We start from the raw sequence: 57,671 nt of genomic DNA, 5'->3' as shown, positions 1-57,671 counted from the left end.
TCACGCCGAGGACGCGAAGCCGATTCGAGCCAGAAGGCGGAGGATGCAGTGTTAACCGAAAGGAAACAAAGAGCCGCCCAAGGATTGATTTGGGGGTCAATTGTCGCCAAAAGCCCAAAAAATGCCACAATTATTAAAAAAGTTCTCGCAACAACAACGTGATGGTGTACCTTAGTTTCATCCAATCCACGGCCTGACATCTGTCCGGGTCTTTATGTGTTCAAGTATACGAGGGTGGGAATAGATGTTTAGAACTTTGAAAATGGTCGCGATCGCACTGGCCGCGTCCTTTGTAATGACCGGGACAGCCAAGGCCATCACGACTGTGAGTGCTGGCGGAAGCTATGACATCACCTCGGACAACCTGTTTGTCGGAACGGTGTCCACCATGGGTGGTCCGGGTGTTTATTCGGTGAACTTCACTGCGCCGACCGCGCCGCTGCCTGGTAATGCACAGGCCTCGGTCACCGCAAAAATTCTGGGAACCTTCACCGGCCTGACCATGAGCTGGGTTGATGTGGCGACCAACACCGTGCTGAACTCGGCGGCGCTGGTATCGGGTGTTACCCGTCTGAATACCACTTTCCTGTCGACCGGCGCGCCGGGGCAGAACCTGGTCTTCAGCTGGGCGAACTCGTCGGGGACCACCAATGGCGGCGCCATCACCTTTGACTTCGACGTGGCCGCGGTTCCGCTGCCGGCCGGCGGGTTGCTGCTGTTGACGGCCTTGGGAGGTCTGGCGTTGACCCGTCGTCGCAAGGCGGCATGATCAAACGGTCATAATGATGATTATGTTAAAAGGGCTGCGCAATGCGGCCCTTTTTTCGTTTGGCCCGGCTCAGATCTCGAACCCTGCGGCCTGCCGCAACATCCAGACCATCCGCTGGCATCGCAGCCGATACAGGGTGCCGATGGCCGCACCGACTTCCCGGCCGGAGTCCAGCTTGTCGCTGGTCAGAACCTTCGGCGTATGCACCACCGCGCTGGCTGGCATGGCCAGCCCCCGCATCATCCAGTGCAATCGCGCCCGAATGGTGGTTCCGTTCAACTGAAAGGCCTCTTGAGTGGTTCGCCGCCATTTGGTCTTCAGCGCCGGCCAGTCTTGGCGCGACGGGTGGCTGACGCGGAACCTGTCCTCATAGATCAGGCTGTACCCGTGCGAGACCGCCCGCATGGTCCATTCCCGATCCTCAGACACGCCGTTCGTGAAACCGCCGATCGCGTCGAACACGTCCCGTCGCGTCAGCAGGTTTCCGGCACCCGAGAAGCCCTGGACCTCGATGTAGCGGCGGAAGTTGAAGGCAAAAACAGCCTCGAATGCCTCGGCCCCGCTGCGCGGTGGCGGGGTTTCGTCAAACACGTCGACCCGCCCGCCGATCAGGTCGGCGGTGTCGGCGACCTGGCGTCCGACCGTCAGCCAGTCGGCGGCGGGAACGCAATCGGCATCCAGAAAGAACAGCCGCGGGGCGCTGGTTTCGGCCACGCCCCTGTTGCGGGCATGGGCGGCGCCTTTTTGCGTTTCGACCAGAAACCGAACCATCGGGAAAGCGCGCTGAATTGCGTCCAGCGACACCGACGAGGCATTGTCCACGACCACGATCTCGGTGCTGGTGGTGTCATTTTCCATCAGTGCCCGCAAACAGCGTTCGAGCCTGGGAAGGTCGTTGTAGTGGGGAATGATGACCGCGTTTTCGGGGGCCGCGTCAGTACGATCCGTATTCATTGCCGAAGGCCCCGCTGACGTAGCGACACTTGGTCAGGACGATCCCCATGATCTTGGTCAATTCGGCCAGCTGGCGTTCCGCCACATCTATATGGTCGATGCTGGTTTCTTCTGCCGCAGCCAGCAGCAAGGCGCAATCGACGTTTCTGAGGAACCCGTGGCTGTCGTCGCTGACCATCAGCGGCGGCGTGTCGAATAGCATGATATCGGGCTGGTATTCGGATTCGATCCATTCCAGCAGCTCGATCGTCCTGCGGCTTTGCAGAATTTCGGCGGGATTGCGGGTCGGGCTGAAATTCAGTCCGAAAATCACGTTGTTGCCGTGCCGCTGCGCATGCTCCTGAAACGGTACCGAACCGGATATGATGTCCGCCATGTTGTGCGCGCCGCTCTGCCCCAACACGTCGGCCAGCCCACGGCGCCGTAGGTCGAAATCGATCACGACGGTGCGCAGATCTTCCTGCCGCCCCAGGCTGAAGGCAAGATTTGCGACCGCCGTGCTCTTGCCGCATCCGGCATAGGGCGACGTCAACGCAACCCGGCGCCAGCCATTGGACAGGATCTGTTGCAGCATCTTGGTGCGCAGCATGTCATAGGGCGCGGCGTCCGACCCGCCCTCCAACGACACCAGGCGGTTTTTGGAGGCGACGCGCGGGTTGATCTCGATGGCGGGTAGATCCGACCACAACGTTTCGACATTCGTCACCGAGGGCGCAACAGCCTGATCCGGGTCAAGCCGCAGCGGTTCCGCGGGCACGGTTCTTTGACGGCTTTCCCGTTCCTCTCGGGCCTTTTGAATCGCCTGTTGCAGACGGTCCATCACGCGCTCCCATCGCTGACTTGAACAGAACTCACCAATACACCTCCAGCTTGTCGATCACCCTTTCGGCAATCAGGTCGAGCGGTAAATAATACGTGTGAACCGACCAGACGGCGGCCGGCACGCTGCCCAAAATGGCCAAGATGACAACGGCCCAGGCCAGTCGCGCGCGAATGACCTCGCCGCGCGTGCGGACATAAGGGATTGTCGCGATCGGCCAGACCTGCAACTTGTTGATCAGGTCTTCGGGTCGGCGGACGGATTTGTTCAGCAGTTCCAGCAAAACGACCAGCCCGATCCCTAGGGCGATACCGAAGGCGATTCCGCCGCCAGCGATCATCAGGCGGTTAGGCTTGGTCGGTGAACTGGGCGCGACCGGATATTCGATCACAGAAATCCGCTGCCCCTGCGAGGTTACCTCGATCCGCTCGCCGGTCGAGGCCGAGGCCAGCCGCGCCACCGCTGTGTTGTACTGTGCCTGGACGTTGTTGTAGTCGCGCTGAAGCTCGGCGAGGGTAATCGCATTCGCCGGGGTCTGGTCGATGGTCCGTGTCACCTCGGCCAGGCGCTTTTCGGCATCGGTTTTCTGATCTTCCAGAGACTCGATCTGCGAGTCCAGTTGCGCTAGTTGCAGATCCAGAGTCGAGTTCCCGGTCTGCGCGCCCGATGTTGCGGCGCTGGTGGCCTGCTCCGCGGCTACGACCTCTTCCAGACGGGCGATTCGCGCGCGCAGGATTTTGATCTTGGGGCTGTTTTCCGAATAGATGCCCAGGTCATTGTCCAGCTGATTGCGCAGCTGCGCCAACTGTTGCTGGGCCTGGGTCTGCGGTTGTTGTCCGATCGTCGAGATCTGACCGGTCGTGGCATAGATCTCCAGCAACTTTTCACGCTGGTTTCGCAGTGAAAAAAGTTGTTGGTCAAGCTGCTGGATGTTGGTTTGCAGAGTCGCCTGCTGGGTCAGTCTGAACTGCAGGCTGGCCGGCAGCGAGTCCGAGTTTTCGTTCTGGAACTCGAGGATCTGCGCGCTGCGCCGGTCCAACTCGTCACTCAGCCGGTCCACCTCCTGTTCGAAGAATTCCAGCGTGTCCGAGGCCCGCTCCTTGCGATAATTCACGTCGAGCTTCTGGATTTCCGTCAGATAGGCGTTCAGAACACCGGCCGCGACCCGACCGGAACGGGCCTCGAAGGTGATGGTCATCAGGTTGGCTTGATTGCGCCCGGTGGCGATCCGGATTTGCGTGTTGGCGCGCATCGTGTCGACGATCTGGTCCGGGCTTGCCTCGTCTTGATTGGGCAGAACGTCGAACTCCTCGGCGATGTCCAGAAGGATCGGACGGGTCAGCAGGCGCTGTTCGATGATCTGCAGTTGCTCGGCCGCCGTGGTGTTGACGGTGCTGGCCGCCAGATTGCCCGGAATCTGCGGGGATTCGACGATCAACCGCATCTGCGACACATAGGTGGGCGGCAGGGTGCGTGCGATGATGATCGACGCAGCGGATACGATCAGGGCAACGATGAGGAAATACGGCAGGCGCCGCAGAAAGATCGAGATGTAGTAGCGAACCGGGCCCATGTCAGTCTGTCAGCTCCTTCTCGAGTGAGTTCCCGCCAAAGAACACGCCGTCGTCGATCACTTGTTGCACTGTGGTTTCATCCACGTTTCTGGTCTCGTTGGTCCAGGCGTACAGCAAGGTGAAGTCGCACAGCTGGTTCACAAGCCGGGGAACGCCACGGGTCTTTTCGAAGATCAGCTTGCAGGCGTCTTCGGTGAATTCGTCCCCGGTCCCCCCGGCGACCTTCATCCGATGCCGGATGTAGCTTTCGACCGACGGCGCATCCATCCGCTCCAAGTGAAAGCTCGCGGCCACCCGTTGGGTCAGCTGGCGCATCTTCGGGTCCAGCACCATGTCGCGCAATTCGGGTTGCCCTACCAAGACCAGCTGGATCAGTTCATCGGTGTTGGCATTGATGTTGGTCAACATCCGGATCTCTTCCAACCCTTCGACGGTCAGGTTCTGCGCCTCGTCGAATATCAGCACGACACGCCGGCCCTGCGCGTATTCGGAGACCAGGAATTCCTGCAGCGCCTGAAACAGCTGGACATAGGCCGCGTCCTTTTCAAACGGCAGGCCCAAGGCATGCATAACCCACTGAAGCAGCTCGCCCCGCCCGCCCTGAGCGTTCGAGATCAGCCCGACGGTGATCGACTCCTCCATGTCCTTCAGAAGATGCTGGATCAGCGTGGTCTTGCCGGCGCCGATCTCTCCGGTCAGAACGGTGATCGGCGCGCAGCTCATGATTCCGAACTGCAAGATCGAATAGCCGCGTTTGTGCAGCGGCGACCAGTACATGAAACCGGGATCGGGCAGCAGAGTGAATGGCCGCTGGTCTAGGCCAAAATAATCCAGATAGAACCCGTCGCTGGAGGCCATGGCACCTCGGTCGCCTTCCGACTTGTCGAAAAAAATCCTGACTCTCCAGAGATTACCCAAACTTGCACCCTGAACCACAGGTAAATCCTAACAAAATAACGAGAAGCCACTATATCGGCCCTCAACATGCACGTCATTGTGCCACAACATCAAGATAGAGAGCATCCCCCATATCTCCAGAGTGACACATTAACCCGCCCAGAAGGTGCAATGGAAACATTTTTAGGTGATTGTTTCCGTCAGGCCATCGCGCGCAAGCCGGTGCAACGCAGAATCAACGGGCGGGCCCGCAAAGCCAAATCGGGGCATTATCGGGATTAAAGGCGCCCATGCGGCTGCATTGATCCCGAATCATGCACAATGGACGGATGTTTTCTGACCGGGCGACCCGTGCGCTTCGCCACGCCATGCCGTTGAAATTCCGTGCGCTTCCCACTCAAACAGTGCGGTCCGAGCCCATTAATGTTTTGCAAGCCCTTAAGAATTTGTTAGTCTTTTCGACGCAGGCGTTCATCAATTCATGTGAACAATGAAGAAAGGGTGAAGCGTCCCATTTGTATGAAAAAATTTGAATAGCGCTTTGAGGTCGTGCGAGTAGTTGGTTCCTGAGTGTGTGATTGAGTGTAGGTGTCCGTTGTGTGCTGGGGGTTTAAATAGTGACAATCCATTCCAAGGAGGTAGCCGGGACTGGTTACCGCAGAGTTCCGGTATTGCCGGCCGCAGATCGGTGTTCCGGTTTTTATGGACGCTTCGGAAAGCGAGCCTTTGACATTGTATTCGTGATCGCTGCCGCGCCCATCGTCGTGCCGCTGGTGGTGGTTTTCTCGGTGCTGCTGGCCTTTCAGGGCGCACAGCCCTTCTATCGTCAAAAGCGTGTCGGCCAAAATGGCAAGACCTTCCACCTGCTGAAGCTTCGCACGATGGTGAAGGACGCCGAAACCGTCCTCGAGGCGCATCTGGCAGCCAACCCTGACGCACGTGCCGAATGGGAGCGCAATCAGAAACTCACAGACGACCCCCGGATCATCCGCTTGGGTTCCTTCTTGCGCAAGTCGTCGCTGGATGAACTGCCGCAGTTCTGGAACGTGCTGGTTGGCGAGATGTCCCTGGTTGGACCGCGACCTATGATGGTCAAGCAGCAAAGCATGTATCCCGGGCACCTGTATTATGTGATGCGGCCGGGCATCACCGGCCGGTGGCAGGTATCCGAGCGCAACCAGTCCTCATTCGCCGAGCGGGCGCATCACGATTCGGAATACTGGAAAACGATGTCCTTCGGCACCGATCTTTCGATCATGTTCAAAACGCTCTTCGTGGTCCTTCGCGGCACCGGCTGTTGAGAATGGCCCGGCATCAGGCAGCGACGCTGGCAGTTGCAGGAGTGACGTGATGAACGCATTCGGAAACCTTCTTGGCAGGACCTTCGCGGCATTCCTGCTGACTGCCGCGCTTTTCCTCAGCGCCTGCGACACAGCGGAAGAACGGGCCGAGGCGCATTATCAGGCCGGTCTTGCCCATCTCGAGAACGGCGACGTCGAGCGCGCGCTGATCGAGTTCAAGAACGTTTTCAAACTGAACGGACAACATAAAGAAGCGCGGTTGACCTTCGCCCGGCTCGAGCGCGAACGCGGCAACGTGCCACTGGCCTATCGCCAGTATCTGCTGTTGGTGGAACAGTATCCTGACAACCTCGAAGGCAATCGGGCCTTGGCGGAAATGGCGTTGGAACAGGGGCTGTGGGAAGATCTGCGGCGCTATGTCACCAAGGCCGCGCAGTTGGCCCCGGAAGAGGCCGAGATCGCGTCGTTGCAGAACACGCTGGCCTATACCGACGCGGTGCGGGATGGCAACGATGCCGGCGTCGGACAGTCCGTCGCTGCGGCGCGCGCAATGCTGAATGACCGCCCCGACATGATGACGGCTCGGCACGTGGTGATCGATCATCTCGTGCGCGCCCAGGATTGGTATGATGTGATCGACCAGGTGGATGCCGCATTGGCTTTTGCGCCGACCGAGGGGAACCTTTACACGATCCGGCTCCACGCTCTTCAGCAGCTGGGCAAGACGGACGAGATCGAAAAGCAGCTGCGCCAGATGATCGACGTCTTCCCCGGCGATCAGGGCGTCGAGCAGATGCTGGTAGAACATTTCATCGATCAGCGCCGTTTGGACGATGCCGAAGAGATCCTGCGGGCCAAGGCGGATCCGCTGTCCGAAGACTATTTTCCCGTTCAGCGTCTGATTGCCTTTCTGACCGAGCATCGCGGCCATGATGCCGCCATCGCGGAAATGACCCGGACCATCGCGGCGGGCGGGCCGAATGCCGCGCGATACCGAATGATGCGTGCCGCGCTGCGGTTCCAGTCAGGCGATATCGATGGGGCGCTGTCCGAGATGCGCGCCTTGCTGGATGGTGCTCCGCGCACGGCGCAGACACGTGAGAACGAGGTGGAGTTCGCGCGGATGCTGATTCTGTCCGGCCATCCGGAAGAAGGCCGCGCCGTGATCGAACGCGTCCTGAGCGAAGACCCGACCCAGACCGAGGCCGTCAAGCTCAAGGCGGCGTGGCTGATCGAGGATGACGCCATTGGAGACGCGATCCTGCTGTTGCGCGCGGCGCTCGAGACGAACGCACGCGACCCGCAGCTCGTGACCTTGATGGCTCAGGCGCATGACCGAAACGGCGACCGCAACCTGAAGGGCGAAATGCTGGCGCTTGCGGTCGAGTTGTCCGGCAACGCGCCGACCGAAACCCTGAACTATGCCCTGCACCTGATCGAAGAGAACAATCTGAAGATCGCCGAAAGTGTCCTGATCGACGCGTTGCGCAAGGCCCCGACCGACCCTCGGCTTCTGTTGACGTTGGGCGATGTTTATGTCGCCTTGCAGGACTGGCCCCGGCTGGACTCCGTGCTGCAGGCGCTCGACCCGCTGGATGATCCCGATACACGCCGCAAAACCAGCGAGCTGAAGGCGCGGATGATGGAAGGGCAGAACCGCACCGGCGATCTGGCGGCGTTTCTGGGCGAACTGGCGGAAGACCCGGAATTCGGATTGCCAGCCGATCTCGCCCTGATCCGTCTGATGGTGGTTCAAAACGACTTTGCCGGAGCCGAAGCCCGCCTGGATTCCCTGCTGGCTGAGGCGCCGGAGTCGAACATCCTGCGGATCGTCAAGGCGCATGTGCTCGAAAAGAAGGGAGAGCCGGAAGCGGCCGCGCGGCTGTACCGCGCAATCGTGGCCGATGACCCGGAATCGGCGCGGGCCTGGCTGGGGCTGATCGCGTTGCAAAAACGCCATGAAGATCCGCAGCAGGTCCGGGCCACGGTGCAACAAGCGCTGACCGCCTTGCCCGACAACGCGGACCTGCTGATGTTGCAGGCCGAAGGCTATGAGTGGGCCGGCGAATGGGAAGCGGCGATTGCAGCATATGAAAAGGCTTATACCGCTAGCAACCGCTCGCCGGTCGTGGCGAACAATCTGGCCAGCCTTTTGACGACCCGCCGCGATGACGACGAAAGCCTGCAGCGGGCGCAAGTTCTTGTGCGGAGCCTGCGTGGCAGCCGCATTCCGGCCTTTCAGGACACATATGGCTGGGTCGCCTATCGTCTGGGCAACTATGACGAGGCGCTGACATATCTGGAAAGTGCGGCAAAGGGGTTGCCGGATCATCCCGTGGTCCTGCAGCATCTGGGCAAAGCCTATGAGGCCGTCGGGCGTAGAGAGGACGCCCTGCGTGTCTATCAGGCTGCGCAATCGAGGGAAGCGGCCCCGGATGTGGTGACAAACATCGAAGCCGAGATCGAACGGCTGCAGATCGAGTTGAGCGGCGGTCAATAGAAGGTCCGCGGCAATTCTGCCGCACCGATCCCGTTTGCTGCGTCAGGCCGATTGTGACGAATGGAGAAAATGGGCATACTTTGGGAAAATGAGAGAATTGAACATGCGGACAGTCATCGGATCATTGATCACTTTCGTGACGGCCTTGGTGCTGTCGACCGGCGCCTTCGCGCAGGGTTCCTATCAGATCCAGCCGGGAGATGCGCTCAAAATCGAGGTTCTCGAGGACCCGACCCTGAACCGAACCGTGCTGGTTCTGCCTGACGGCTCCATAAACTTCCCGCTTGCGGGAACGATCCGGGCGGCCGGCAAGTCGACCAGCGGGTTGCAGACCGCGCTGGCGTCGGCACTGGCGAACAACTTCAACACACCTCCGACCGTCTATGCGTCGATCGCAGCCCTTGCGGCCCCGGCCCTTCCCGGCCTGACGCCGACAGGGCCAACGATCGACGTCTTCGTCATGGGCGAGGTCAACATTCCCGGAAAGCTTCCGGCGACGGAAGGCACGACAATTCTTCAGGTTCTGGCCCAGGCCGGCGGCCTGACCAACTTCGCGGCCCGCAAACGCATCGAATTGCGACGGGTGGACAGCAAAACAGGCGTGATGAACAAATACCTCTACAACTATGATGGCGCGGGCGGTGGCATTCAGGGCAATACGGTGCTCAAACCCGGAGACGTCGTGGTCGTACCCTCGCGCCGCTTGTTCGAATAGGGGCAGATACAGGTGGGGAAATTCAGGAAGAGGCAGGGCCTGACGCTTTTGGGCAGCGTCGCTTTCGTGGCGGCAGTGTCGCCCGCCACGGGCCAACAGGTGTCGGGGCAGCAGACAACGACGCAGCCGGCCACCACGCAGCAAGCGCCCAGCCAGCAGCTGATCGTGCAGCAGGCGCAGCGCAACCCTGCGCGACGGGTGGGCCAAGCCGCAGGTGCAGCGGGTACCGGCACCGGTCTGACCGTGACGCTGGACTATCTGTCGTCGCTGCGGCACGACGACAACCTGCGTCTGACGGATCCATCTTTGGGCTCGACCACCTGGTGGGAGAATACGCTGGCCCTGGGGATTCTGAACCAGACTCCGAACTCGACCCTGCAATTCGACCTGTCGGGGTTGTATCGCATCGCGAACGAGCCGATCATCGGGACCGATGGCAGCTTTTCCGACCCGTTTACCCAGCTGAACTATCAGCGCAGAAACGCCAACAGCAACTTCAGTCTGCTGGCTTCGTATCGCGAACGGGATCTGGCCTTCAACCGGTCGCTGACCGACGTCAACCTGGATGGGGTGATCGATGCTGCCGATGTCATCGGCACGATCGGCGATCAGGTCGATACCCGCGGCAATCTGAATTGGCAGACGGGACTGAACGACCCCCTTGGGTTCCGGTTTTCCTACAACTATCGTGAACGCAGCTATTCCAACACCATCGATCCAGGACTGTTCGACAACAACGCCAATGACTTCTTCGGAAGCGTGCTGATGCGGATCTCTCCGGTCTTGCAGACCAACGTCAGCCTGAACTACCGCGAATTCCAGGCCGATGACGCCGTGCAGACGGATCGCAACACCACTGTTCTGTCAACTGGCGCCACTTATGATGTTTCGGCCACCACGACCGTCAGTGCGAATATCGGCTACAGCAAGGTTGACGACACCCAGCGCGTTTCGAACACCAGCAACGTGACCGAGGATTTCGTCTGGGACTTTTCCTGGAACAAGACGCTGCCGGACGGGTCCGCCGATATTCTGATCGACCAGACCTTCGGCGTGAACGGCTCGCGCATCAATGCGACCTTCGGGCGTGATTTCCAGCGGGCCAACGGGACTTTTGGGTTTGATATCGGATTCACCCGAGGACCGTTCGACGAGGTGACGCCGATCGGACAACTGGACTATAGCTACAGGTTGGCCAGTTCCCGGATCGGGGCAACCATCCAGCGCCGGGTCGGCACCAGCACACAGAGTGTGGAAACGCGGCAGACGCTGGCTTTTCTGACCTATGACTACATCATCAATCCGGTGTCGGCCCTGTCGTTCAGCGTGAATTTCATCGACCAGGAAAACGAAGGGTCAGGCCCTAAAAATCCGCGCCAGCGTAGTGTGTTCAACGCCTCCTATTCCCGTGCGATCACCCGGGACTGGGCGGTCAACATGGGTTATCAGTACGAATACGACGACCAGAACGGGTTCCGGGCAACATCCAACGGCGTGTTCGTGACACTGGGGCGGCGGTTCACCCTCAAGCCGTGATCGGCGCGATGCGTCGCAGGTGGCGATCACGATTTCGGGATTTCGATCTGCGAGGATGCTTGCGCCGCGGTTTCGATGCAATATGAGGGTTGATGCAACAGCTTGAGTCGAAATCCGGTCAGTCCGGCGGACCTCTGGGAGCGGTCTGGCCACGGATCAACGTGGCCGGATTTGGCTGGTTCGTGCTGTTGCTGGCCGGATCGGTCCCGGTGTTCTGGATCGGGATCGTGTCGCTGGGCACTGCTTGGAGCACGCCTGAATACAGCCACGGCCCGCTGATCCCGATCATTTCGCTGTATCTCTTCCTGCGGGAATTGCGCAACGCGCCGGCGACACTCCCCGAAGTTCAAGACCGCTGGCCCGGGGTTGCGATCATCGCCCTGGCGCTTGCGGTGGCGGTTCTGGGCAATCTGGCGCGGATTCCGGACATCGTGACCTATGCCATGATCATCTGGACCGGCGGAGTCGTGCTGACCGTGTTCGGCTGGCAGCGCGGCCGCCACCACCAATTGCCGGTCTTTCACCTGGTTTTCATGCTGCCCCTGCCCCAGTTCGTGTACTGGAAGCTGACGATATTCCTTCAGTGGATCTCGTCCGAACTAGGCGTGTGGTTCGTGCAACTGGCTGGCGTGTCGGTCTTCATCGAAGGCAATGTCATCGATCTGGGTGTCTACAAGCTGCAAGTGGCCGAGGCCTGCTCGGGCCTGCGCTATCTGTTTCCCATTCTCAGTTTCTCGTACCTGTTCGCCCTGCTCTATCGCGGCCCGATCTGGCACAAGGTCGTGCTGCTGCTGGCGGCCGCTCCGCTGACCGTTCTGATGAATTCGATCCGCATCGGCGTGATCGGCATTTTGGTCAATCAATACGGCATCGAACAGGCCGAAGGATTCATGCATTTCTTCGAGGGCTGGATTATCTTCCTGCTATGCGTGGGGGTCCTGTTCCTGATGGCCATCGGGCTGCAGCGCATGGCCCCCGATCCCAAGCCCTTTGCACAAGCGATCGATCTGGATGTCGATGGGTTCGGCCCCATCGCGCTGCGCATTTTTGGTCTGAAGCCTTCGCTGCAACTGGCTGTCGCGGCCCTTCTGACGCTGTCGGTATCCGCGGCTTGGGTGCTGCGCCCCGCGGCCGATGTTCAGCCGGTGGAACGCGATCCCTTTGTTCTGTATCCGCGGCAACTCGGAAACTGGTCGGGGTCGACGGCCAGCCTCGACCCGAAGGTCGAGCGGACCCTGGGCGCCAGCGACTATCTGAACGCAACATATGCCGACACCACGTCGGGCGAATTCGTGAACCTGTTCGTGGCCTTCTACGACAAGCAGACCGACGGCGACGGGATCCATTCCCCTGAGGTCTGTCTGCCTGTCGGCGGGTGGGAAATATTCAGCCTCGAGCCGTATCAAATTACCTTGGACAAGACGCCCTATGGCAGTTTCACCGTCAATCGGGCGGTGATCCAGAAAGAACTGTCGAAACAGCTGGTCTACTACTGGTTCGAGCAGCGCGGAAAGCGGATGGTCAACGATTTCCGGGCCAAGCTGAGCGTCATCCAGGATGGCTTTGTCATGGGGCGGACGGATGGCGCCCTTGTCCGTTTCGTCACGCCCATCCTGCCCGGTGAAACCGAGGCGGATGCCGACGCGCGGCTGCAGCGGTTCATGGTGCCCAGCCTGAACCGCATGCCGCGTTTCGTACCATTCTAGCTAGTTTGGTGATGAAAATGTATCAACGGACTCTCGCAAAAGTTCTGGGTAGCAGCCCCTGTATTGCGGATCGCTCGAACGGTCGAGACAACCATTTCAACCTGATCCGAATCCTCGCGGCAACAGGCGTTCTGGTCTCACACGCATATCCTCTCAGCCTCGGCAAGGCGGCAGTTCAACCGCTTGAAGCCCAATTGCACGGATTGTCCCTTGGAACAGTCAGTGTCTGGATATTTTTCGCAATTTCGGGTTTTTTCATTACCCGTAGCTTCGATCGGAAGCGATCTGTACCATCCTTTCTTGTGTCTCGGGTTTTAAGACTCTTTCCAGCGCTAACCATTGTCCTGATAATTACCATTTTCGTTTCGGGATTGTTTTTGACCGCTGCGTCCGCCGGTGTATTTTGGCCTGCAACAATCGAGTATTTTTTCCGCAACATGACCTTGTTTGACTTGTTGTATACACTGCCAGGTGTTTTTGTTGGAAACCCACATGGGCCGGCAATCAACGGCTCTCTTTGGTCACTGTCCTATGAGGTCACTTGTTACGCCGGAGTCCTGATTTGCGGGACGTTGGGTCTATTGCAACGGCGTAAGCCGTTTGCGTTTCTGGTTTTGTTGTTCTTGGGTGTCTACGCCACTACAATGGCGTTGGAGTTGAACACACGAATTGAGCAGATGGCGCGGCTTGGACTGCCATTTCTGACCGGGATGTGTTTCTATCTCTGGCGCTATGAAATTCCTTTGTCCTTGGTTGCTCTCGTCGGAGCAGCATGTATTGCGTTCGTCACTTGGTTCACTCCGGTGTTCTTGCCCGTTTTCTCCATCACATTATCTTACGCAGTTTTTTTTGTGGGATACTCAAGATGCGAAAAGTTGTTGAAATTCAATAATTTGGGCGACTATTCATATGGACTCTATATTTATGCTTTCCCCATCCAGCAGATTGCAGCCCAGTCCGGTATGACGACACCAGTGTCCAATATGGTGTTTTCCTTGCCTCTCACACTCGTCTTTGCTGTTTTGTCTTGGCACTTGATTGAGAAGCCAGCCATGGGATTGCGGAATCGGCCGAGCGTATCCGCTAGACCAAATGCACACCGGGCCACGGAATAAGTTGCAATATTTCAGCCTTTCCACACCCGTTCGTAGGCCGCGATAAGGGCGGGCACCTGATGAGGCCAGGCCATTTCAGACTCGACCCGCGCGCGGCCATAGCGGCCCATTCGGGCCCGACGCTCTTCATCTTCAAGCAGTTCGGCAATCTTGGCCGCCATGTCCACCGGATCATTCGGCCGCGCGTACAGAGACGCGTCCTGCGCCGAGAACCGGCCCTCGGTCACGTCGAACTGGACGATCGGTTTTTCGAAGGCCATGTATTCAAGGATCTTGTTCATGGTGGATTTGTCGTTCATCTCGTTTACCCGGTCCGGGTTCACGCAGACATCCGCCGTCGACAGGATCTCGAACAGGTCCCGATCCGGTGCCCGCCCGGTGAAGGTGACGTAGTCCGACAGGCCCATCGCGGCGGATTGTTCGCGCAGTTTCTCGAGGCTGGGTCCGCCGCCGACCAAGCAGAACTGGATGTCGTCCCGGCCCTGCCCCTGCACCAGGTGGGCCACGGATTCAAGCAGCAGGTCGATCCCCTCCTGATCGCCCATCACGCCGACATAGCCCACCATGTATTTTCGACCGTTCCGCCAGGCCGGGTTGGGCGGAACGCGCTCCAGACGGCTCAGGTCCGGGCCCGAGCGCACAATGAATACATCCTCGGGCGCCATGCCCCCGCGTTCGATGGCGATCCGGCGATAGCTTTCATTGGTCGCGATCGACACCCGGGCCGACGCGAAGGTCAAACGTTCGAAGGTCCTCATCAGTTTCCAGAAGAACCCGCGCCGGCCGAATTTGGCCTCGTAGAGTTCGGGATTGATGTCGTGATGATCGAACAGGTACCGCACGCCGAACAGTTTGAAGGGCAACGCCACTAGAAAGATCAGATCAGGCGGGTTGCAGCCGTGGATGACGTGAAAGCCCCGGCTGAGCTTGATCCGCAACGCCAGCCAGGATTCCCAGAACAGCGCCGCGCCGTATTCCAGCAGATAGCCAAGCGCGCCGCTTGCATCCAGTGGCAGCGGGTGGCGATAGACCTTGATGCCTTCTTCTTCCCAGATCCGCTCTTCGTGGCCCTTTCCGGTCGGACAGATCACCGAAACGACGGCGCCGGCGGCGGCCAGCGTGCGCGCCTCCATCCAGACGCGCCGGTCGAAGGGGACGGGCAGGTTTTCGACCACGATCAGAACTTTCAGCCCCTGCAGCGGCCGGGCCCGCCGCAATTCATCCATCGAGACCGGCTGAACGGCCAGGGTGGTGTCAGTCATATTCATAGGTTTGCACCACCGGAAAATCGCCAAGGTTCAAATCGTTCACGATCGCATTCGATCCGATCACCAGATCCCACGGCCCCTTTTCGGCTGTGGCCCGATCGACCAGCAGGCTGCCGACCGAAGGCAGATGCGTGAAGGCATAGCCCAGGTTCTGCCCGCGCAGGTCGGCAGGGCGGATGGCCGGGTCGTAGACCGACAGCTTGTACCCGCCCTGAAGCAGCCGGCGCGCGATGTCGACATTCGGGCTTTCACGCAGGTCGTCGGTGCCGGCCTTGAAGGCCAGGCCCACCATCAGCACCCTGCCCCCATCGGGCAGACGGGCCATGATGTCCTGGGCCTGGTAGGTCTTGTGCGCCTCGTTGGTGCGCAGCAGGCTGTCGATCAGATGCGTATGCGCACCGATCTCGCCCGCGATATGTTGCAGGGCCCGCACGTCCTTGGGCAGGCAAGACCCCCCGAAGGCGCCGCCCGGCCGCGTGTAGTAAGGCGAAATGTTCAGCTTGGTGTCCGAGACAAAGATCTGGTGCATGGTTTTTGCGGATACGCCCATGCGATGGCAGATGCGGCCGATTTCGTTGGCAAAGGCCACCTTGGTGGCATGCCAGGTGTTGTCCACGAACTTGGTGATCTCGGCCTCTTCGTACGAGGTGTAGAAAACTGGCGCGTCAAGGCCCTCGTGCAGCGCGTCCATTACATCGGAGCGGCAGCCATCTTTCGTGCCGACGACGATCTTGGGTGGGTGAAAGAAGTCATGCACGGCCGAGACTTCGCGCAGGAATTCCGGATTGTAGACGATTTCGACCGCTTGCGCGACCCGATCGCCCAGAAAGCTTCGAAAGATCGGCTCGACCAGTTGCGCGACGGTTCCGGGCCGAAAGGTGGACCGGTAGGCAACCGTCAACGGACGCGCCCGGTTCTCGGATACGGTTTCGGCAATCTGCCGGGTGACTTCGGCCACATAGCTCATGTTGTGGGAGCCGTCGGTCGAACTGGGCGTTCCGACACAGACGATGGCCAAATCGCAGGTTGAAAGATCGGGGCATTCGACGACCGCACGGATCAGTCCCCTGTCCAGTGCCTGGGTCAGCAGTTCGCCGACCTGCGGTTCCTTGATGGGTGGTTTGCCGGAGTTGATCTCGGACACCTTGTCGGCATTGACGTCGATGCCCAGCACTTCGTGCCCTTGATGGGCCAGACAGCAGGCCGCGGTGAACCCAACATACCCCAAGCCAAAAATCGCGATTTTCATAAGGTCATACCACTACTCACACAACATACTCTCAACTGCGAAAATCGCGGGCGACGTACTTCGCTGCAGACTTGGCTTCGTAATACATTTCGTGTCCAATTCATGACACGAATAGAGATTACACTTCGGAAAAAGATGCAACAGGTCGGCTGGCGATGAAAATATGCAGAAACCACGCAGATACCAAGGTTTAATACATCTGAAACAGACCGAGACACCGAGATTGGGCGGTCAGGCCTGTGCGGCGTAGCCCTAGCTCGAACGCATTAACATGTCTCACTGCAGCATGGATTTGGAAACATAGTTGCTGTAAACCACTGTTTGTAGCGAGTTTGGAAAGTATAGAAATTTGAAACAACCTACGAATTCTAATCGGCACAGGCGCTCAACATCCCGAACGTCAGCGCTTGCAGTGGGTGCGACCACATTGCTAGCCTCCAGCCTGTTTAGACAAGTGTTGGGCATGATCACTTTGATAGTGACGGCTCGTCTATTGACACCCACAGACTTCGGCATTGCCGCCTACTTCTTGGTCGCAACAGCCTTTCTTGAGATGATTCAACGGCAGATCGCCATCGTTCTCATCCGAGTCGAAGAAGTGACCCCGGAACATCTGAGAACTGTCTTGACCTTTCAGATTATTGTTGGTGCCGCGGCCGCAGCATTCTTTTTCTCAACTCGTCAATTTCTTGTTCTGCTTGGTCTTCCTGAATTGTCTGAACTTGCCTTTGTTCTTTGCGTGCTGTCTTTCGTAATAGCCTTCAAGAGCCCCCGCTTTGTTCTTTTCGAGCGCGATCTGAGCTTCATCTATGCAGCAGGAGAAGAGACAGTTAGCCGAGTGGTTTATTCCGTCATAGCGGTTAGCTTAGCTTGGTTCTGGCGGGACTATTGGGCTATTATTGCTGCTAGTTTCGGTGCCATGTTGACGCGCAGCATTTGGACATTCGGCTTGGCACCAATGACGATCCGTCCTTCGCTGGCGCGCTGGCATGATTGCTTGTCTTTTTCTATTTGGTCGACTGGAGCTCAAATCGCTCAGTTCTTTTCAAAAAACATGCCCCAGTTAATTATCGGCGCAACTCTGGGATACTCGGATGCTGGTATATTTCGACTTGGCAACAGGCTCAGCACACTTGTTACAACTCAGCTTTTTGCCCCGCTTCAACGCGTTTTTTACCCTGGACTTGCGGAAATTTCCAGGAACACCGACCGAAAAGATGAAGCATTCACCCGCCTGAACGAATTTCTTCTTGCGATCGTCTTGCCGATTTCCATTGGTATGGCTCTGGTCGCTAATCATATCGTTATCGTCGTGATCGGATGGAATTGGTTGGCAGCCGTACAGGTCATTTGGATTTTGGCCCCACTAAAGGCACTTGAAACGCTCCAAGAAAACGTCCGCTCGGCTGCCTATGTCGAAGGGTCGACAAAGGTATTGTTTGTCAGAAATGTATTTCTGTTGGCATTTGTTTGCTTGTCGATGTCTGTTGGCGTGCAGTTTGGGTTCTCTGGCGCTTTGGTTGCAGCTGCAACCTCGAGCGCGGCAGCTATCCTGACTACGCTGGCGGTTGCCAAGAGGTTTGGAACGCAGAGTTTTTTCGGCCCACTGACGGTTGGTTGGAGGTCGTTTGTGTCAACGTTGACCATGATCGCAGCAGTTCTCTTAGTAGGCGGCGCGATGGGCAACCCCGACCACATTGGATGGGCCTTTGACACCTCCGATGACCTACCATTGTTGCGCTATCGTTTTGCCACGAAGGTGCTGGTTGGTGCGACAGTCTATGTAGGAACACATTATTTGCTATGGAATATGGTGAAGCGCCCCGTAGGAGTTGAGAGTCTGTTTTTGGGCTTGGTTAAAAATGCTTTCGGGCACCCCAAAGGCTCAAAGACCCGAGCGCGTGGATCTATCGAATCCTGATTTTAGAGGTTGATCATGAATTTGGAAAATCAAAAGGTCTTTTGACGTATGGGCGACTGTTCGGTCTTGAATGGCAAAAACGAACTGACTTGCGTGTCGCGTGGAGAGGAAGTCGATCTTAGTGTAATAATTGTAAACTACAAGACTTGCGAGGTAACCGCACAAGCGATCCAGTCTGTTCTGGAACACTCCGGCACCTTGAAGCTGGAAATAATCGTGGTCGATAACGATTCACGCGATGGTAGTGTCCATAAGCTTCGTACCGATTTCCCGGAGATTACGGTCGTGGAAGCCGGCCACAACGGCGGCTATGCTTGGGGTAACAATATCGGCATGCGTATGGCGCGTGGTCGCATATTTTTAATTCTCAATCCCGATGCACAGGTTTTCAACGGCACTTTGGAACACGCCGTTGCCTATCTTCGGGACCATCCCGAAGTTGGAATTCTTGGTGGGCATGTCTCTTTGGAGGATGGGAGCCAGCAATCAACCCTTTTCCGAGAAATATCACTGCGCAGCCTCTTCTGGAGCATGTTTGTACCTAACACGATACTTCGCAATAGCCGCTACTTCGGCGATCAACGTTACGCATCCTTGCCTCGAGACACGATGCAAGATGTTGATGTCGTGGCAGGGTGTTTCATGATGATTTCGCGCACGGTTGTAGACAAGATCGGCACGATGGATGAACGGTTCTTCATGTACAGCGAAGAATCGGAATGGTGTTGGCGGGTTCGACAGGCGGGCCTAGCGGTGCGCTACAATCCGGATATTCGCTTGATGCATATTGGCGCTGTCTCGACAGGGCAGACGTCTCCTTGGAAATCCGTTGAGATCGCGAAAGGCCACATCCTTTTTCTGCGCTTTACCCGCGGGCCTTTAGTTGCTTGGTTTGGGACTTTGATGATGCTTGTTGGTGACCTGCTAAGGGCCGCGTGGTTTTTGCCAATAAGTGTTTTTCGACCCGAGCAGCCAGCAGCTAGTGCTTGGCGGGCGAGGCTTGTTTTTCTGGCTGGAGCCCTGTTCAAGCAATCCAAAGGGCAAATGCCGCCGAAGTATCGTGCAGGGACAGCATAATGGAAGCCAGGTTCAAATCCGCGCTGCGGGGGGCAGTCCATACAGTTCTTGCCCCGGCTGAGGCGCGAATGCTTGAAAGTCAGCCGAAAGCTAACTGGCCACATATCTTCATTGTGGGCGCGCCACGCTCTGGAACATCCTTGATTTATGAGGTGGTGGTCACAGCGTTCAAACTCGCTTATTTCACGAACTTGTCACATCGTTTCTACATGACCCCTCTGGTGGTTACTAAACTAGGCCAATTGTTTTTACGGCCTCGCAAGCCTGCCTTTCAAAGCGACTACGGTCATATCGCCGGATGGGCGGCACCAAACGAAGGTGGCTGGATTTGGCGGCGTTGGTTTGAGGACAGAGCGTGGACTGACGAAAGCGCGTTATCCAGTTTGCCCGTGCAAGAAATCAAGGCAACTCTGTCGGGGATGTCAAACTTGTTTCATGCGCCTTTTATTAACAAGAATGTGATGCATTCAAATCGGATCAGGTTGTTAGACGCGCTGTTTCCCGGCTGCCTATTCATCGAAGTTCGGCGCGACCCCAAGGACACAGTCAGGTCCATTCTCAGGGCGCAACGACGCCAAAAAGGCCCAGAACCAGACCGCGAGCAATGGTGGTCTGTTCGCCCGTCAATGGCTGGAGGCGCCACTGACATCGAGCGAGCTTGCCGGCAAGTTGTGGGCGTAGCGCACGATATTGATCTCGATTGTTCACATATCGGGGCGAACAGGTTGATCAGGATAAACTACGAGACAGTGTGTGAAGACCCCAGAGGTGCCTTGGAGGACATCCGCGCATTTTTTGGCCAACACGCAGTTCCCGCCAGCTGGTTTGCCCAGGACTTGATCCCCATGCAGTTCACGATCAATCCCTCCAAGCGGTTACCAGACCAAGAAGAAGAGCTAATTGACAAGATTTTGGAAAATAGTAAGTGTGGAGCTGGAGTACGTTGGCGAACCAGCAAATAGAATTGCGAAAACTGTCGCCAGATCAGTGGCCCGAGATCAGCCGCCGCTTTGATGACCTGACTTATGAGCAAACACTAACTTACGCATTGGCTGCCGCGGACCGTATCGGCGCCTCCGCCGAGTTTTTGGGGATGTTCGATCGCAACGGCATGCCGGTTGCTGCTGCGTGTCTTAGAGTCAAGAAAGTCCCGATTCTAGGGCGGGGAGTTGCATGGATAGCCTCCGGACCGCTGACATGCACGGGACATGGCCAGCGCACGGTTCCCGAGACTTTGGGCTCAGTGTTGTCCGGTTTGCGAAAATACACACACGGTGCTGGGCATGTCCTGCGCTTTCGCATGCCTGTCAGTGCAACTCCGCATCTCGATGTGATAACCGAGGCGGGATTTGTGCCGTCAGAAAGGTCCAGCACATATAGGACGGTTTTGATCGACCTGAACCAATCAGAGGCTAACCTAATGAAGGCCCTGCACGGGAAGTGGCGAAACTCTTTGCGAAATGCCCTGAAGGCCGATCTAGATATTCAAAAAGGGCCGATTACCGAATTGTCGGATCGGTTCTCTAGGCTGTATCATCAGGTCCGTTCCTCAAAAGGCTTCCAGCCTGACATACCGCCTGAGTTTTATTATCACCTGTCAGGATCTGATTTCGAACATGACGTTCTGGTCGCTCGCAAGGGCGGTGAAGACATTGGTGCGATGACCATTGGGTATGCCGGTACCACTGCAACATACCTGTTCGGGGCGACTTCTGAGGCCGGACGGCGATTGAACGCTGGGCACTACCTCATGTGGCAAGCTATGCTTCATTGCCGTCGCCGTGGCGCCAGGTGGTTCGATCTGGGCGGCATCGATCCAGAAGGGAACCCCAGTGTCACGCGGTTTAAAGTGCGGACAGGCGGGACAGATGTAACGGCAGCAGGCCCGTTCGAGTCGCGGCCATCGGGAATGACGCCTGCGCTGATCAAGCTGGCCGAATCCGTACACAGAAAGGTCAGGTTGTGAAATGGCCCGGCGGATAGGACTCAACTTTCATGGGATCGGAGATCCAAAGCGCGTGCTTGACCCGGGAGAAGCCCCTTTTTGGCTTTCTGAGAAGCAATTCTTGGATGTTCTAGATCGCGTTGCGGGCGCGCCTGAGCCTGCACGTTATTTTCTGACTTTCGATGATGGGAATATTTCTGATTTTGAAGTTGCCCTTCCTGCTCTGGAGCAGCGGGGTTTATCAGCCACGTTCTTCGTCCTCACAGGAAGGGTTGGTCAGCCTGGATCTTTGGCGCGATGTCACATTTCCGCTCTGGTCGCAAAAGGTATGGGAATAGGCAGCCACGGGATCAACCATGTCGCGTGGGATACCCTAGATACGAGGACCCTCAGTCGAGAACTGTTGGAGTCGCAAGCCGTATTGGAGGATGTCTGTGGGCTCCCTGTGATGCGCGCCGGTATACCTTTCGGCTCATACAATGCGCGCGTACTCCGTGTGCTTCGCCAGTGTGGATACCAAGTGGCGTTTTCCAGTGATGGTGGGTATATGAACGACTCTTCGTTCGTGCGGCCACGTACGTCCCTACGCGGAGATATGGGGATGGCAGAGCTTGATGCCATAATGAACGGGCTTCTGCCAGTTCGAAAGAAAATACGTCGCGCGGTGGCAATGACAAAAAAAAAGCTACTACCCCTAGGCTAAGCGCCACGTGGGACTGAATTGCCTGAGCATATCAGCCGGGAGTATCATGAACTTTGTGTATCCGTCCCGGTCCATGCGATTTCAGATACTCAAGCTGACCCTCCCCCACTGAAGTGGTCCGCCGTTATGTTGAGGAAACGGAGGATCAGAATGGGAATGAAACGACACAAGCCGGAAGAGATTGTCACGAAGCTGCGGCAGGTTGAGGTGCTTGTCGGGCAAGGAATGACGCGGGTGGATGCGATCCGTGAGGTTCGCATTACCGAACAGACTTACTATCGCTGGCGCAAGCAGTATGGCGGGCTGGGAACCGACCAGCTCAGAGAGCTCAAACGGCTTCAGAAGGAGAATGAGCGGCTAAGGAAGGCCGTGTCGGACCTGACGCTGGACAAGCTGATCCTGGCGGAGGCGGCAAAGGGAAACTTCTGAGCCCCGCCCGTCGTCGAGCTTGTATCGAACTTGTCCGCAACGAGCTGGGCGTCTCGGAGCGTCGTGCTTGCCGGGTGCTGCGCCAGCACCGCTCGACACAGCGCAAGCTGCCGAGGGGCCGGGCTGACGAAGAGCGCCTGATAGCGGACATGATTGAGCTTGCGCGCCAATATGGTCGCTATGGATACCGTCGGATCGCAGCCTTGCTGAGAGATGCAGGCTGGCAGGTCAACGACAAGCGCGTGGAACGGCTGTGGCGACGGGAGGGACTACAAGTGCCATCGAGGCAGCCGAGGAAAGGGCGGCTCTGGCTGAATGACGGATCCTGCGTACGGCTGCGGCCGGAGTACCGCAACCATGTCTGGTCCTTTGACTTCGTGCACTGCTGGACGGACGACGGAAAGGCATTCAGGACGTTGAACATCATCGACGCGTACAGCCGGGAATGCCTCGCGATCAAGGTGAAGCGCAAGCTGAACTCCATAGATGTCATCGACGCCCTAAGCGATCTATTCATCCTACGCGGTGTGCCGGCCTGCATCCGGTCGGATAATGGCCCGGAGTTCGTGGCACAGGCTGTCCGGGACTGGATTTCCGCGGTCGGCGCCAGGATCGCCTACATAGAACCCGGCTCATCCAGGGAGAATGGCTATTGCGAAAGCTTCAACGCCCGGTTCCGCGATGAGCTGCTTGATGGCGAAATATTCTATACCCTGCGCGAGGCACAGATCCTGATCGAACAATAGAGGAGGCACTACAACACGAAACGACCGCACAGCGCCTTGGGTTACCGCCCACCGGCCCCGGAAACCGTCGTCCCGATGGACCAGAGGCCGACTATGCACTAACAGTCAAACTGGACCACTTAGGTGGGGCTGATCACTTCCTTTCGGTGAAGCATGAACCGGATCAGTCATACACAGAAGATTTGCCACTCTCTATCAGGCCCGAGCATATCCAAATTTTTCCAAGATGTGCCCAAGCTCCTGGTCGATGAAAGCCAAGTGTTCGGGTTCCAGTTCATCTTTCCATTGGCCGCTGCGCCCGCTGCGGATATGCGCACGCTCATTGACCTTTGACGCTGATAGCTTGCTGCGTTTACCCGCTTCGAACAAGCGCATCAAGCGGACCCCCAATTCGTGCGCCTCTGCGGTCAAACCCAGAAAAGAAAAGATTTCGCTGTAAAGCGCATCGCGCCGGCTGCCCATCAACTCATCATATGACACTTCAAGGATGTTCGGGTCATCCAGATTCCAGTTTTCAAGAGTTTCGCGACTGAAAAAGATGAAGTGGCGGATTGTCATGAACAAGCCCTCTGTCTTGTCGACAGCGCGGAGCTTCTCCTGGTAAGTTCTTCCATTTTCATCCGGAATGTGAGCCCAAAGCTCGTTCGTCCACAGATGGTAATGATACGAGGACACAATCATGTCTCGCGGATCTCGCATGACATGTATCCCACGATAGGGACCAATTTCGGCAAATGGCGTGCGACTGTGCATTGACAGGAAAACCCTAGTATTCGGCTTTGGGATCTCTTTGGAAATATCCTCGAAACGTACACCGAGACCAAAGGACAAAAGTTTGAGCACCGCCTTAAAATAGGTGGTCATTGCCTTGTGATGAGTGGCAACAAATATCTTAGTCTGTCCATTTGAAAAATCGCGTTCATGGATTCTGCAACGCAACAAATAAGGGATCAGTTTCCAGAACTCTTGGTTCGTCGCCAAACCATAGTTCTTGCGCACAGAGATCGGAATTTGTGCCAGCAGATTTTGTTGTCGTGACCGTTTCGGCCTTCGTCCTGTGCTGGCATCTGTCTCGATTCTGGATTTCGACATAGTCACTTCGTTTTCCCTGTTAAAACGGCGGCTTTCTTCCGGTCAGCCACCAGATTTCCAAAGTATTGGCAGCACTTTTCCTCAACCAAATCGTGTATATCGAATTGTTCGACGTTCGTGTGACGCAGAAGATGCATTCTTCTCTACAGCTTCATCTTCGGCATCTACCATCCATAGTCCTGCACCGAGCATAAACATGAACAAGCAGAAAGTTGCATCCCACACATGCACAGTTATCGCTGCTACACAAAAACCGGAAAGAGAAAACAAATACCCGTACCGATAACTTGCCAGCCGCCCATTAAGCTTGGCCCGTCCTATGCTCCTGAACACAAAAAAGACTATAAGAAGAAGAAATATCAAAGAAGGAAATCCGTGACGCATTGTCACGAGCAGCCAATAGTTGTCTACGCTTGGGACCATCCATCTCGGCCTGCTCCAATCTTTCAAACCGATCCCAAACACGGGATTGCGCAATATATCGTCTGATGCGTAGGTGAAGATGTGAATCCGGTTCCAAGCCGTCGATTTCTTCAATGTCAGGTACGCAGCAAACAACTGAGCCGGCGGCCGATTAGAAAACACTTCGATAAACGCGTATAAACCGACAAAGAGGTACAGCAATAAGTTCCATTTCTTCTTAATGGCCGAAAAAACCGTTTTCCATCCCATCAGTCCAATTTGCACGGCAATGGCAAGCCAAGCGCCAGAGGACAGCGATGTAATGGTAGCAAACACGACAATTCCGACCCGGGAAAGCTTGTAGCTCAGACTTTTACCATACCCCAAAACGTACCAAGACATTGCGAATGCTGTGCTGCAAAACAACCCGAACAAAATAGGGTGAGGCATCGAGCCCTGTGCCCGGTAGAACCCAAGACGCGGCTGATCTAGGACAGTCTTGTAGACCTGCCCGAAATTGCTAAAAAAATTGAGAAGCAACGAGGTGTTGGTTACAGATTGATAAACACTGAATGGCAACATGATTGCAACCACCGCAAAGAGCCAAATGGCGAAGCTGCGAAATGCATCGGCATCCCGGATCATCCAACGTGCGATAAAGTAGGGCGATAGGGTTTCGATTAGAGCGATGCCCACATACTCCCATCGCGCAAACCCATGATTTGCGATTATCGCCAACCCATTCCAAATGGCAAAACACAGAATCAGAATGTCGGGGGTTTGAACTCTTGTCGATCGGTCCAGCCAGTGCACAACCGCAGGAACAAAAAAAATAATAAGAACCAACCGATAGCCGTTGATCTGCATTCCGAGGACGTCGAAGTAAAATGGTAAGATGAAACCAACGAACAAAAAGGGGATCAAAAACGGCTTAGATCTGGGCAGCCCAGCTTTGCTGACAGTTCCAATCGAATGCCTTGATTCTGTCGAAGTAACCAATAGACTCACCGCTTTGACTAAACAACAACCGATCTCATTCTGGGTTCGGACGCTGCACACTGAATGCAGCAACGTCGGAAACACCCTGATCGACAGAATAGAAGCAAGTACGCACGTTGGCTAGTAAACAGGTCTTCTTAGGGTCAGGACCCCTTGGGTTCTGGGTGACGGCGTGTTTCATGGTTCAAAAACGAGCGGTGAACATGTCTGATCTTTTCTGGCTGACAGATGCGCAGATGGCGCGTCTTAAGCCCTTCTTTTTTAAGCCCCACGGCAAACCCCGCATCGATGCTCGGCGTGTGTTGAGCGGTATTATTTTCATCAATCGCAATGGGTTAAGATGGTGCTATGCGCCTGCAGCTTATGGTCCGCACAAGACACTCTACAATCGCTGGAAGCGTAGGAGCGACAAGAGCATCTTCGGCCGGATGATGTCCGGTCTGGCCGCCGAACATGGCGAGACGAAGACCGTGATGATCGATGCCACCTATCTGAAGGCACACCGCACCGCGACCGGCATGGGCGTCAAAAAGGAGGGTGTGGACGCCTGATCCGTTGTCCGGCAGGCGATTGCAAAGCAATCTGCCGAGAGGGGCCGAACCAAGGGCGGCATGAACACCAAGCTGCATGCCATCTGCGACAGCCAGGGACGACAAATTGACCTGTTCGTCACCACCGGTCAAGTCAGAGACTACGTCGGCGCGCGGGCGCTGCTTAGCTGCCTGCCGAATGTGGATTAGTTGCTTGGCGACCGCGGCTATGACGCGGATTGGTTCAAAGAAGCGTTGAAAGACAAAGGGATACGTGCATGCATCCCTGGCCGGAAACAGCGAAAGAAACCGATCAAGTACGACAAGCGCAGCTACAAACGACGCACCAGGATCGAGATCATGTTCGGCCGGCTCAAGGACTGGTGGCGCGTCGCGACCCGATATGACAGATGCCCGAAAGTATTCCTGTAAGCTATCGCACTCGCCGCACTTGTCATTTACTGGCTTTGTGTCCTGACCCTAAGTACTAATCTTTTCAAGGGCCGAGTTATGTAAAATAATGTCACGGGCATAGTATTGTTCAACAAAGTCACGAATCTGCCGTGTGACGAAAATGGAAGAGGATGTGCTACTCGGTTTCATAACTATTTGTCGCGCCGATCGCCTTAGCCCTTCATACACTGGAACGGGAAGTACCCGTTTGGCCAGCGCACTGCCGCTATACATTGTGCTCTTCAGTATTGGGAACCGAAAAACGGTTGTCCGGTTGGCGTGCCCAATGTCCAAGGCGTTAGTGTCAAGCTGATTTGCGAGATCCGTCATAAAACAATCAATATGTTCGACGGGATACAGGTTCCTGACCAGTTGCTTGCCTTCAAACTCTACGAAGTCCGACTGACGAGCGAAGTGGATATACTCCGCCGTAAAAACCTCTGGTTCTGATTGGAGATACGTGATGACCTTGTCTATTTCTGCGCACAATTCCCTTTCCTCAAATCTGGCGAACTCTTTTCCCAAGTACATTTTAGCGCGCTGAGACATGGCGGAGCCAAATCGTTGAAACGGGTCCCGCAAGAGCGCGTAGCTTTCATAGCTCTGAAGCTTTCGAAACGCATCCGGGTCGATCATACGGAGCAGTGGCAGCGGCAAGTGTCGGTAGTCGATTGTGCCCAGACCAGGAAGATAACCAACGGTTTGCAAGAATCGTTCATCAGCGTCGTGAAACGGTAGGATAGCATTTCGCACCGATGTGCCGGCGCACTTGGGGATGTGCACAAAAACAAATTTATGACGATCAGATAAGATCATAGCGGAAGTACCAAGAACACCAAAATTTGCACCGCTAGCTTTGTTCGAAAACAAGCGCAAAAACAAGGTGTCTGAGCTGCTCCCCAATCCTTGGACAGTTTCCAGCGTAAATTAAGCTACTGCACGCTCCTGCTGACCGGGTCTAGTTTCGTTGTTCTCAGCCAATAGACCACGGCTAGAGGTTGGCCGCCAAGGGCTGAATGGGGGCGCTTGCGGTTGTGCAACTCGATGCATCTCCCGACGCCGGCCTTTGCCTCTGATCCGGCCTCCTAGGCGTGCAGATAGACGCACTCATATTTCAGGCTCCGCCAGAGCGGCTAAATGAAGATGTTGTCGAGGAACCGGCCCTTGCCATCCATTGCCGGCAAGCGATTGCGCGCAATCGCCGAGAGTGAGATACGGATACCAGAGCGCCGCAACCGATCAGTTCAGGCAAAGGACGTGAACAACGATCACTGGTCGGTGTTCATGATCTCGGGTGGGCCGCACCTGGCGATAGCCTCGTTCAGCGCATCGACGCAGAAGTCTGCCTGCAGCGTGTTCGAGATGCGCCAGGCCAGCACCTTTCGGGTGTGCCAGTCCATGATCGCCACCAGGGAACCCACGCCGCATCCATGGCCCGTCAGGCGATTTGCAAAGCAAATCTGCCGAGAGGGGGCAGGTAGGTGATGTCGGCCGCCCAGACCTGGCTGGGCCGCTCCACCCGCAATCCACGCAGATAAGGGTAGATTGGGTGGCCCTTCGCGGCTTTGCCGCCTTTCGCACATGCTATGCATTTGCTACCGGACAGCGGGTATTGCGCAGCAATGTCCCGAAAGGCTGCCGCCCGCCAAAGAACGGTGTCTCAAGGAATTGTTCATCAATTTGGCGCATGAGCGCGAGGTTCAGCGCAATCTTGCCCTTGGGCGTGTAATAGAACGACGACCGCGAGATCGAAAGTAGCCTGCATTGCTTACCGGTGGACGGCTTCAGATTGGCTGGTTCGATTATTTTTCCGCCTCACTTGCCGGTCCACGGCTTGAGCTTTCTGGAAAAAAATCGTTGGCAACGGTCAACTCCCCGATCTTGGCATGCAGTTCTTTCAACTGCTCTTCGTCGATCTCGGGCTTCTTGGAGCAGCCGCGCTTGAACACGCCTGACGCGCCTGATAGCAGGGCGTTCCTCCAAGCGTGGATCATCGTCGGATGAACCCCGAACCGGCTCGCGCGCTCCGCCACCGTCTGCTCACCCTTCAGCGCTTCCAGCGCCACCTTTGCCTTGAACTCAGGCAAATGTTGCTTCCGTTTCGACATCTCTGATCTCCGTCTCATCAAAGATCAGCAGACAGCAAATCGTAGCTCACGTAAGTGTCCGATTTTCGGAGGGATAGCTCAGAATGCGAGGCTCTACATGACGACGAGAAGGATGATCGACGCGCGGAAGACCCGCTCCGAAAGCGGGCTCCGTGCCCGAGCACGCTAATTGGGAACGACGCGTGCGGAACTCATCATGGCCTGGCCTGACAACCAGCCCACTCGCGAAAGGCCAGATACACTTATGCTATACTGAACGTCATCAGGAAGAACCTTGCGCAGGCGGGGCGAACCACACATTTCGCTAGATGACGTCCTGTCACCTGCGACATCTCCTTGTCCAGCAACAGGTCAGCCACGATCTTCTTCAGCCACGCATTCTCCTGCTCCAGCTCCCTAAGCCGCTTCATCTCTGACGGCATCAGCCCGGCATTCGTCTTCTTCCAATTGAAGAACGTCGCCGAGCTGATCCTAGCCTTTCTGCAGATTTTCGCGACAGCCGTTCTGTCCTCCGCCTGCTTGGCGAGAACGCCTACTGGGTGCCCGTGAACTTCGATGCTTTCATGCGTTTCCGCTCCTCTCTCAGCCAGGGAAATCTATGCAGAAAACTCTAACGGGGATCGAGGGCGTCTCCTGCGGTCACATCAGCGGTCAGCCGAGCAGACTATCGTCGTAGACCGTGGTATCTACAAATTGGACTTCATCGTCGATAGCAAACTTGCTGATCTTTCCTTCCACATCACGCCCCCATGGTGTCCCAAGTGTCCAGCCGTACTCTCGGCCTCCGGAAAAGTCGAAGTCAACATCACTTCTGTCGATGACGACCTGCCCATCTACGAGCACCTGCAGTCGGTCCGAACTCTGGTCAACCAGAACCATGATTTCGTGCGTTTCCGTGTCGTTCAAACCGATGTTTGTGGCCTTGAAGCCTTTGTGAAACTTGGCGTCATTGTTGGCGACGTGAGCAATGAGACCGTCGTCCGTGAGCGTTAAGCCTATCTTCTTGTGGTTCCAGACGAGTCGTTGTGCGCTTCCGTCAGCGACATCCCGTGCAAACTCTACTGTGAATGCCAACTGATCCGACGCCTCAAATTCGTTCAAACGCCCAAGCTTCACGTAGTCGTCAGAGCCGTCAAGATGAATAGCGGGCCCATTTTGTGTATCTACGACGATAGCGTCACCTTTGAAAATCGCTTGGCCACTATTCGCCGCCCCGGCGATGTCCAGCACAAAGTCATCAAAGACCATTATCGGCGCTTGATCTGCATCGAGCTGAACTGTGCCCGGATCTAGAAGCGTTTCTCCGGGAGCCGGTTGTTGCATCCCATCGTCAAGTGCTGTTGTCCCGTCATCAGGTGAGGTTGAGCCAGCGCTTGGTTGGATGACTCCTGCCGTAATTCCTGAAGACGGCGGAGCGGTAACGGCCGTGGTTCCTACCCACGCATCGTAGGAGATAGGGGATTGAATCGCCGTCATATCAGAGCCGGCGTCATAATTGTCGGCGATGCTTCCGGTTTTGACACTGAACTGATTGTAACCGTCCTGTGCAGCGATCGCATTGTACGAAAACACATTGTCGTAGTACCCGGCACCGCTGGGATCGGAATTTTGCACAAAAGCATTGCTGCTGACACTCCAGTCCGGTTGCCCACTGTAGCCGACGACGGTCGAAACGATGTTTTGGTCGATCGTAACGTTCTGAGACCCGCTCGAAACGTTGATTTTCGGAACGGATACGCCGCCGGTCAAGCTTCCGGAAACTGCAAGAACCGAATTGTCGGTAATCGTCAGGTCCTTCGCGCCCGACACAGTGATCCCGTGCGTATGACCGTTGTAAATCGTATTGTTGTCGATCAAAACATTCGTGTAGAACATTGAGGGGTCGCTTGGGCTGGATTTCCCGTTGCCCATAAAGATCGACTGGGCGTAGTCTCCCGACCCCATGTCAAGCACATTGCCTTGGATCGTGATATCCCCGCTGGGTCCGAGAAGCTTTGAAAACTGAATGAAGTCTCCGTGGTCGCCCGAATTCAGAGATCTGTTGAAATCATGGATATAGTTATTTTCGATCACGACCCGCTGAACGCCGTCGAAATACATTCCGTCTGAGCGAATAGAATGGATGTTGTTTCCAGATACCGTGATGTCGGTGCTGGATCCGACATTCATAGCCTTGTACCAGTTCAGAAATTCGCTGTTGGTAACTGAAATCTGCGAACTGCCACGAATGTGCAGCCCCATACCCGTTCCATATCCGTCAGCCGTCGCGGACACGCCTTGCGGCAAGTCTCCCGAGAATACGGACCCAGTGATATCGATGTTGGTGCTGTTGCTGATCTGGAAGGGTTTGTAACTCTGCGATTGACCATTGAAGGTATAGTCAAACACCACGCCATCAAAGGCGACATTTGAGGCGCCATTCAAACGCATCTCCGAAATTTCGGCAGGATTATTTGCGTCGGCCGACTTGATAGTGACGGTTGATGCATATTTTGTGCTGATATCCAACCTGCCATAATCACCGGCGGCAAGAAGGATCGTTTCTCCGCCCGAAGCCTGAGACAGTGCCTGCTTCAACTCCGCAGCGGAGGTTACTGTTATTGTCATCGACATCCTACACCTATGTTTCCAGAAGCGCTTCGTTGCAAAGCGCCCGACATCCCGCTCACCCAGGTCGGATGGAACTGCCGCATGGCGGCAACACGTTGGCCGAATTGAGGCCTTGTTTGGAAATTACTGCCGAATTGAGGACAATATCGTCCTCCTGCCTTCATTTCCGAGCAAATTGGATACTCGTTACCAGGAATTGTTCCACTTCCCTTTGCGGTTGTGCGTCTTTTCCACAATTGATTCGCCTGGCGCAACAATGGACACAAAATCGCCATATTGCCGGCAGCTATTTGCAAATCATCTGCACTCCTCGGCGGTGAGTTGCCGGATGCCCCAACGTCAATATGCCTCTGAGCCGGTTGAATCCAAATTTCGCTCTACGGCGATACCCGAAAGCCCGGGTTCGTCCAGAGGCATGAAAACCTGCGGATCAGCGGCTGGTCCTTAGAACGAACGGGCGCGTTGGACATGATCGTTCCTTGAAACTAAACTCGCCGCAATCAGCGAAGAGTTCGAAGTCATGCCCATTAAACAAAAGTCAACGATCGCCCTTTGGCGGTTACGCTATCTCTGTATTATATTCTTTGTGATACCCGAATTTCTGTCGGCCGCGCCGGCGTGCACGGGCGCGAAGATGACTGCCTTCGGCTCGGAGGCTCGAGCAGGGAAAACCGTGAAGGACGCGGCAGGGCTTTCCGCCGCTGTGGCAAGCGCAGAGGGTGGCGAAGTATTTTTGCTATCGGGCGGGAGGTTTGGCGCTTTGACAATTGGCAAAGTTTTTCCAAAACCTGTCACAATTCGTTCGGCCGATCCGTCATCTCCCGCTTGTTTTTCGGAACTGCGTCTTGAGGGAGCCGCAAACGTCACTCTCTCAGGGTTGGTTTTCGACTATGCGTTCGAGCCGGGTGACAAAGATTCGATCAGCCGATTCACCATCAACAACAGCCGCAATATAGATGTTTCAAAATCGGTATTTGACGGAGATTATAAGCTTGGCATAGGGCATGGCCGCGGCCTGCACATCAGAAACAGCGTTGGTGTTGCTATCACAGACAGTGTCTTCCGAAAATGGTGGAAGGCCGTAACCGGTTCGAATGACGTCAACGTGACGCTGCTTCGCAACCAGATATACGACATACGGGCCGACGGGATGATGTTTACCGGCATTGATGGCTTAAGGATCGAAGGTAACAGGGTGCACAACTTTCGAGCCAGTTCGGGGAGGGATCACCGAGATATGCTCCAGATTACGCGCAGTTCCGGCAGGCGCAGCACGGACATAGTGATCCGGGACAACATATTCGACATGGGCGCGGGAGACTACACACAAACGATTTTTATGGGGAAAAGCGGAAAAAACCTGAATGATCCCCTGCTGCGCCACCAGAACGTCATGATCGAAAACAATGTCATTTACAATGCGCATACCCACGGCATTTCAGTAGCAGGGGCCGACGGACTATCAATTCGCAGGAACACGGTAATACGCGTGCCGTTGCCGAAAAGCGGGAAAAACACGATACCGCGAATCAACGTGTGGGCGTCTACTTCTGTCGTTATTGAGCAGAATGCGGGCAACCAGATTAACGGCGATACAGGGAAACCCGATTGGGTCGTTCTGAACAACGCCATCATTCAGGATCAATCACCGTCGGCGCCTGGATACTACGACCGTGAGTTCATCTACTATGCCACCGGAGCAACCGACGGCTACAATGAATACGGCGTGCGCCCCGGTGGCCTGATCGACCAGCTCGACGCAGGGTCAACGCTGGTAGAGACCTATCCGACCCGCTAGTTCGTCCGATTTCGTCACGGCTGTTCGAGTTCAGAGGCGGAGATCGGGCCTCGGGTGAAGACCACATGATCCTGATCGCTGGATCGCCCTTTCAGGAAATAGATCGCACGTCCTGGATAGGCAGCGGCAACGGTCCGGTTGCTTTCCGGCCCCAAGTCCATCGCAAACAACGGGCTGTCTGCGCCCGGGGTGAAATCGTTCAGCCAGAAGGCGCTGCCGTATTCCCGGTCTGCATCGGTCGAAATAAACATAAGGCTGTTGCGGTATGCATCCTGACGGGCCAGCGTTTCGTATTCGTCGTGATACCCGTTGATTTCGGGATACCGGTTGAAGCCCAGCCAGCTTTCGAACACCAGAACCGAGCACAGGCAGAGAAACGCGACGCCCGCTCCGATCCGCTGCTGCGCCAGCCCGTCGGGGTACAGTTGCGAAAACCTGCGCGCGGCCGTCGTGATCCCCAATGCCGTCAGGATCAACAGCGGGACGCTGGTCATGAACCAGTATCGCGGCCCGGCGAAATAGCCGCCATAGAACCAGAACAGCGCGTACAGGCAGATCGTGGTCACGACGATCAACGCCATCCCGCCGGCAAATCTGCTCCAACGGCCCCACAAGACGAAGAACAGCACAAAGGCCAGCGAGGCTCCACCCCAACCGAACAGCGAAAAGTTCAGTTCATAGAGGTTTTGCTGGCTGTTGATCAGCCCCTCAAGCGGGCTGTGCCCGGGAAAGACATCGACATTGCCCCAGTCCGGCGCGCCGATATCCGGCCCGAAGCCAAGCGCGTTGGATCCCGGCCCCCAATATTCTTCGTAATAGGCGTTCAACGGCGTGGTCAGCGGGTCGCCGGTCAGATAGGCGTTGTAGGGAAAAATCAGCCCGCCCACGACGATACAGCCCAACCCATAGGCCAGAACCGTGCGCCAATGCCGCCGGTCCGCAAGGAATGTCAGCGTCCAAAACCCGGTCAGAACCCCCATGAACAACCCTTCCAACGGCCGTGTCATCAGCAGCCACCCCATCAGCGCGCCGGCGATGAACGGAAAAATCACAGACGGCTTTTCCCGGGCCTTCAGCAGAAGGACCCAGGCCCCCAGAACCAGTGCGTAAGTAAAGGTGTGGATCAACTGAGTGGCCGCCATCGAGATGATCCAGGGCGATACGGCCATGAGCAGAACCACCAGGTTGGCCGTGCCCCGGTCGGTCATCTTGCGGGTAAAGACGTGCAGCAGCAGAACGCTGATGCCAGCCAAAACCGGATTGACCAGCCAAGGCGCCCCCAGCTTGACCCCCAGCGCCAGGGCTGTCGCCCAGCCCGGGAAGGTCGTGACGAACCAGCGGTCCTGATAGGTATCCATCAGATAGTGGTCGAAAGCTTGGGTCGATGGCGGCACCGGCAGGGTCAGCAGCCCATCCGCAAGATAGCGGGCGTGGAACTGGTACAGAATGTCGTCCAGGTGCGGGACGCCCTCCAAAGCGGCCAGACTGACCAGAAGGGACATCAGCAACAGAAAGACCGCTCCACAGATCGGCACAACCCTGTCGAGCCTTCGGACCTGATCGCCGCTGCCCGGCAGGCTGAGGTTTCGCGCGACTCGCTGGGACAGGTCGCGCAACCGATGCGCTGGCAGGGACATCATGATAGCGAGGAAGCTGGCTAGGTTGATGCCGATGAAGGCCGAACCGATGACGACATGTTTGACCAGCCGGGGATAGTTTTCGGTCGCTACGAAGCCCATCGCGCCCTTTGCAGCGATCACCAGAATGGCCAGGAAGATCGCCACTCGAAAAACGCCCAGATCTCGCAGCACTCGTGGCGCCTCGGCCAGCGCGCGATGTTTGAACAGGACCAGGGCCGCGACGGCGGACTGCGCCAACACGGCCCCCATCATTGCCACGGAAAAGACGTCGGACCGGAAGCGGACGTTCTGAAACCACGTCGGCTCTCGGACTGCAAGCTGAGCGCCAAACCCCACAAGGAAGGTTGCCGCAGTCAACCCGGCCGTCTGCCAGGGCGTGCCCAGCGTCAACGCGACCCCGAACAGCGCCACGGCCGCGACCATGAGCCACCAGCATTCCACGCGCCGGAGCACGGATAGGTCCACCGCACCCCAAAGAGCAAAGGCAAACAAGCCCAGGGCCAGCATCGCCACGACAACCCGGATCGCCCCGAATGGCCAGGCCTCGGCCCGGCTCGAAGCTTGCATGTTGTCTTCCATTGCACCCCTCCCGTTTTGCGCAACCGGTTTGTCAGAATCCCTGGGCCAGAGCACCCGGAGCCCCGTCAACTTGCTCCGACGTCGACGACCAGAAACAGCTTGCGGATCAACGGCGGTTCGCCCCAGGAAAACAGCTGGGCGCATTTCACGTCGTATTTTTCGACGATCTCCTTGTGGGCCCGGCTTTCGCCAGCGGTCCAAAGATCGGTGTCGCCCCAGTCGTCATAGCCGATCAGCGTTCCCGGGCGGATCAGGCGGTGTTCGAACATGAAGTCCAGAACATCCATCGTGCTGTTGTAGAGGTCGGCATCGATATCGACATAGGCCGCGGGCTGAAAGACGCCGCTTTGCACCAGTTCGGGGCGCAGCGTTTCGGAAAACCACCCCTGGTGGATCGTGCATCGATCGTCGGTCATGTCCATGGCGGCCAGTTTTTTCTTCAGCTCGGGCAGCGGCGCGGAGAAGGCACCGACATTCCACACCGCCGGAACCTGGATACCCGGGTCTTCCTGGGGCAGACCTTCGAACGAGTCGAACAGGTGCATGAACGGAATCTCCATGCCGCGGTTCTGCAGGCCCATGACCAGCCCTTCTACTGTGCTGCCATGGGCAACGCCGAAACAGTAGAACTGACGCTTGTCTTTCAGTGTATCAAATCGCGCAAGATACCAGGGAATCAGCTGCCGCCACGAATGGATGCCCCATTTCATCTCGGCGATTTCATCATCAGTGAGGTCCAGATCGGTCGTGGCCATCAGCCGTTCGACTGGCCATTTGCGTGCCACGCGGCCCCATTTCACCAGAAACAGCTTTTTCTTGATCCAATCGATCATCACGTCCTCACACTCATACCAAAACCATACCAAAACGAATTCAAACAAGCTTAGGGCACAATCCGGCGAACTGCACCCTTTCCTTTATGGCGGGCTGTGCAGAAACGCCCGCAACCGGTCCACCGCACGCGGCATGAAGCCCAGCAGAATAACCCCTGTCGATACCACGCCGATCCCGATGGCCGCGGCGACATAGATCGCATCGGGGATACGCCCCAGCATGGCCAGCCGCCAGCCGCCCACGACAACGGCCATCCCCGCAGCCAACAGCAACGGCGCGACCAGCATCTTGCAGAACTGAATGGGTCTGATTGCCTCGGGGGCGTGCGCGGCCCGCATCCGCAGCGGAAACGCCAGAAGCGCGCGCAGCGCCACCGCTGCCGCGGCCGTGACCGGCCCGAATTGGCTGGCCAGTCCGATCAAGACGAGGCCCAGCACCGCCTCGGCCCAAGCAGCCCAAAGAAGCGGCTGCACCCTGTCGAGCGCCAGCAGGTAAGCCTCCTGGATCGAACTCAGCGCAATGATTGCATAGGCCAGGCACAGGAACGGCAGGATGCGGCTGGCTTCATGCCATTCGGGACCCAGCAAAAGATCGACCAGCGGAAAGGCGATCAAAGCCAGCCCGGTATAGGCGACAAAACCGCTGAGTGCGGCCAGCTCGATCAGGTCGAGGTAGAAATCCGCCGTCGACTGCCGGCTGCGCCGCAGCGCCGCGATTGCCGGTTGCCCGACCCCCTGCAGGCTTTTGACGAACACGGTCAAAACGATCTCGGACAGTCGGGCCGCAAAGGCGAACAGGCCGACGGCTCGCGGATCGGCCATGTATCCCAGCATCACCGTGGGTGTCTGAAGAATCACAAGGGTGATAAACCGCAGCCGCAGAACTTGCGCCCCCAGCCCCTTCACCATGGCGAAATCGGATCGCGACGGCCATTTCTTGGGCACCCAACCCGCCGCCAGGAATGCCAGTAGACTGTTCACACCGATTTCCGTCAGCCTTTGGCCAACAAGGCTCCAGGCACCAAAACCCTTGGCCGCCATGGTGATGCCCACCACTCCGCCGGCCGCCACGCCGGCGATGGTGCGAATGGCCAGCGCCTTGAAGGCCAGCTGGCGCCGGAGCAAGGCTGTCGGCACCCCGGCGGCGGCTATCATCAAGACCGTCGGACTGGCGGCCATCAACAAGGGTTTGACGATGGGCTCTTGGTAAACAAACGCCGCGATGTTGGCGATTGTCGTCAAAATCAGAACGATCGCGACGGCCAGCCCCAGCAGAACAACCCATGTGGCCTCGAGCCGCCCGGGCTCGATGACTTCGCGTGCGACGATGCCTTCAGTGATCGTGTCGCGCACCAGAAATTCGCCCAGAAACAGGAAGGCAAAAGCCATGGACACCACGCCAAAGCTTTCCACGCCGATGAGCTTGGCAATCACCAGAAAAATAAGCGCTGCCGCGATTTGTTCGAGCCAGCTGGCGACCGTGCTCCATGCCACGTTCTGGGTGAACTGCCGTTTCATTGGTTTCCCGCTGCCGCCGATCGCTTTCTTGGCCCCTGCCCCGCAGCCGTCAAAACCGGGCGGGCCAGAGACCTGAAGCAAATGCGTGCATACCGGTCCGAACCTGTCAATCGCCCGTGTTGACGGGTGAATGATTTGCGGTCAGAGTTTTAAGGTGCGTCTCGGACGTTTCGGCCTTTCTGTCGCGGCCCTGCAGGCAGAGAGACCCTTGGTGAGTATACTGATTGAATTGGTTTGAAAGGATTTGAAAATGGATTGGTCTAAGAAGAACGTGCTCGTCACCGGCGGGTGTTCTTTCATCGGATCCCACCTTGTGGAAAGCCTGGTCGAGCGCGGCGCATATGTTCGGGCGGTCGATGACCTGTCCAGCGGCATCCGGGAAAACCTGGATGACGTCCTGAACAGCGGCCGCGTCGAATTTCGCGAGGCCGACCTGCTGGACCCGACCACCGCAGCCGAGGCCGTCGCTGACATGAATGTCGTGTTCCACCTGGCCGCGACCCATGGCGGGCGGGGATATATCAGCACCCACCAGGCCGCCTGTTCGACCAACCTGGCGCTGGACAGCATCATGATCCGCGAAGCCCACAAGGCGGGGGTAGAGCAGTTTACCTTTGCCTCGTCGGGTTGCGTCTATCCGACCAGCATCCAGGCCGATCCGAGTGAAACCCTGTACCTGACCGAAGATCTGGTCAAACCGCCTTACGAGGCCGACGATCTGTATGGCTGGGCCAAGCTCATGGCCGAGCTGTCGCTGAAAGCCTATCACGAGGAGCATGGCTTCAAATGCGCCTCGGTGCGGTATTTCACGGCCTATGGCGAACGTTGCCCGGCCAACCATGCGGTCGTGGCGATGATCGGGCGGGCGTTTCTGCAGCAGAACCCATTTGTCGTTTGGGGCACCGGCGAACAGATTCGCAACTGGACCTATGTATCGGACATCGTCGAAGGCACGATCCGCGCGGCTGAACGGATCGAGGACGGCACCGCGGTCAATCTCGGCACGATGGAGCGTACCTCGGTTCTGCAGGCGGCCAAAATGATCCTCGAACGGACGCAGCTCGACGCCGAGATCCAGCGAGACCTGAGCAAACCCACCGGCCCCTACAACCGTGTGGCCGACAACAGCCTGGCCAAAAAGCTGCTGGATTGGGAGCCCAAGGTCAGCTTCTCGGACGGGCTCGACCGCACGATCCGCTGGTATTTCGCATCGCATGACCGCGATGCCCTGGCCAAGGATTTCGAAGAGTCATTGACCGAGCGCGGCTTGGAAAAGCCCGGACTGAAAACCGCGGCCGCAAACTGAACGCGCGTCCGGGTCGGGCACCTGGGGGGCGATCCGGCCTTGGCCCGCAGAGGGTGATATCAGTCATTCAGCAAGGCCGACAGCCGCTCGGACCCGTCGCGCAGCACGTCCAGAAACCCCAGCAGGCCGGACAGATCGTGGCGCTGGGTCGGGGCGTGAACCGACAGGGTGGCCACCAGGCGCTGGCGCCTGTCCCGGACCGGTACGGCCACTGCCGCCATTCCGGTCATGAATTCTTCATCGTCGGTCGAATACCCTTGGCTGCGGATTTTCTCCATCTCGGCCCGCAAGGCATTCGGGTCGGTCATGGTCCGCTGGGTCCGGGGCTGCAGCGGGCGTCCGGACAGGACCCCATTCAGCGGCTTCTGCCGCAGGGTGGACAGGTACATCTTGCCGCTGGCAGTGCAATGAAACGGCACTTGCGTCCCGATCGGCAACTGAATGCGCAGGGGCCACTTGGTCTCGACCCTATCCAGATAGATCATCCCCTCGCGGTCGGGGATGGCCAGGTTGCAGGTTTCTCCGATTTCGTCCGCCACCCCCCGCAGGATCGCAAGCCGCGCGGTGCGCAGATGTTCGGCCGAGATGGTATTGACCGCAAGGCGCCGCAGCCTTGGCCCCGGACCGTATGAACGGCCATCGAGGTCGCGCTGCAGAAACCCCTCGGCCTCGGCCGTCTGCAGCAGCCGGTGAACGGTTGGCTTGGCTAGGCCGAGCGTCTCGATCAGGTCGGCCGGCCGCACCGCCACTCCGCGCCGGGCCACCTCCTCCAGAATGACCAGCAGGCGCAGGTTGGGGGGAATCTGCGTGTCGCGTTCGGGTGCCTCGGGGTCTGTCATCCGGCCACTGTTCAGTTGTTCGGCAGCAGGATCAAGGCCAAATCGGGAACCATCGCCACTAGGAACCAGACCGAAAGCAAGGCCACCAGATAAGGCACCGTATAGCGCAGAAGGCGGAAATACGGCACCCCGGTCACGCCCGAGGCCACATAGAGGTTCAGCCCATAGGGCGGCGTGATGAAGCCGATCGACGCGCCGACGAGGAAAATGACAGAGAAATGGATCGGGTCCACACCCACCGACGCTGCGATCGGGGCCAGGATCGGAGCCAGAATGATTGTCACCGGCAGGCTTTCGAGGACCATCCCCGAAAAGAACACGATCACCATCGAGGTGAACAGCACCGCGTGATAGCCGCCCATCGAGGTCACGAAATCTCCGATCGTCTGCTGGGCCCCCAGCAGAGACAGGATCTGCTGCATCACGACGGAAATCGCGATCAGGGGGGCCAGGATGCCGGTGATCTGCGCCGACCGGATCACGATCGAGGGGATCTCGGGGATGGTGAAGCCTTCGACCACGATCATCTCGGCAAAGCTTTTTTCGGTGGGGGAAATGTCGCCACGCGCGCCCATGATCCGGTTGATCGGGTGGCTGACCAGACCGGCGATCACGCAGAACCCGACGGTAACCCCCGCGGCCTCGGTCGGAGAGAACTTGCCCGTGTAGATCCCCCACAGAACCAGCCCTATGGCAAAGAACCCCAGCCAGGCGCCAAAGGCGGTTTTCAGGATGCGGTTCATCTGCAGCGGAATCAGATGGCCCCAACCGTTCATGCGGCAGATGACCCAGCAGGCAAACTGCATCCCGATCACCATTAGCGCGCCGGGCAGGATGCCAGCCACGAACAGCTCGGAAATCGGCAGGTTCATCAGAAACCCATAGACGATGAAGATGATCGACGGCGGGATGATGATGCCGACCGTGCCGCCGGCCGCGGCGGTGGCGGCGCTGAACCGCTCGTCATAGCCGCCCTTGACCATCTCGGGGTGCAGCATGGACCCGATCGTCGCGGTGGTGGCCGAGTTCGACCCCGATATGGCGGCAAACAGACCACAGGCCCCCAACGAGGCCATGGCCAGACCGCCGCGTATCCATCCCAGACAGGCATAGGCGAAATCGCTCAGCCTTCGGGCGATGCCGGATTTGTTGATCAGGTCACCCGTCAGGATGAACAGCGGCATCGCCAGCAGCGCAAAGCCCTTGTTGAACACGTTGAGCAGCTCGGCCCCCATGTTGTCGAGCGTCAGCCCCAGCACGAAGGAACAGCCGACCACCCAATAGCCTATGACCAGCAGCACGGGCACGCCCAGCATGAACAGGAACGTCACCCCAAGCGAAATCAGTGTAACCCAGGTTCCATCGGTCATCAGTCTGCTCCGATCACGGCTTGCTGGATCAGCGGCTGCCCGGTTTTCCAGTTGTGCAGATCGTCGGCAAGGTTTTGGAACACCCTGCCGACCATCAGGAAGAAGGACAGCGGCGCAGTCAGCAGAAACCACCACTGCATCACGTTGTCGGTGCCCAGCACGATCTGGAAATTCGACGCCGACAACGCCACCAGACGCGAGGTCGTCACGATGACGATCACGGCAAACCCGTACCATAGAACAGCATCCAAGATCAGGCAGGCCAACTGCCCGCCGCGCGGCATGGCCGACCGGAATTCGCTGAAGCTCAGATGGGTGCGCAGCCGCACGTTGTACGAGGCGCCGAACCACGCCATCACCATGAACAGCAGCGGCGGAATGGTGGTCGACCAAGGCTCCTGATCGTTAAACACGAAACGGTCGATCACGCCCCAGAAAATGATCAGTGCGATCGCAAGATAGGAATACACCATGACCGACCGCTCGAAATGGCGTTCGATGAATGGAACCTTGCGATAGACGAACATGACCAACAGCCCCCCCAACGCCGCCGCCACCGCGCCCACGGCCCAGGCGGCATCTGATCGCAAGGCTGATTGAATCTCGAATGAATCCCTGCTGAGCAAGGCACCGAAAATCGCGCCGACATCTGCCCAAAACGACATGAACCCCGTCCTCCCAATCGGTCCCCGATAAAACCGGCCCGCCGATGCAGGCCGGTCCTGTCAGCCCTGGTCAGGCTTCGCCCTTCCACCAACGGCGCGGTTCAACGTTTTCCGGCAGCGTGTCGGCCGGGATCTCGCGCGCGATATCGTAGATCTCTTGATAGGTGTCGATGCCGCCGGCCCATTTGTTCAGCCGCTCGCGCCATTCGGCCCAGGGTTCAGGATTGTAGTTCGGAGCACACATTTCCTCGGCCAGCTTCAGCTGATCGTCCGGCAAGAAGGCCGGGCGCACGCCGTTCTCGGCAAAAATCGTGTTGGGCAGCTGCGGGTCCGAGAAGCCCACGGTATTGACCAGCGCGGCTTCGTTCGCACCTTGGATCAGGGCCTGCGTGAAATAGGCCGACTCCATGACCGCGTCCTGCAACTCACCGCCCAGACTGTCGAACACCTTGGCCGACATCGAGGTGTGTTCGGTGCCGCAGAAGAACTGCAGGTTGACCGACTGCGACACGACCGGCGCCATGTTGGCATAGGCCACAGCCGAAGCCCAGGTCTCGGCCCCGTCGATCAGGCCGGTTTTCAGTGCATCCAGCGTTTCCTCCCATGCGACGGGCACCGGGTTCAGATTCAGAAGCTGCATGGCGATCCGGCCCAGCTGGGTGCCGGTCACGCGGTTTTTGGTGCCGAACAGCTCCTCGAGCTTGGTAACCGTCGGCTTGTCGGCGAAGGTCGATCCCATCTGCAGGCCGCGCAGTTCGCAATGGGTGAACAGGAATTTCAGCCCGTGGCGTTTTTCAAGCGGGTCGCGCAGGATGCGCTGGCTGGCCGGGCTATAGAAGAAATGATATTGCGCAGCCCGGCTGGGGAACATGTAGGCATAGTCCAGAACGTTCAGATAAGGCGCTCCGCCGGCCGAATTCTGGGTCGAGGCCGCATAGATGTCGACGATTCCCTGCTGGGTCTTCTCGACACAGCTCAGCTGCCCGCAGATCTGGTTGTCGCCGATGAACTCGATGCGAATCTCGCCATCCGTGCGCTCTTCCAGATCGCGCGCGAATTCGATCGCTCCGGCGCGCTCGATCAGCAGGTTGCGCGTGTTGAACCCCGCCGCACCAAATTTCAGCGTGTGCTTGGGTTCTTTCGAGAACCTCTTCTCATATGTAGATTCAGCCGCTTGGGCTAGGTTGGCCAAGCTCATCGCCCCTCCGAATCCGCCTGCGGCCAAAAGGGTCGAGCTCATCCCGTAGCGTCCAGCGACGCGAAAAAAATCCCTCCGGGAAATTCCACTCAGTTTCCGTCCGATCTCCATTGCCATCCTCCCTATCGCAATTTTTGAGACGTTATGTATCAAAAAATGCTAGTTTAGTTGATGCGTTTTGCATAGAGTTTTTTTCATCGGCAGCAAAAGGAGGCGATGATGGAGGTTGATTACGCGATTGTCGGGGCTGGATCTTCGGGCTGTGTCATCGCCAATCGCCTTAGCGCCGATCCCGGTACGCGCGTCGCGTTGCTCGAGGCCGGCGGTCCGGACACCAACCCGTGGATTCACATCCCTGTCGGCTATTTCAAGACGATGCACAACACGTCGGTCGACTGGTGTTACCGCACCGAACCCGATCCGGGCCTGAACGGTCGTTCGATCGACTGGCCGCGCGGCAAGGTCTTGGGTGGTTCGTCATCGCTGAACGGGCTGCTGTATGTGCGCGGGCAGAAACAGGATTATGACCGCTGGCGCCAGATGGGTAACGCGGGCTGGGGCTGGGAGGACGTTCTGCCCCTGTTCAAACGCAGCGAGGATCAGGAACGGGGTGCTGACGACTATCACGGAACGGGCGGCCCGCTGTCGGTGTCCAACATGCGCATCCAGCGCCCGATCTGCGATGCCTGGGTCGCCTCGGCGCAGGCGGCGGGCTATCCGTTCAACCCCGACTACAACGGCGCCACGCAAGAGGGCGTCGGCTATTTCCAGCTGACCACCCGCAACGGGCGGCGGTGCAGCGCGGCCGTGGCCTATCTGAAGCCGATCCGCAAGCGGCCGAACCTGAACATCATCACCCACGCCCTGGTGACGCGGATCCTGCTGGAGGGCAAACAGGCCGTGGGTCTGACTTATCGCGACCGGACCGGCGCCGAACAAAAGTTGCGGGTCCGGCGCGAGGTCATCCTGTCGGGCGGCGCGATCAACTCGCCCCAAATCCTGATGCTGTCCGGAATCGGTGATTCCGAACACCTGAAGGACAACGGGATCGAACCGATCCACGCCCTGCCCGGCGTCGGCAAGGGTCTGCAGGATCACCTGCAGGCCCGGCTGGTGTTCAAATGCAACGAACCCACGTTGAACGACGAGGTGCGCAGCCTGTTCAACCAAGCCCGGATCGCCCTGAAATACGCCCTGTTCCGCACCGGCCCCATGACCATGGCGGCCAGCCTGGCCACCGGTTTCCTGAAGACCCGCCCCGAGATCGAAACCCCCGACATCCAGTTCCATGTCCAGCCCTGGTCGGCCGACAGCCCGGGCGAGGGCGTGCATCCGTTCTCGGCTTTCACGATGTCGGTGTGCCAACTGCGCCCCGAAAGCCGCGGAGAGCTGCGGCTCGACGGGCCGGACCCGACGTCATACGTCAAGATCGTTCCGAACTATCTGTCAACTGAAACCGATTGCCGAACCATCGTCGACGGCATCAAGATCGCGCGCAGGATAGCACGGCACAATCCGCTGGCTTCGAAGATTTCCGAGGAGTTCAGACCCAGGTCGGACCTACCGATGGACGATTACGAGGGCACGCTGGACTGGGCCCGGTCGAATTCCGTCTCGATCTATCACCCGACCGGAACCTGTGCGATGGGGTCGACGCCGCAAGCGGTGGTGGACGCCCGGCTGCGGGTGCACGGAATCGGCGGTCTGCGGGTGGCCGATTGTTCGATCATGCCGGAAATCGTCAGCGGAAACACCAACGCCCCGGCCATTATGATCGGCGAAAAAGCCAGCGACCTGGTGCTGGGAAAAGCTAGGCGCCACACCCCCTAGCGCGAGGACGGGCGCTCGGCATAGGCATAGCACTGCGCCGCAAGTGTCCGCAGCGCCCAGTCGAACCCGTCCGAGACGAAGCGCCGCGAAAACACCGGCGGCCGCGGGGCCTTTTGGCCTTCTTCGCGCTTGGTGTTCAGCGGCCGCGGCGTCCGGCCCACCATGACGACCTCGTCCCGAACGGAGACCACCCGCTCGAGCGCCATTCCGTTTTCGGACAACACCCGCCAAAGCGTGCTCAGCGCCCGGATGCAGGGCACGGCCACCGCGCGCAGGGGCTTGGGCCCGGCCACCATCGGCTGGTGGGCATAGTTCAGGTCGACGAAGTCGACGTCGGGGTTGAGGGTCACCGCCATTTCGCCCACAGCCGCGTGGCATTTGACGATGTAGTCGCAGCGGGACAACAGCAGCAGATCCATCAGCACCTCGGCGCCACGCGCGGCCTTCTCTTCGGCGTCATGGAACCGGTTGGCATCGGAGTCGCTCAGGGATTTCTCGGAATACGAGATGATATTGCCCGGATAGGCTTCCTCGAGAACCTTCAGCCACTGCCGCTGATCCGTGGCGACGAAGATACCCCCGCAATCGGGATGGTCCGCAAGGTAGCGATCGATCACCGGAAAATACTCCTCGGGCACGACCTTGCGCGACAGATTCGGTCCGACTCCGAAATCGAACTTGTCCGAGCCGCGCAACTGCAGCCCAAGCGTATGTTCTGGGAACTTGGCGCGGGCAAAGCGCTCGGCCTGGCTCAGCAACGACGACCGGAACCGCACGGTCCCGTCGTCCAGCAAGGTTCGCATCTTCTGGCGTTCCTCGTGCCACCAGGCGGCCGGATATGTACCGTCGGCACGGTTTTCCACGCTGCGGAAATAGCCATAGGGGTTCATGAACCAGCTTCTGGGCTCCCATCGGTACAGCCGCATGAGTTCGGAGGCCGTTGACAGGGTGCAGACCTTGCCGGAGCGCACCAGCGCCTGCAGGTCAGAGCCCGACGCGCCAACGGGTTCGTAGTAGTAATCCCACACGTTGGGGCCGGTCTCGGCATCGAAATAGGGGTTGGGGCCCCCGAACATATAACTGCGTTCGTGCAGATGGATGATCGGCTTCAGGCCCATCCGGCGGGCGAACTGCAATTGCACGACCACCCCGTTGAGCTGCGCCACCAACCCGTCAGAGGTGTTGCAGATCAACAGGTACTCAAATTCACCAGATTTCATCGGCCAACACTCAACCTTTTCAACAATACAACAAACGGAACGGATATTGCCGCGTCCACCGCAGGTGGAACCCGCGCACCAGCCAACCCAGAGACCGCACCAAAAACATTTTCATTTCAACAACCTGTCCAGATAGGCCCCATAGTCATTCTTGGCGAACATCTCGGCGCGCCGGCGCAGCTGTTCTTCGTTGATCCACCCCAGTTGCCAAGCGATCTCTTCGGGGCAGCCGGTCTGCAGGCCTTGGCGTTCTTCCAGCGTGCGGACGAAATTGCCCGCATCCAGCAGGCTGGCATGGGTGCCCGTGTCCAGCCAGGCATAGCCCCGCCCCATCGTCTCGACCCGCAGCCGCCCCTCGGCCAGATACATCTGCAACAGGTCGGTGATCTCGAACTCTCCGCGTGCCGAGGGCCGGACCCGACGCGCCCGTTCGGGGGCGGTACCATCCAGGAAATACAGCCCGGTCACCGCATAGTTCGAAGGCGGGTCGGCGGGTTTTTCGATGATTTCGCGCGCCTGCCCGTCCGAGTCGAAGGCAACCACGCCGTATCGCGACGGATCGGCCACGTGGTACCCAAAAACCGTCCCGCCCTCGGCCTGACGGTCCGCGGCCGCCAGCAGTCTGGGCAGACCGTGTCCGAAAAAGATGTTGTCTCCCAGAACCAGGGCCGAGGGTGCGCCGTCCAAGAAATCTTCGGCCAGAATGAACGCCTGCGCCAGACCGTCGGGGCTCGGCTGCACGACATAGGTCAGGGATACGCCCCACTGGCTGCCGTCGCCCAAGGTGCGTATGAATTGGCCCTGGTCCTGCGGGGTGGTGATGACGCAGATATCGCGGATACCCGCCAACATCAGAACCGTCAGCGGGTAATAGATCATGGGTTTGTCATACAGCGGCAACAGCTGCTTGGACACGGCCATCGTGATCGGATAAAGCCGCGTGCCCGATCCGCCTGCAAGAATGATGCCTTTTCGCCCGCTCGTCATACCATTTCCAAATCGTTCAGAATATCTTTCAGACCCGCCCGCCAGTCCGGGCGGGGAATGGAAAAACACGCCTCGAGTGAGGAACAATCCAGCCGGGAATTCAACGGCCGCCGCGCCGGTGTTGGATATTCGGACGTGGGGATGTCAACGACGTCACAGGTCAGACCCGCGGTGTGGAAAATCGCCCGTGCGAACCCGGCCCAGCTGATATCGGGCGCGCCCGCAAAGTGATAGATGCCGGCCTTGCCCGGATCGTCGGCCAGCTGCCGCGCCATCTCGAGACAGGCGCGCGCGATGTCACGGGCGGGGGTCGGCCCGCCGATCTGGTCGGAAACGACATTCAGCCGGCTTCGGTCGGCCCCCAGGCGCAGCATCGTCTTTACGAAGTTGTCGCCATGGGCCGAGACCACCCAGGAGGTGCGCAGAATGCCGTACGCCCCCCCTGCCCGCGCGATGCCCCGTTCACCCGCCAGCTTTGACCGGCCATAGGCCCCCAACGGGCCGGTCGGATCGCTGGGCTTGCGCGGCGACATGCCCGATCCGTCAAACACATAGTCCGTCGAGATCGAAACGAAGGGGATACCCAACTCCGCACATTCCCGCGCCATGGCGGCGGGCGCGCTGGCGTTGATCACCGTGGCGCGTGCCTCGTCTTCCTCGGCCGGATCGACTGCGGTGTAGGCCGCGGCGTTAATGACAGCCCGAGGTGCGGCCGCGCGGATCGCCGCGGCGCATTGGTCGGGGTGTTCCAGATCGGCCGTCATGCGATCGAGGCAGGTCACGCCGGTGTGACGGGCGAGTTCACGCGCCACCTGCCCGGTTCTGCCAAAGACCAGCACGGTCATGCGCGCACCCCCAACCGCTGCCCGACGCCGTTGCGGTCTTGCAGCGCCGTCCACCAGGCTTCGTTTTCCAGATACCAGCGGACGGTACGCTCCAGCCCCTCAGCCAGCGTCACCGACGGTTGCCAGCCCAACTCGGTGCGGATTCGGGTCGCATCGATGGCATAGCGTGCGTCATGTCCCGGCCGGTCGGCGACGAAGGTCATCAGCTCGGCATAAGGGCGCGACGCCGGGCGCAGCCGGTCCAATATGCCGCATAACATCCGCACCAGCTCGAGATTGGTGCATTCGCTGTCGCCACCGATGTTGTAGCTGCGCCCGACCCGGCCTTTTTCCACGACCAGCAGCAGGGCTTCGGCGTGGTCTTCCACAAAAAGCCAGTCCCTGACATTCGACCCGTCGCCATAGATGGGCAAGGGCCTGCCCGCCAGCGCATTGAGGATCACCACCGGGATCAGCTTTTCGGGGAAGTGAAACGGCCCGTAGTTGTTCGAGCAATTCGTCAGCACCACGGGCAGGCCGTAGGTTTCGTGCCAGGCGCGCACCAAGTGATCGCTGGCCGCCTTGCTGGCCGAATAGGGCGAACGCGGATCATAGGGCGTCTGTTCGGTGAACCGACCCGCGGGACCAAGCGAGCCATAGACCTCGTCGGTCGAGATATGGTGGAACCGGAACCCTTCGGGCCGACCTTGCCCGTCCCAATATGCCAGGGCGGCCTCGAGCAAGGTGTAGGTGCCGGTGATATTGGTGTCGATGAAAGCCCCCGGCCCGTCTATCGACCGGTCGACATGGCTTTCGGCGGCGAGGTGCATGATCGCATCAGGGCGGTGTGCGTCCAGGGCCGCATCAAGCGCACCCCGGTCGCGAATATCGGCCCTCACGAAGCTATAGCGCGGGTCCTGGGCGACCTCGGCCAAGTTGTCCAGGCAGGCCGCATAGGTCAACGCGTCCAAATTGACGACCTTGTGTCCGTCTCGAATGGCGCGGCGCACCACAGCCGATCCGATGAACCCCGCGCCACCGGTTACCAACAGCTTCATGGCGCTCCCTCCCAGACGAACGGGCTGTCGAACCGGGAAAAGGCCGGCGCATCCCTGTCCTTGTCCGACACGATCGGTTCGGTGGTCAGGCCCCAGTCAATGCCGCAACTGTTCCAATGCACGGCTCCGTCACATGCGGGCGCATAATAGTCGGTGCATTTATAGCAGATTTCGGTGTCGGGTTCGCGCGTCACGAAACCGTGCAGAAACCCTTTGGGAACCAGCAATTGCTTTGCGTTCTGGGCCGTCAATTCAACCCCCGTCCACCGGCCATAGGTCGGCGACCCCTTGCGGATGTCCACGGCGACATCGAACAGCGCGCCACGTCCGCAGCGCACCAGCTTGTCCTGCGCATGCGGCGGCGACTGAAAGTGCAGCCCTCGCAACGTACCGGCCGCGGCGGAAACCGAGTGATTGTCCTGAACGAATTCCAGATCGATCCCATACCCGGTCAGAACCCGGCGGTTCCAGGTCTCGGAAAAGAAACCCCGCGCATCGCCAAACCGCCGGGGCGTCAGGATCAGGACACCGGGCAAGGCGGTTTCTTCAATCTGCATGTACTCAAAACCCATTCAACACAGCGCGTTCATACCAATATGGGCCCTGCCTGTCACGAAACAGATGTCGTGGGAAAGCTCCGGAATCCGGCGCGTTTCGTGCTGAAGGTGCGCAAGCAATGCTGCCAAACCGCTGTCTGTCATTGTGCCGATGGCTTTGGAACACTCGCATTGCGCCCAAACAATTCACGAAAAGCATACCAAATGTGCGAAATACAGAAACAATATCCCAGTGAGTGCGGCGGCATCGGTGGGATGTCGGCCGGAGCCATGGAATAGTAAGGGTTGATGCACCAAAGCACCCATTGTGGCCAAGGAAAAGCCATAGCGACGAAATTATTGTTCTTTGCACCGTGTCGCGACATTCCTACCATGAATGCCAAGCGAAACGTGGCGCCGTTTGGCGCGACATCCATTGGTTTGTTCGCTTGTGTCAGTGATTGAAGAGGTAACGGGTTGGATAAGTTTCTTTTCAAGAAGATCGAGATGTGGGTCGTTGCCCTGATCGTCGTCTTTCTTTTGCTAGTGACATTCGCATTCGGGGTCATCGTCCGCGATGCCGTCTATGGCAACAACCGACTTGGCGCCATCAGCCGTGTCTCACTGAAAATCGCGGCCCTTCCAGCCGAAGCCGCCAAGGCGGTTCGTATGGCGGCCGGAGGCGACCTGGCGGGCATGGCCACAAACAATTCGGGTCGGTTTCCCGACAAAAGCGGGTGGACCTTTTTCGATGAACGACTGGACAGCGGGCTGGACGCTTACCTGTTCTTCAGCCGTCACGACGGCGATGTCGGACATCACGTTCTGGAACTGGTGGATCTGAAGGCCGGTGCGGTCGTGCATCGCATCGATTTCGACTTCGAGAATACTTTTCGCAATGCGAGCCGCGACTCGCGACTGATCAACTATGACGATTGGCGCAATGAACGCTTTCAGGTCGTCCATCCCCTTGCGCTCGAGAACGGCGACATTCTGGTGAAAAGCATGTTCAGCCCCATGGTGCGCATGACCCCGTGCGGCGAACCGGTTTGGACACTGGAAAACGGCGTCTATCATCACACGACGGAACCGGGCCTCGACGGCACGATCTGGTCCTCGGCCTATGTCGAGCCTCCGCGCATCGAGGGGCTGAACAAATACTACCTCGATCCAGGCATCACCCAGTTTTCGGCAGATGGAGAGGTTCTGTATGACCGTTCGCTGACCAAGGTCATGCTGGAACAGGGGCTGGGCTACATGATCCTGGCCAAGCAATTCGACCCGGATCCCATCCACCTGAACGATGTGGAACCCATATTCGAAGATGGCCCATACTGGAAACGCGGCGACGTCCTGCTGAGCTTGCGCAACATTTCGACCATCATGCTTTTTCGCCCGTCCGAAGACCGGATCATCTGGTGGTATCAAGGTCCGTGGGCGGCCCAACATGACGTTGACGTCATCGACGAGAAGACATTTGCGGTCTACAACAACAACTCGCTGGATATCGGAGACGGGCGCGAACTGGTCGTGAACGGAACCAGCCAGATCGTCTATTTCGACCTCGAAACCGAAACCGCGTATCGGCCCTTCCAGGCGGTTCTGGATGCACAGGACTTCAAGAACGAGGCCGCCGGCCTATTCACACTGCTGCCAGATGGTCATCTGTATGTCGATGAATCCGAGTCTGGCCGCAGCATGATCTTCACCCCTGACGGCAAGTTGGCTGTCGAGCATGTGAACCGCGCCGAAAACGAACTGATTTACCATTTGGGTTGGAGCCGGATCATGGACCGCGAATCCGGTGACCGGTTTCTGGCTCAACTCAAGGAAAGATCCTGCGATGGTTGATGCCGTGACCGATGATCCGGTTGCCGACCTCGGTTTTGAGACTGCGACGCAGCTGCGGGCCCGCAAACTATCACTCTTCCAAGTGGAGGACCGCCTTTGAAACAGCGCTCACCGGAAATCGGCCGCAGCGATCTGGGCATCCTTCTGTTCATTCTTTTGTTGGCCACCGTTCTCAGAACCGCAGGGTTGAACGGGCCGCTGTGGTACGATGAAATCTGGACCGTCGATACGCATGTCCGCCAGCCCTGGGGCGACATGATGCGCGAGTATTCGATGAACCATCACTATTTCTTCAGCATGAAGGCCAAGCTGTCGGCACAGCTGTTCGGGGAGACCCCGTGGGCCTATCGGTTTCCCGCCCTGGTATTCGGGGTTGGCACCGTGGCTGCGATCTGGTGGCTGGCCCGCGAGGTCGCAAATACCCGCGTTGCGCATGTGTCGGCCCTGCTTGTGGCGCTGTCCTATCACCAGGTCTGGTTTTCACAGAACGCCCGCGGATACACCGAGCTTGCGTTCTGGAGCGTTCTGGGCCTCATCCTGTTCCTGCGCGGGGTGCGCCGCCCGACATACGGCACATGGATCGCCTTTGGCCTGACCGCCGCAGCCGCCGTGTTCACGCATCTGACCGGGGCGTTCTTTTTCGTGGCGCTCGGGTTGGTATGGCTGCTGTCTTTGGCCACCGGTATCGGCCGGGATGCGCTAACCCGTGCATGGGTCCTGCGTCCTCTGGTCGGGGTCGCGATCGCGCTTGCGCTGACCACCTTGGCCTATCTGCCGATTTTCCCGAGCCTATTGGAAGCCATGGGCGAGGTCTCGGCGTCGTCAGCCGTCGACCCGATGCAGGAATACCAGAACCCGCTCTGGACGGTGGCCGAAGGTCTGCGGACGGCCTTGGGCAATACCGGTGGATTGACCCTGCTGATCGCCGTCAGCGGGCTTGTGGCCATCATCTTCGGAGCGATCGGGTCACACACCCGGCAACCTCTGTTCTTTCCGGTTGTCGCAGCCCATGTCGCCGTTACCCTGCTGTTGCTTTCGGCGTTGGACATGCGGATCTGGCCTCGGTTCTTCTTCGTCGATATCGGCCTCATCATCGTGCTCGTCGTGGTCGGGTGCCAGTGGGCCGCCGGACTCATTTCACGCATCGTTGGACGCGCCGGCCTTGCTCGGCCCTTGTTCAACCTGGGCGCCCTGATCATGGTCGCCCTGTCGGTTTTTCTGGTCCAGAAGAACTATGCCGCGCCGAAACAGGATCTGGCTAGCGCTTTTGCATTGGTCGAAAGCCAGCGCAGCCCGACCGAGCGCGTCTATGCCATCAATCCGGGCGGCCCGATCTTTCAAAGCCACTTCCAGGCCGACTGGGGCACCATCGACACTGCTGCGAATTATGACGCGGCGATGTCCCAACCCGGTCCGGTGACGTTGGTCGTTCTGTTCCCGAACCGGATGTTCCGCGCCATTCCGCAACTGGGCCACGATGCCGAAACCGGCCTGGAGCTGGTCAAGGAATTCCCCGGCACCCTGGGAGACGGCGCGGTTCTGGTTTTCCGACGCCCATAGACAGACCGAACGGCCAGTTTCAGCACCCGCTTTGTTCGATCGCCGCCAAAGCCTTGTCTCCGTGGGCTTGGGGGATGTAGCGCGACCAGCCCATCGTATAGAGCTCGCCATTTTCCGCTCTGTTTACATATGTTGCCACGAGGTCGCCAATCCTGTTGAGAACCAGTATTCGGCCCCGGTTTTCCTCTTCAACGATCAAGTGGCCAGAAGGCGTGAAATCCTGCAGACCTTCTGTCATCGTTGCCGTTTTCAATTCCATGAATGCGTCATGAAAGGGCCTGGACACAGCGCCGGTCTCGAAATCGTAGATAACAGGCTCACTGGCACCGTCGACGCGCGACCCAAAACCGCGATCGAACGCAGCATTGTCAAAAACAGCTATTCGGCGATCACTAACTATGTCTACATCGTGTTGCGATTGCCATGGTCCGGCCTTCCACCAAACGAATTTTTGGAATGATGGGCGATACAGCGCAACAAGAGACGGACTTCTAAAGCTCAGAAAGAGGTCTCCTTTCTTCCAGAATGGCCCGTCCTTTAATACTGGTTCTATGTCGTTGAGATGCATAGGATCTTTCCAGAAATGGGACGCCGGAAAAATCAGGTGTTTCAGCCCGCTGTTCTCGAATATTGGGGCCAAGGGTTCCTCGAAATCAACTTGGCCGTCCGCGGTTACATGCACAAGCGAGTCGCGCACAAATCGTTCTGACAGATCGCTTGGTCTGGACTTCAACGCCAGACCCGGCAGCCAATAGCCTCCCGCTCCGTCTGAATTGGTGGAATGGTGGACCAGCACGTCGTTTTGCGCCCAACGGACGTCACCGCAGGCCGTCAGCATGATCAAAGGCGAGTGATGACTCTTGACCAGCAACTCTCCTGCTTCGGTCAGGTATGGGTGTATGTAGCGAAAGTAGCCATCGTTCCAGTACTCATACGGAGCCCACCCTTCAAATTCGGGCTTGCGTTCAAAGCTTGCCAGGACCGTCTCGGCATCCGGCATCCAAGTTCGAAGCGTTTCGCCAGTTTGCAACGACACAAGCTCGACCACGTGCCGCGTCCGGTCACCGTCATAGCGACTGAGCAACAGATATCCGTCCAACCCGTCCGAACCCGGCGGTTGCAACCAAGACCATTTTGCCAAAGCGGTGCTTCCCGGAGGAAGCTTCAGAAATGAAATCATCGTCGGGTCCGGTCCGATCACAGTTTTCAACGACTGGCGCGCGTTTTCCGGCAGTTCGGCCAAGGCCAAGGCTGCGTCGCCGATCACGCCGAAATGGTCACCGCCCAACTCCTCCTCGCCACGTTCCTCATCCAGAACGATGGCTCCGAACAGAACCATGCCGAAAAAACCGAAGACGGCCAACACCCCCAAGACCCAGAGCTCGATCTTCTTGAAGAGGATTTTTTCCATCCGATTACCTCCGATTTGGTTCCCGGGTCCGCGCTTCAATTGGCCCGTTGCACCGGGCTGCGGGCCGGTCTTGGCCGGCCGGTGACGGCTTGCGCCGCCAGATCCTGAAAGATGTCCTCGGCCTGCTTCAATAATGTGTCGGAAAACCCGTCCTGCCGCCGCGCGTCGGGCTCAGCCCGGAAGAACCCGCGGAAGTCCATATTTGCGACGTCGATATCCAGGCGTTCACCGAGGTCGGCCAGAACCTCGTTCGGACGGGCCCTCAGGTCGTCTTGGACTACGAAATGGCACCGATCCCCCTGTGCGGCGATGTCGCGGAAGGCTGCAATCCAATAGGCCAGCCAATAATTCGGGTCCTCGAGGTGATAGCCTTCGACCGCAAGTTCGGGAAAATCCAGCGGGCGGTGGAGGAGCCCGAACTCAAAATGCCCGATATCGCGCATATAGCGCAGCACGAACGGATCCTCGGCCTGTCGTACAAGGAAATTCCGATGCTGGCGCAGCATCGACCAGGCATGTGCGCCGGGACGCCGGATTGGCACGACGACCGCACAGCCCGGAAACAGATCGTGCAGCAGACGAAGACGGGCGATGTTGGCGTTGTTCTTGGACAGGTAGCGCGGCGGCGCCGTGGCGCCGCCGCTGGATCCTCCAGTGCGCAGATGGCAAATCTTGCGAAAATGTGTGTCGAAAAAGCTCTGGGCCTCGCTGTGCAGATCCGTCGCGTACCAAAGCTCGATCCGGTCGTCGCGATATTTTGCCGGCCAGAACAGATGCCAGAAAATTTCATCAAAGGCCTCGGGGCTGTCCAGCCCGATCGTCAGACCATCGCCATGCGCCCGTTCCACCTGCGCCACATCCCGCCTGAGCGCGCCGCCTAGCCCGTTCCACAAATAGGGGGCGGAAATGAACGGCATGTCTCTGTATCGGTGCGTTGCCATTCCCTCGACATGAGACAGGGCGTTCAACACCGAGGTGGTTCCGCCGCGCGCCAGCGAGGTGACGAAAATAGGCGGGCGGGTTTCAGCCTCGGGCACCCGGCGCCGGAAGGCATAATCATCGACTTTCGCCGATACCTTGTGAAATTTCGGACCGGAAAAGGCCAGCATATGTGCAAACCGGTCCGCCGAACTGTACGGGCCTGGTGCATTGGCATCGCTTTCCACCCGGCCCTTCCGACGTAGGAAAAAGCGGCCAACCAGAATGGCGGCCAGCGACACACCCACGATATAGTCGAGGCGCAGCATCAGGGAAAAGACCGCGTCCGCCGTGGTCAGGCCGATAGCGTCAGCAACCATGATAGGCAGAGCAGCCGCCGCCAGAGCTACACCAAACCGCCAGAACAGGCGCCACGCCCCCTGGAGCAGAGTGACCCCGGCCTGCCGGACCCGCACTTCCTTGACCTCGTCACTCAGCTCGCTGTCAAGCATCGCCGAGATGCCTTGCATGGCATCCTCGCCCAGACCTTTCGACAGACTGATGATATTCAGCGCCCAGATGCCGAACCCGAAACCGGCCACGGCAAACAGGGACACGATGAAGGCAACGATCATTGGGACAGGTCGGCTTCTTCGCCTTTCGCCTCAGAGTTTTTCCTTTTGCGCAGCGCCCGTTTGATTGGGTACCAGAGGAAACCGACGACCAGCAGAAAGCCGCCGACCACGATCGCCAGCAGAGTAAACAGGGCGCCCAAGCCCGCGCCCGGTCCGATATAGGCATGCGCCGGCGTTGTCAGGGCCAGAAACAAAAGGGCCGCGTTGATCCAAATCCGCATGGGTACCTCACTCGCAACAAACGAAACCGACCGTGTGGTACAGGCCAACAGTCAATCATATTCAAGAAACGGTACCACGAACCGATGAAAATCCAAAAAAGAAACCCAGCCTCCGACGATTTCGTTGGTCTTCTGTGCAACAATCGCAGAATTCGCCATTCATTATCTAGGGTGCGTGCCGGACCAGCAGGCGCTTAGAAATCAAGGCCCAGATCGACTGTCCGATAGGAGTGGGTCAGAGCCCCGGACGAGATATAATCGACCCCGGTGGCCGCGATCGCCGCTACCGTACCCACGGTGACATTGCCCGACGCCTCGGTCACCAGACGCCCATCCACCATCGCCACGGCCTCGGCCAGCATGTCCGGCGTCATGTTGTCCAGCAGCACGACATCAGCGCCACCAGTGTCCAGAACCTCGGCCAGCTGGTCCAACCGGTCCACTTCGATCTCGATCTTCATCATGTGCGACGCACGCGCCTTGACCGCCCCCAACACCGCACGCACCCCGCCGGCGGCGGCAATATGGTTGTCCTTGATCAGGATCGCATCCGACAGCGAATGGCGGTGGTTGAACCCGCCGCCATGCAGCACGGCCAGCTTCTCGACGATCCGCAGGCCCGGCGTGGTCTTGCGGGTGCAGGTGATGCGCGCCTTGGTCCCGGCGGTCTGCGCCACCAGCTCGGCTGTCAGAGTGGCTACCCCTGTCAGACGACCGGCAAAGTTCAGCGCAACGCGTTCCCCCGACAGGATCGAAGCCGCGCTGCCGGTGATCTCCATGAGGGTTTGGCCCTTGGTGCAACGGTCCCCGTCGGCCACAAGCGGATCGATCTTCAGCGTCGGGTCCACCAGCCGGAACGCCAAGGCCGCCACCTGCATACCCGACACAACCGCATCCTCGCGCGCGTTCAGCCGCGCGGCATAGGTCACGCCCGCCGGGATTACGGTGCGGGTGGTGATGTCGCCGCTGGTGCCGAGATCTTCGGTCAGCGCGGCGCGGACCATTGGTTCAAGGATCAGGTCGGGGACAGTGGCATGATGCATGTTGCGGTTTCCTTGAAGATTTTCGACCGCAGTGCCACGGCCTCGTCCAGTGTCAGATCAGACCGCCGCCCCGGCCCCGTGGCCGAAGCAGGACAATCGGATCGGTAATGCGCGCCGCGGCTTTCGGTGCGCATCAGGGCGGCCGCCGCGATCAGCGTGGCGGTTGCGGTCATGTTACGGAACAAGTGAGACTGACCGTGCAGCGACTCCAACACGGCGATCCGGCCCAAGGCGCGGCGCAGCCCATCGGCGTCGCGGACCACGCCCACGCTATCGGTCATGACCTGACGCAGTTCGGCCACTGCCTGCGGGTCGGGCTCGGTACCGCCCGATGGCAGGCGCAGCCGCACCTCGGGCGCGTCGGCCATCGTCAGGGTGCCGGCAATGTCACGGGCGCAGGCGCGGGCAAAGA

43 protein-coding genes and 5 pseudogenes are annotated in these 57,671 nt (G+C 58.3%); 19 read left to right on the top strand and 29 right to left on the bottom strand.

Going from position 1 to position 57,671, the window contains the following annotated elements:
- Nucleotides 1-244 precede the first annotated feature (244 nt).
- Nucleotides 245-769, top strand: coding sequence for a VPLPA-CTERM sorting domain-containing protein (locus AC2FNS_RS12085; protein WP_496797517.1), 525 nt, complete (start codon nucleotides 245-247; stop codon nucleotides 767-769).
- Nucleotides 770-838: 69 nt separating this feature from the next.
- On the opposite strand, the gene AC2FNS_RS12080 is transcribed toward AC2FNS_RS12085, so the two are convergent.
- Genes AC2FNS_RS12080 through AC2FNS_RS12065 form a run of 4 tightly spaced genes read right to left on the bottom strand, consistent with a single transcriptional unit; the run spans nucleotide 839 to nucleotide 4,975 of the window.
- A complete protein-coding gene (locus AC2FNS_RS12080) occupies nucleotides 839-1,723 on the bottom strand; it encodes a glycosyltransferase family 2 protein (protein WP_496797518.1) in 885 nt (294 codons plus the stop codon).
- Nucleotides 1,704-2,543: a CpsD/CapB family tyrosine-protein kinase gene (locus AC2FNS_RS12075; RefSeq protein ID WP_496796814.1), complete on the bottom strand. Its 840-nt coding sequence runs from the start codon at nucleotides 2,541-2,543 to the stop codon at nucleotides 1,704-1,706. The genes AC2FNS_RS12080 and AC2FNS_RS12075 overlap by 20 nt, the downstream gene beginning before the upstream one ends.
- 31 nt (nucleotides 2,544-2,574) lie before the next feature.
- Nucleotides 2,575-4,116, bottom strand: coding sequence for a GumC family protein (locus AC2FNS_RS12070; RefSeq protein ID WP_496797519.1), 1,542 nt, complete (start codon nucleotides 4,114-4,116; stop codon nucleotides 2,575-2,577).
- Nucleotide 4,117: 1 nt separating this feature from the next.
- Nucleotides 4,118-4,975, bottom strand: coding sequence for an ExeA family protein (locus AC2FNS_RS12065; RefSeq protein ID WP_496797520.1), 858 nt, complete (start codon nucleotides 4,973-4,975; stop codon nucleotides 4,118-4,120).
- Nucleotides 4,976-5,631: 656 nt separating this feature from the next.
- On the opposite strand from AC2FNS_RS12065, the gene AC2FNS_RS12060 reads away from it, so the two are divergent.
- The 6 genes from AC2FNS_RS12060 (at nucleotide 5,632) to AC2FNS_RS12035 (ending at nucleotide 13,887) form a co-directional block, all read left to right on the top strand.
- The gene (locus AC2FNS_RS12060; protein ID WP_496794863.1) at nucleotides 5,632-6,315 is read left to right on the top strand and encodes a sugar transferase; all 684 of its coding nucleotides are present in this window, start codon (nucleotides 5,632-5,634) and stop codon (nucleotides 6,313-6,315) included.
- A gap of 49 nt (nucleotides 6,316-6,364) precedes the next feature.
- Complete coding sequence (locus AC2FNS_RS12055) at nucleotides 6,365-8,815, top strand: tetratricopeptide repeat protein (RefSeq protein ID WP_496797521.1); 2,451 nt, start codon at nucleotides 6,365-6,367, stop codon at nucleotides 8,813-8,815.
- Nucleotides 8,816-8,903: 88 nt separating this feature from the next.
- Nucleotides 8,904-9,530 carry a polysaccharide biosynthesis/export family protein gene (locus AC2FNS_RS12050; protein WP_496683764.1) on the top strand — a complete coding sequence of 209 codons (627 nt, stop codon included), beginning with the start codon at nucleotides 8,904-8,906 and terminating at the stop codon, nucleotides 9,528-9,530.
- A gap of 12 nt (nucleotides 9,531-9,542) precedes the next feature.
- The gene (locus AC2FNS_RS12045; RefSeq protein ID WP_496713660.1) at nucleotides 9,543-11,066 is read left to right on the top strand and encodes a hypothetical protein; all 1,524 of its coding nucleotides are present in this window, start codon (nucleotides 9,543-9,545) and stop codon (nucleotides 11,064-11,066) included.
- 92 nt (nucleotides 11,067-11,158) lie between these two features.
- A complete protein-coding gene (gene xrtD, locus AC2FNS_RS12040) occupies nucleotides 11,159-12,772 on the top strand; it encodes a VPLPA-CTERM-specific exosortase XrtD (protein ID WP_496797523.1) in 1,614 nt (537 codons plus the stop codon).
- An 11-nt stretch (nucleotides 12,773-12,783) separates the two neighbouring features.
- A complete protein-coding gene (locus AC2FNS_RS12035) occupies nucleotides 12,784-13,887 on the top strand; it encodes an acyltransferase family protein (protein ID WP_496803868.1) in 1,104 nt (367 codons plus the stop codon).
- A gap of 11 nt (nucleotides 13,888-13,898) precedes the next feature.
- Here the strand turns inward: AC2FNS_RS12035 and AC2FNS_RS12030 are convergent, their stop codons facing one another.
- Complete coding sequence (locus AC2FNS_RS12030; protein WP_496797525.1) at nucleotides 13,899-15,149, bottom strand: glycosyltransferase family 4 protein; 1,251 nt, start codon at nucleotides 15,147-15,149, stop codon at nucleotides 13,899-13,901.
- On the bottom strand, nucleotides 15,142-16,404 hold the full coding sequence (locus AC2FNS_RS12025; protein ID WP_496797526.1) for a nucleotide sugar dehydrogenase: 1,263 nt from the start codon (nucleotides 16,402-16,404) through the stop codon (nucleotides 15,142-15,144). Before AC2FNS_RS12025 ends, AC2FNS_RS12030 begins: the two co-directional genes overlap by 8 nt.
- Nucleotides 16,405-16,816: 412 nt before the next feature.
- Between AC2FNS_RS12025 and AC2FNS_RS12020 the strand changes: the two genes are divergently transcribed.
- The 6 genes and pseudogenes from AC2FNS_RS12020 to AC2FNS_RS11995 all read left to right on the top strand — a co-directional run bounded on the left by AC2FNS_RS12020 (nucleotide 16,817) and on the right by AC2FNS_RS11995 (nucleotide 23,327).
- The gene (locus tag AC2FNS_RS12020) at nucleotides 16,817-18,325 is read left to right on the top strand and encodes an oligosaccharide flippase family protein (protein ID WP_496797527.1); all 1,509 of its coding nucleotides are present in this window, start codon (nucleotides 16,817-16,819) and stop codon (nucleotides 18,323-18,325) included.
- Nucleotides 18,326-18,373: 48 nt separating this feature from the next.
- Entirely contained in the window at nucleotides 18,374-19,402 is a 1,029-nt protein-coding gene (locus AC2FNS_RS12015; RefSeq protein WP_496803867.1) for a glycosyltransferase family 2 protein, read from the top strand.
- Nucleotides 19,402-20,364: a sulfotransferase family protein gene (locus AC2FNS_RS12010; RefSeq protein ID WP_496797529.1), complete on the top strand. Its 963-nt coding sequence runs from the start codon at nucleotides 19,402-19,404 to the stop codon at nucleotides 20,362-20,364. Before AC2FNS_RS12015 ends, AC2FNS_RS12010 begins: the two co-directional genes overlap by 1 nt.
- Nucleotides 20,346-21,368, top strand: coding sequence for a lipid II:glycine glycyltransferase FemX (locus tag AC2FNS_RS12005; protein ID WP_496797530.1), 1,023 nt, complete (start codon nucleotides 20,346-20,348; stop codon nucleotides 21,366-21,368). Before AC2FNS_RS12010 ends, AC2FNS_RS12005 begins: the two co-directional genes overlap by 19 nt.
- 1 nt (nucleotide 21,369) lies before the next feature.
- Complete coding sequence (locus AC2FNS_RS12000; RefSeq protein WP_496797531.1) at nucleotides 21,370-22,050, top strand: polysaccharide deacetylase family protein; 681 nt, start codon at nucleotides 21,370-21,372, stop codon at nucleotides 22,048-22,050.
- Between the two features lie 150 nt (nucleotides 22,051-22,200).
- Nucleotides 22,201-23,327: pseudogene (locus AC2FNS_RS11995) on the top strand (IS3 family transposase).
- 93 nt (nucleotides 23,328-23,420) lie between these two features.
- On the opposite strand, the gene AC2FNS_RS11990 reads toward AC2FNS_RS11995, so the two are convergent.
- Both AC2FNS_RS11990 and AC2FNS_RS11985 read right to left on the bottom strand, forming a co-directional pair.
- Entirely contained in the window at nucleotides 23,421-24,317 is an 897-nt protein-coding gene (locus AC2FNS_RS11990) for a sulfotransferase domain-containing protein (protein WP_496796799.1), read from the bottom strand.
- Between the two features lie 81 nt (nucleotides 24,318-24,398).
- Complete coding sequence (locus AC2FNS_RS11985; protein WP_496796798.1) at nucleotides 24,399-25,586, bottom strand: O-antigen ligase family protein; 1,188 nt, start codon at nucleotides 25,584-25,586, stop codon at nucleotides 24,399-24,401.
- Between the two features lie 335 nt (nucleotides 25,587-25,921).
- Between AC2FNS_RS11985 and AC2FNS_RS11980 the strand changes: the two are divergent.
- Nucleotides 25,922-26,680: pseudogene (locus tag AC2FNS_RS11980) on the top strand (IS5 family transposase).
- A gap of 48 nt (nucleotides 26,681-26,728) precedes the next feature.
- On the opposite strand, the gene AC2FNS_RS11975 reads toward AC2FNS_RS11980, so the two are convergent.
- The 4 genes and pseudogenes from AC2FNS_RS11975 to AC2FNS_RS11960 form a co-directional block, all read right to left on the bottom strand.
- Nucleotides 26,729-27,604 (bottom strand): sulfotransferase family 2 domain-containing protein, encoded by an 876-nt coding sequence (locus AC2FNS_RS11975; RefSeq protein ID WP_496803866.1) that lies wholly within the window; start codon nucleotides 27,602-27,604, stop codon nucleotides 26,729-26,731.
- A gap of 29 nt (nucleotides 27,605-27,633) precedes the next feature.
- Nucleotides 27,634-28,809, bottom strand: a pseudogene (locus AC2FNS_RS11970) (IS3 family transposase).
- Nucleotides 28,810-29,081: 272 nt separating this feature from the next.
- A pseudogene (locus AC2FNS_RS11965) lies at nucleotides 29,082-29,374 on the bottom strand (transposase); the annotation flags it as partial.
- A gap of 86 nt (nucleotides 29,375-29,460) precedes the next feature.
- Nucleotides 29,461-31,422, bottom strand: a complete 1,962-nt coding sequence (locus tag AC2FNS_RS11960) for a right-handed parallel beta-helix repeat-containing protein (protein WP_496797533.1) — start codon at nucleotides 31,420-31,422, stop codon at nucleotides 29,461-29,463.
- Between the two features lie 517 nt (nucleotides 31,423-31,939).
- Here AC2FNS_RS11960 and AC2FNS_RS11955 point away from each other — a divergent pair.
- A complete protein-coding gene (locus AC2FNS_RS11955; protein ID WP_496803865.1) occupies nucleotides 31,940-33,217 on the top strand; it encodes a right-handed parallel beta-helix repeat-containing protein in 1,278 nt (425 codons plus the stop codon).
- A 14-nt stretch (nucleotides 33,218-33,231) separates the two neighbouring features.
- Here the strand turns inward: AC2FNS_RS11955 and AC2FNS_RS11950 are convergent, their stop codons facing one another.
- The 3 genes from AC2FNS_RS11950 to AC2FNS_RS11940 form a co-directional block, all read right to left on the bottom strand.
- The gene (locus AC2FNS_RS11950) at nucleotides 33,232-35,436 is read right to left on the bottom strand and encodes an ArnT family glycosyltransferase (RefSeq protein WP_496803864.1); all 2,205 of its coding nucleotides are present in this window, start codon (nucleotides 35,434-35,436) and stop codon (nucleotides 33,232-33,234) included.
- A 65-nt stretch (nucleotides 35,437-35,501) separates the two neighbouring features.
- On the bottom strand, nucleotides 35,502-36,269 hold the full coding sequence (locus AC2FNS_RS11945) for a TylF/MycF/NovP-related O-methyltransferase (RefSeq protein ID WP_496711912.1): 768 nt from the start codon (nucleotides 36,267-36,269) through the stop codon (nucleotides 35,502-35,504).
- 84 nt (nucleotides 36,270-36,353) lie between these two features.
- Nucleotides 36,354-37,787, bottom strand: coding sequence for an oligosaccharide flippase family protein (locus AC2FNS_RS11940; protein ID WP_496711911.1), 1,434 nt, complete (start codon nucleotides 37,785-37,787; stop codon nucleotides 36,354-36,356).
- A 250-nt stretch (nucleotides 37,788-38,037) separates the two neighbouring features.
- Here AC2FNS_RS11940 and AC2FNS_RS11935 point away from each other — a divergent pair, with 250 nt between their 5' ends.
- On the top strand, nucleotides 38,038-39,093 hold the full coding sequence (locus tag AC2FNS_RS11935) for an NAD-dependent epimerase/dehydratase family protein (RefSeq protein WP_496711910.1): 1,056 nt from the start codon (nucleotides 38,038-38,040) through the stop codon (nucleotides 39,091-39,093).
- A gap of 59 nt (nucleotides 39,094-39,152) precedes the next feature.
- On the opposite strand, the gene AC2FNS_RS11930 is transcribed toward AC2FNS_RS11935, so the two are convergent.
- The 4 genes from AC2FNS_RS11930 to AC2FNS_RS11915 all read right to left on the bottom strand — a co-directional run bounded on the left by AC2FNS_RS11930 (nucleotide 39,153) and on the right by AC2FNS_RS11915 (nucleotide 43,276).
- The gene (locus AC2FNS_RS11930) at nucleotides 39,153-39,932 is read right to left on the bottom strand and encodes an IclR family transcriptional regulator (protein ID WP_496711909.1); all 780 of its coding nucleotides are present in this window, start codon (nucleotides 39,930-39,932) and stop codon (nucleotides 39,153-39,155) included.
- 11 nt (nucleotides 39,933-39,943) lie between these two features.
- Entirely contained in the window at nucleotides 39,944-41,302 is a 1,359-nt protein-coding gene (locus tag AC2FNS_RS11925) for a TRAP transporter large permease (protein WP_496684027.1), read from the bottom strand.
- On the bottom strand, nucleotides 41,302-41,967 hold the full coding sequence (locus tag AC2FNS_RS11920; RefSeq protein ID WP_496685706.1) for a TRAP transporter small permease: 666 nt from the start codon (nucleotides 41,965-41,967) through the stop codon (nucleotides 41,302-41,304). Before AC2FNS_RS11920 ends, AC2FNS_RS11925 begins: the two co-directional genes overlap by 1 nt.
- A gap of 70 nt (nucleotides 41,968-42,037) precedes the next feature.
- On the bottom strand, nucleotides 42,038-43,276 hold the full coding sequence (locus tag AC2FNS_RS11915) for a TRAP transporter substrate-binding protein DctP (protein ID WP_490361249.1): 1,239 nt from the start codon (nucleotides 43,274-43,276) through the stop codon (nucleotides 42,038-42,040).
- Nucleotides 43,277-43,384: 108 nt separating this feature from the next.
- Between AC2FNS_RS11915 and AC2FNS_RS11910 the strand changes: the two genes are divergently transcribed.
- Nucleotides 43,385-44,995 carry a GMC family oxidoreductase gene (locus AC2FNS_RS11910; protein ID WP_496797727.1) on the top strand — a complete coding sequence of 537 codons (1,611 nt, stop codon included), beginning with the start codon at nucleotides 43,385-43,387 and terminating at the stop codon, nucleotides 44,993-44,995.
- Here the strand turns inward: AC2FNS_RS11910 and AC2FNS_RS11905 are convergent.
- From AC2FNS_RS11905 to rfbC, 5 genes are all read right to left on the bottom strand, one after another.
- A complete protein-coding gene (locus tag AC2FNS_RS11905; RefSeq protein WP_496711907.1) occupies nucleotides 44,992-46,215 on the bottom strand; it encodes an O-fucosyltransferase family protein in 1,224 nt (407 codons plus the stop codon). The genes AC2FNS_RS11910 and AC2FNS_RS11905 overlap by 4 nt on opposite strands.
- Before the next feature lie 111 nt (nucleotides 46,216-46,326).
- Entirely contained in the window at nucleotides 46,327-47,202 is an 876-nt protein-coding gene (gene rfbA / locus AC2FNS_RS11900; protein WP_496711906.1) for a glucose-1-phosphate thymidylyltransferase RfbA, read from the bottom strand.
- Entirely contained in the window at nucleotides 47,199-48,047 is an 849-nt protein-coding gene (rfbD, locus tag AC2FNS_RS11895) for a dTDP-4-dehydrorhamnose reductase (RefSeq protein WP_496711905.1), read from the bottom strand. Before rfbD ends, rfbA begins: the two co-directional genes overlap by 4 nt.
- On the bottom strand, nucleotides 48,044-49,084 hold the full coding sequence (rfbB, locus tag AC2FNS_RS11890; protein WP_496685714.1) for a dTDP-glucose 4,6-dehydratase: 1,041 nt from the start codon (nucleotides 49,082-49,084) through the stop codon (nucleotides 48,044-48,046). The genes rfbD and rfbB overlap by 4 nt, the downstream gene beginning before the upstream one ends.
- A complete protein-coding gene (gene rfbC, locus AC2FNS_RS11885) occupies nucleotides 49,081-49,641 on the bottom strand; it encodes a dTDP-4-dehydrorhamnose 3,5-epimerase (RefSeq protein ID WP_496684165.1) in 561 nt (186 codons plus the stop codon). The genes rfbB and rfbC overlap by 4 nt, the downstream gene beginning before the upstream one ends.
- Nucleotides 49,642-50,097: 456 nt before the next feature.
- Between rfbC and AC2FNS_RS11880 the strand changes: the two genes are divergently transcribed.
- On the top strand, nucleotides 50,098-51,471 hold the full coding sequence (locus AC2FNS_RS11880) for an arylsulfotransferase family protein (protein ID WP_496711904.1): 1,374 nt from the start codon (nucleotides 50,098-50,100) through the stop codon (nucleotides 51,469-51,471).
- Between the two features lie 96 nt (nucleotides 51,472-51,567).
- Nucleotides 51,568-53,031: a glycosyltransferase family 39 protein gene (locus tag AC2FNS_RS11875; RefSeq protein ID WP_496797728.1), complete on the top strand. Its 1,464-nt coding sequence runs from the start codon at nucleotides 51,568-51,570 to the stop codon at nucleotides 53,029-53,031.
- A gap of 19 nt (nucleotides 53,032-53,050) precedes the next feature.
- On the opposite strand, the gene AC2FNS_RS11870 is transcribed toward AC2FNS_RS11875, so the two are convergent.
- The 5 genes and pseudogenes from AC2FNS_RS11870 to AC2FNS_RS11850 all read right to left on the bottom strand — a co-directional run.
- A complete protein-coding gene (locus AC2FNS_RS11870; protein WP_496797729.1) occupies nucleotides 53,051-54,442 on the bottom strand; it encodes an arylsulfotransferase family protein in 1,392 nt (463 codons plus the stop codon).
- Nucleotides 54,443-54,477: 35 nt separating this feature from the next.
- The gene (locus AC2FNS_RS11865; RefSeq protein ID WP_496803863.1) at nucleotides 54,478-55,995 is read right to left on the bottom strand and encodes a hypothetical protein; all 1,518 of its coding nucleotides are present in this window, start codon (nucleotides 55,993-55,995) and stop codon (nucleotides 54,478-54,480) included.
- Nucleotides 55,992-56,216 (bottom strand): hypothetical protein, encoded by a 225-nt coding sequence (locus AC2FNS_RS11860; protein ID WP_496684155.1) that lies wholly within the window; start codon nucleotides 56,214-56,216, stop codon nucleotides 55,992-55,994. The genes AC2FNS_RS11865 and AC2FNS_RS11860 overlap by 4 nt, the downstream gene beginning before the upstream one ends.
- A gap of 194 nt (nucleotides 56,217-56,410) precedes the next feature.
- Nucleotides 56,411-57,259 carry a carboxylating nicotinate-nucleotide diphosphorylase gene (gene nadC / locus AC2FNS_RS11855; protein ID WP_496685148.1) on the bottom strand — a complete coding sequence of 283 codons (849 nt, stop codon included), beginning with the start codon at nucleotides 57,257-57,259 and terminating at the stop codon, nucleotides 56,411-56,413.
- Nucleotides 57,232-57,671, bottom strand: a pseudogene (locus AC2FNS_RS11850) (L-aspartate oxidase); the annotation flags it as partial. The gene nadC and the pseudogene AC2FNS_RS11850, both read right to left, overlap by 28 nt.

The organism is Ruegeria sp. BHSA191 (assembly GCF_059613325.1).
The sequence above is the reverse complement of the archived record's forward strand: the minus strand, read 5'-3'. Positions and strand labels throughout refer to the sequence as shown.

What these genes read in the sequence shown, in the direction of transcription:
- AC2FNS_RS12065 (WP_496797520.1), bottom strand. Translation starts at nt 4,975, where the DNA reads ATGGCCTCCAGCGACGGGTTCTATCTGGATTATTTTGGCCTAGACCAG.
- rfbD (WP_496711905.1), bottom strand. Translation starts at nt 48,047, where the DNA reads ATGACCGTGCTGGTCTTTGGCAGAACCGGGCAGGTGGCGCGTGAACTC.
- AC2FNS_RS11925 (WP_496684027.1), bottom strand. Translation starts at nt 41,302, where the DNA reads ATGACCGATGGAACCTGGGTTACACTGATTTCGCTTGGGGTGACGTTC.
- AC2FNS_RS11905 (WP_496711907.1), bottom strand. Translation starts at nt 46,215, where the DNA reads ATGAAATCTGGTGAATTTGAGTACCTGTTGATCTGCAACACCTCTGAC.
- xrtD (WP_496797523.1), top strand. Translation starts at nt 11,159, where the DNA reads ATGCAACAGCTTGAGTCGAAATCCGGTCAGTCCGGCGGACCTCTGGGA.
- AC2FNS_RS12000 (WP_496797531.1), top strand. Translation starts at nt 21,370, where the DNA reads ATGGCCCGGCGGATAGGACTCAACTTTCATGGGATCGGAGATCCAAAG.
- AC2FNS_RS12030 (WP_496797525.1), bottom strand. Translation starts at nt 15,149, where the DNA reads ATGACTGACACCACCCTGGCCGTTCAGCCGGTCTCGATGGATGAATTG.
- AC2FNS_RS12050 (WP_496683764.1), top strand. Translation starts at nt 8,904, where the DNA reads ATGAGAGAATTGAACATGCGGACAGTCATCGGATCATTGATCACTTTC.
- AC2FNS_RS11860 (WP_496684155.1), bottom strand. Translation starts at nt 56,216, where the DNA reads ATGCGGATTTGGATCAACGCGGCCCTTTTGTTTCTGGCCCTGACAACG.
- rfbB (WP_496685714.1), bottom strand. Translation starts at nt 49,084, where the DNA reads ATGAAGCTGTTGGTAACCGGTGGCGCGGGGTTCATCGGATCGGCTGTG.
- AC2FNS_RS11930 (WP_496711909.1), bottom strand. Translation starts at nt 39,932, where the DNA reads ATGACAGACCCCGAGGCACCCGAACGCGACACGCAGATTCCCCCCAAC.
- AC2FNS_RS11935 (WP_496711910.1), top strand. Translation starts at nt 38,038, where the DNA reads ATGGATTGGTCTAAGAAGAACGTGCTCGTCACCGGCGGGTGTTCTTTC.
- AC2FNS_RS12015 (WP_496803867.1), top strand. Translation starts at nt 18,374, where the DNA reads ATGGGCGACTGTTCGGTCTTGAATGGCAAAAACGAACTGACTTGCGTG.
- AC2FNS_RS11920 (WP_496685706.1), bottom strand. Translation starts at nt 41,967, where the DNA reads ATGTCGTTTTGGGCAGATGTCGGCGCGATTTTCGGTGCCTTGCTCAGC.
- rfbA (WP_496711906.1), bottom strand. Translation starts at nt 47,202, where the DNA reads ATGACGAGCGGGCGAAAAGGCATCATTCTTGCAGGCGGATCGGGCACG.
- AC2FNS_RS12070 (WP_496797519.1), bottom strand. Translation starts at nt 4,116, where the DNA reads ATGGGCCCGGTTCGCTACTACATCTCGATCTTTCTGCGGCGCCTGCCG.
- AC2FNS_RS11950 (WP_496803864.1), bottom strand. Translation starts at nt 35,436, where the DNA reads ATGGAAGACAACATGCAAGCTTCGAGCCGGGCCGAGGCCTGGCCATTC.
- AC2FNS_RS12075 (WP_496796814.1), bottom strand. Translation starts at nt 2,543, where the DNA reads ATGGACCGTCTGCAACAGGCGATTCAAAAGGCCCGAGAGGAACGGGAA.
- AC2FNS_RS12055 (WP_496797521.1), top strand. Translation starts at nt 6,365, where the DNA reads ATGAACGCATTCGGAAACCTTCTTGGCAGGACCTTCGCGGCATTCCTG.
- nadC (WP_496685148.1), bottom strand. Translation starts at nt 57,259, where the DNA reads ATGCATCATGCCACTGTCCCCGACCTGATCCTTGAACCAATGGTCCGC.
- AC2FNS_RS11915 (WP_490361249.1), bottom strand. Translation starts at nt 43,276, where the DNA reads ATGGAGATCGGACGGAAACTGAGTGGAATTTCCCGGAGGGATTTTTTT.
- AC2FNS_RS11865 (WP_496803863.1), bottom strand. Translation starts at nt 55,995, where the DNA reads ATGATCGTTGCCTTCATCGTGTCCCTGTTTGCCGTGGCCGGTTTCGGG.
- AC2FNS_RS11990 (WP_496796799.1), bottom strand. Translation starts at nt 24,317, where the DNA reads ATGTCGAAATCCAGAATCGAGACAGATGCCAGCACAGGACGAAGGCCG.
- AC2FNS_RS12085 (WP_496797517.1), top strand. Translation starts at nt 245, where the DNA reads ATGTTTAGAACTTTGAAAATGGTCGCGATCGCACTGGCCGCGTCCTTT.
- AC2FNS_RS12035 (WP_496803868.1), top strand. Translation starts at nt 12,784, where the DNA reads ATGAAAATGTATCAACGGACTCTCGCAAAAGTTCTGGGTAGCAGCCCC.
- rfbC (WP_496684165.1), bottom strand. Translation starts at nt 49,641, where the DNA reads ATGCAGATTGAAGAAACCGCCTTGCCCGGTGTCCTGATCCTGACGCCC.
- AC2FNS_RS12025 (WP_496797526.1), bottom strand. Translation starts at nt 16,404, where the DNA reads ATGAAAATCGCGATTTTTGGCTTGGGGTATGTTGGGTTCACCGCGGCC.
- AC2FNS_RS12080 (WP_496797518.1), bottom strand. Translation starts at nt 1,723, where the DNA reads ATGAATACGGATCGTACTGACGCGGCCCCCGAAAACGCGGTCATCATT.
- AC2FNS_RS12010 (WP_496797529.1), top strand. Translation starts at nt 19,402, where the DNA reads ATGGAAGCCAGGTTCAAATCCGCGCTGCGGGGGGCAGTCCATACAGTT.
- AC2FNS_RS11870 (WP_496797729.1), bottom strand. Translation starts at nt 54,442, where the DNA reads ATGGAAAAAATCCTCTTCAAGAAGATCGAGCTCTGGGTCTTGGGGGTG.
- AC2FNS_RS11910 (WP_496797727.1), top strand. Translation starts at nt 43,385, where the DNA reads ATGGAGGTTGATTACGCGATTGTCGGGGCTGGATCTTCGGGCTGTGTC.
- AC2FNS_RS11955 (WP_496803865.1), top strand. Translation starts at nt 31,940, where the DNA reads ATGCCCATTAAACAAAAGTCAACGATCGCCCTTTGGCGGTTACGCTAT.
- AC2FNS_RS11945 (WP_496711912.1), bottom strand. Translation starts at nt 36,269, where the DNA reads ATGATCGATTGGATCAAGAAAAAGCTGTTTCTGGTGAAATGGGGCCGC.
- AC2FNS_RS11940 (WP_496711911.1), bottom strand. Translation starts at nt 37,787, where the DNA reads ATGAAACGGCAGTTCACCCAGAACGTGGCATGGAGCACGGTCGCCAGC.
- AC2FNS_RS11960 (WP_496797533.1), bottom strand. Translation starts at nt 31,422, where the DNA reads ATGTCGATGACAATAACAGTAACCTCCGCTGCGGAGTTGAAGCAGGCA.
- AC2FNS_RS11985 (WP_496796798.1), bottom strand. Translation starts at nt 25,586, where the DNA reads ATGCAGATCAACGGCTATCGGTTGGTTCTTATTATTTTTTTTGTTCCT.